Here is a 46,091-nt window from a genome sequence, read left to right on the forward strand (position 1 = left end):
GTGTTATATTGTTTACGTCAAAATGAGTTCCAGCTACTACTATAAATATTAATAATATAGAAAGCTTAAATACAGTTATTATACTTGCTATATTACCTGTCAGTTTTACACCTTTTATATTTATAAGAGTTAATCCCCAAAGTATAGCTGAACAAAATAAAAATCCAACTAAATGATTATTAGCTATAATTGGGAAAACTGCACTAGAATAACTTCCTATTGCTATAATTACTGCTGCATTTCCTATAACTGAACCAGTCCAATACAGCCATGCATTTGTAAATCCAACGAATTCACCAAAGGCTTCTTTTGAGTATTCATAAGGCCCTCCAGTCTTTGGAATAACACTTCCCAATCTTGCAAAGCTTAATGCTATAAATACTGATCCTACTCCAGTCAAAAGCCATGCTATTAATGTTGAACCTGGTCCTGCTACATTTGCTAAAGTAGTTGGTAACATGAATATTCCTGAACCAATCATATTTCCTACAACTAGTGCAGTTGCTGCAAAAAGACCCATTTTCTTCTTTTGCGACGTGTTTGAGTTTTTCATCTTTTGTCCTCCTTGTTAATTTTCATTAGTTAATTGCAGCTAAATAGTACTACTTAACTATGCTATAAGTTTTTCAGCACATATAGCTATTTTCTTAGTATTAAAATATGTAATTTCATGTGGAATAATTAAATAAATTAATGTCAGTTACATTAAATATAGAACAATTCACTAAAATCTATATGTGGATATTGGGTAATATCTTCAATTAGTTCTGATTTAAAATTGAATCTATTATTACTCTCTAATATTAAAAAGCTTTACTTCTAAATGTGTCTAAAATCTAATAAAATTTAAGTTATAATATGATTGCTTATTATTGTTACAAAGTTTTTTAATACGGCTTGTCCACTATTGTAAGCTCTTAGTTTTAAATTTATAAAATAAATGCTTTAATTTTATATTCCATATTGATATTACATTATTTCACTTAACTTAATTAATAAAGTAAATGTTTTCATTTTTTCTTATTATACTTTGATTGCTTATTATTGTTATAAGCTTTTTTGAAACTCTTAACTTTTCATCTGTTTAAAATATTATGAAACATTATATTTTAAAAATTTATTTTGACAACTATTAATTTGTAAATATACTTTTAATAATCTGTTTTTAAACCTACTACTTTAAATTTAATTATTAAGATTAAAAAATCTTTCCTTTAAGATAATAAAAATGTTATAATGCTTCAGTCTATTATGTTTATTTTTCTAACTCATACTAAATCACATTATTTCTCAAAAGATATTATAGCATAATATTTTCTAACTTCAATTGATAATATGAAATTTATATAATAAATATTCATTTTTATTGTATATTTATTAATTTATGAAATACAGTATTGATTATTTTTTAAATGTAGTGAATCTAATAATTCTAATTATACCTATCTTAAATTCTTTCCAATATATATAAATTCAAAAACTATTTTTTATTATTAATTAGACTTTTCTTAAAATATGAAAAATTTTATTATACATAGCTTTTTTTATTTAAAAATATCCATCTACCATTTTACATTATCAACATTTTTTCGTCATAAGTCAACAAATTTATTACTTTTTCATAGCCTCCACATTTACCTTTTAATAACCACTGATTTTAATAAAAATTATCCTATGAGAAAGTAAGAAATTCAATACTTTGCAATTATTTTAATTTATCTATTACTATAAATTTCACCTAAGTAATTTAATATTTAATTACTAAAAATAAACTTTATAATAATATCCTTATATAATATTACAATAAAAGTAGCTATGGTTATAAAGGGTGTATAAGGAATAGTTTTTTTTCTACTTTCTCCCTTAGCTATCATGTATATACATATTATAGTAGCTAATATGTTAGCCAATGCAAAAATCAATATGCTGCTTGTTGCTCCTAGAAAGACTCCTATTATAATTGAAACTTCTAAATCTCCATATCCTATTACCTCTTTTTTATATATAGATTTAGTAACAAGAATCAATGCTAAAAAGATTCCCCCTCCTAATAGGGCACCAAGAATATAATCTTTAATAGGATATCCATTAATATATTCTATTATCATAAAGGCACTGCCTAAAATTATAGCCCCATAAGCAGTATTATCGTATACATATCTTGTATTAAAATCTATAACTCCAATTACAATTATGAAACATGATAAGGTATAAAGCTTTATCAATTGCAAGCATAATCCATATTTAATATACAAAAGTAAAAGCATAGTACCCGTTATCAGTTCTACGAATAAATTTTGAAAATTATATTCACAATTTTTTATTTTATTTTCTTCGTCATTTTTAATTGTTTCATTGATGCAAAAGTTTAAGAATTTCCCTAAAAAAATTCCAGTTATAAATATAAAGCTATATATTAATACCATGCTACCTCCACTTTTAATTACATGCTATTTCAAAAGTTTTAATATCTTTGCCTTCTGATACTTGTGTATCATTTTTTAGACTAGGATAAACCTGCCTAGTTCCCGTAAATATAAATATTTCTCCATCACTTTTTATATGAATAGAAAATTTATTTGGTAAATTATTATTAACTAAAGCTTGTTGTTTTATTTCTTCATTATTAAAATACTGTTTAACCACGGTTTCATCTATTTTAAGTACTGATTTTCCTTTTGATAATTCTGTATTTATTGCCATTGCTATATTTTTAGCAGTTGCTACATCTGCCTTTTGCTTAGCATTCTCCTGTATATTTCCGAATTTAGGTACAGCTATAAAAGCTAATATAGCAATAATTGATATAACCACTATTATTTCTATGAGAGTAAATCCCCCTCTTTTTTTCTTAGAATAACTCACTGTTTTACCTCCATTTTATTTATAGTACTCATTTAATTGTTATTATTGACAATTATAAGAATAAATAACATATTTTTTGCATTTTATATAATTATAACTTTGAAATTCTTATCAATATAAAAATTTTATATTGAGCCTTTCTAATATGAGCAATAAAAATAGAATGTTTTTTCGTAACAATAAAAAACATTCTATCATTCTTATAATTCTATTTATACAAATAAATCTATAAAACTTTCTGTACTAAATTCATACAGACCTTTAGTAGTTAGTTTAATTTCAGGAATCACTGGAAGTGATAAAAACGAAAGAGTTATAAATGGATCAAAATCCTGCTTTATTCCATAACTTCTTGCTATTCTATTAAGCCTTTTTACATTCTCACAAACGATATATGGTTCTTGAAATGTCATCAATCCTCCTATTGGAAGTGATAAGTGTGATATCAATTTGCCTTCAGAAACTATAACTATTCCTCCGCCTATAGTAATAAGAGAATTAACAGCTACCTCCATATCTTTATCATTATCGCCAATTACAATAATGTTATGAGAATCATGTGCAACAGTTTGGGCTATAGCACAATCTTTTAACCCTAATCCTTCAACATATCCTACAGAATATTTTTTACTTCTTCTATGTCGTTCAAATATTGCCAATTTTAAAACATCTCTACTATTTATTTTTGAAACATATCCATTTTCTGCTGAAATTTTTCTTATTTCTTTTATAGTCTCTAGAGATTGTGGTTTAACTTTTATCACATTAATTTCATTTCCTATAGCAGGAACTTTGAAATCATTAACTGATACAAAATCTAGGTTCATTGAAGTCTTAATATTATAAATAGCACTAGCCTTAGCATTTAATAATGGGTCTTTTCCATTTTTTAATACTCTTTTAATGTTTATTTGTTTAAGACTTTCAAAAATAACTAAATCCGCTTTATATCCTGGAGCTATAGCTCCAATGTTTTTTAATCCATAACACTGTGCTGCATTAAAAGTTGCCATTGTAAAGGCTTTAACAGGATCTATCCCCTCTCTTATGGCTATTCTCAAACAATTATCAATTGATCCTTCTTCCATTAAATCTTCTATATGTCTATCATCGGTACAGAATAAAAATCTATGGTAATTTTCATCTTTAATAGCTTTTAATAATGCTGTTAGATTCTTAGCTGCCGATCCTTCTCTCATCAATATATACATACCCTTTGAAATTTTATTTAAAGCATCTTTGTAATTTGAACATTCATGATCTGTCTTAACTCCACTAGTAATATAAGCATTTAATTCTATAGGAGATATTATTGGACTATGCCCATCTATAGGTCTGCCATTAAATGATTTAAGTTTACATAACATCTCCTCATTCTTATTTATAACTGACTTAATGTCCATTACCTCTCCTAATCCCAGGACTTTAGGATGGTCAGATAATTTTAGAAGTTCTTCGCAATTTAAAGTATATCCATTGTCTTCAAAACTTGTAGCAGGAACACAAGATGGCAACATAAAGTATATATCAATCATAGCATTTTCAGAATTTTTAAGCATAAATTCAATTCCCTTTATCCCCTCTACATTTGCTATTTCATGAGGATCTGCTATTACAGTGGTTACCCCATTTTTAATTGCTATTGAAGAGTATTTTTCTGGTGTTATCATTGAGGATTCAATATGAACATGGGAATCTATAAAACCTGGAGCCACATATTGTTCTGAACAATCGATTTCTATATCTCCCTCATAATTACCAATACCTATGATTGTATCATCACATATGCCTATATCTCCCTGTTCAATTTGTCCATTAAACACATTGATATAAAATGCATTCTTTAAAACTAGATTACACTTTACTTCTCCAAGACTCATCTCAATTTTTCCCTTTATTTTTTCCATCGCTACCCCTTTCTTATAACTAATTGTTATGATTTACATTTTCAATTGCGCCTATATAAGCTTTAATAATAGAGTCAGAATACTGTGGATTTAATTGTTTAATATATAAGCTTTCTTTAATTTTATTCATAATAATATTTATTACAGATTGCTTATATAAATAATCAACAGGTTTACCTTCTAATAGCAGCTCGACTTCATAAATTCGTATAGCCTTTTCATGCTCTATAGTAAAAGCTACATTGAATTTTTCTATTCTATTATTTTTATGCCTTAGATAAACAATACTGTCAATGTCTGGGGACAATGTTTTATTTTCGCTATTTATTCTAAAAAATCCTTTATATTTCCGTTTATTTAATAACTCTTCTACCTCTCTAAATGCATCTAATTTATTTTTTCTATTTGTTGATATATTAGTATTAGAAATCATTTTATATACCCCCTAAATATTTATGTAGTAACATATAAAATAATATGTAGAAGACTTATTATTTTTTAGATTATTACTATATTTATTACAGTATCTTATAATATATAACATAAAAATAATAAAAGCTGTAACTAAATGGATTAAAACACCATTTAGCTACAGCTATTGTTTTCAATAACTTTATAATCAATTTTCTCTTCGCATTTAACAATATTTTCTTCTTCAATAGAAGGAAATATATATTTATTCCAATTTACATATATATAAAACAAACTAACTACATCCTGCATATTGTATAGTAAAATTTTTTCTTTTTTATCTACAGGCATTCTATTAAAATATTCTTCATCTTTCATAATTTTACTAAAAGTTTTAGCTAAATTTGATCCGCTAATTATTTCACTTTCTCTTGTAATATTAAATTTACTTTCTAAATTTTTAAGTCCTATAGAAGTTTTCATAGATTTTTCGTAACATTTTTGTAAGTCTATATCTTTAAAATGCTCTTCTATTTTAAAATTTATCTTATGTTTCTCATACAAATAATTAATTACTGTAAAATCATTATTACCTGAAAAAGTTATTATATATTTCTTATTGTGCTCTTCAATCATAGTTTTAAAATAATCTTTTGATAATCTTAGAAGTTTTTTAAGTTCATATTTATTTTCGAGCATATATTGAGTTATTCTTAAAGAATTTTCATTCTCATCATAATATGCACTACCAAAAACCCCTATGCATATAGGCTTTTTATATACGTAATGCTCTAAATCAAAAAAAATAGCATCCTTAAATAAATCCTTTTTATCATTAAATATTAAACAATTCTCTTCCTTAAAATCCTCTACATAAATCACATTTTCTTTAATAATCACCATATCACTCTTTTCTAAATTAAAGTTACCAAAATAATTAATATATAATTCCTATTAAAATAATGGTAAATACAACATATTGATTATTATATCACATTCACCTATTTATTTTCTACAAATTATATACATGCAAAAACTTAAATTATCAGTATTTAAAAAACTTGCTATAACTTATTATTATTTCCAAATACTCTTTTAAATAACCTAATTTTCTAAAAAAATATTGACTTTTTCAATAAATAATCATATAATGATACTGATAATTGTTATCAACAAGAGGTGAAAATTATGAGCATTAATAATTTAAATTTAAGTAAAGCTGCTTATGTGGAAGTAAAAGACATGAGCATTAATGATTTAAAGCTAGGCGATATCGCTTATATACAAGGATTAAATTGTGATGAGAAATTGTCTAAAAGACTTTTAGCTTTAGGATTTATTGAAGGTACTAAAGTTATTATGAAAAAGGTTGCTCCCCTAGGAGATCCCATTATAATTAATTTGCGTGGAACGGATTTTGCTATAAGAAAAAAAGACGCAAGGAATATTTTTATAAAGATGGAGGGGAAAAATTAATGGTTACTGTTGCATTACTTGGTAACCCTAACGTAGGAAAAACAACTCTTTTTAATTCTCTTACAGGCTCTAACCAGTATGTTGGAAACTGGGCTGGGGTTACTGTTGATAAAAAAGAAGGTTACGTAGGAAAAAATGTTAAAATTGTAGACTTGCCTGGTATCTATGCTATGGATACATTTTCAAATGAAGAAAAAATCTCTAAACAATTTTTACAAAGTGATGAAGTTGATCTAATTGTAAACATTGTAGATGCTACAAATTTAGAAAGAAATTTATATTTAACTTCACAACTAACAGAATTTAAGAAACCAATGGTTTTAGTTGTAAATATGATAGATGTTGCTAAATCTAAAAATATCCATATAAATTTTGATTTACTTTCTAAAAAATTAGGAGTAAACATACTTCCTATTTCAGCTTCTAAATCAAAAGGTATTGAAGCCGTTAAAGAACTCCTAAACAGTAAAGATTTTAACAAATTGGATACAACAATAAATGTTAAGCATAATTTTAGTGGAATGAACGAATCTGAAGCATATGCTTATATAGAGAATATTTTAAATTCTTGTGTAGAATTACCAAAGACTAAAAAAGAATCTATAAGTGAAAAAATTGATAAGGTTGTATTAAATAAATTTTTAGCTTACCCAATATTTCTAGCACTACTATGGATTATATTTAAATTTACTTTTGAGTGGGTAGGTGCACCTCTTCAAGATTGGTTAGAAGGATTAATTACTGAAGATTTTGCAGGATTAGTTGGAGGACTTTTAGAAAATAGTAGTCCTTGGTTTAGTTCTTTAATAGTTGATGGTATCATTGGCGGTGTTGGAGGAATCATAACTTTCGTGCCAATTATATTAACTTTATTTTTGGGTATGTCTATATTAGAAGACAGTGGATATATGGCAAGAGCTGCTTTTATTATGGATAAGCTTATGAGAAAATTTGGCCTTTCTGGAAAAGCTTTCATTCCACTTATGATGGGATTTGGTTGTTCTGTTCCTGGAATCATGTCAGCTAGAACCCTTGAAAGTGAAAAAGATAGAAAGATAACTGCTCTAATACTACCTTTTATGTCCTGTAATGCTAGACTACCAATCTATGCACTATTTACCGGAGCATTATTTGCTAGTCACCAAACAGAAGTAGTATTTGGACTTTATTTACTTGGAATTTTAGTAGCATTTTTAGTAGCTATTATACTAAAAAATACTTTATATAAAAAAGGTGAAGAACCTTTTATAATTGAATTGCCTGAATATAAAGTACCTGAAGCTAAAACAGTACTTCATCATACTTGGGAAAAAGGTAAAGGTTTCTTAAAGAAAGCAGGAACAATTATATTTGCAATATCAGTTATTGTTTGGTTCTTACAAAGCTTTAATATGAGTGGTATGGCAGAAATTGATGAAAGCTTCTTAGCTTCTATTGGTAACTTTATTTCTCCTATATTTGCACCTTTAGGTTTTGGTACATGGCAAAGTTCTGTATCATTACTTACTGGACTTGCAGCTAAAGAAGTTGTTGTAAGTACAATGGGTGTGTTATATTCTGGAGAGTTAGAGGCTGCTATTGCAGCTAACTTTACTACTCTAAGCGCATTATCATTCTTAGCTTTCTCATTACTATATACTCCTTGTATTGCAGTAATAGGAGCTATGAAAAAAGAATTTGGTGGTAAATTCGCCTTCTTCTCTGCTGTTTACCAAATAGCAGTAGCTTGGATAGCTGCATTCCTTATATATAATATAGGAGGCCTTATATTTTAATTGAGGTGATAATATGATAGAAATCTTAGTAACAAGTGGTATTCTCATAACTTCAGCAGTTATATTATTTAAACAAATTAAGAAAAAAGGTAAAGGTGAATGTAACTGTGGAAGCTGTGCAGCAAAATGTCCTAACTACAAAGAAACAATTTCAATAAAAAAATCTAATCAATAAAAAGAGCATGACATGAGTCATGCTCTTTTTATTGATTAGATTTTTTTATGTAAACTGAATAATGAACTAAAGATAGTAAATAAATTACATGTCAAGAACACTCTTAATACGGGTGTGTTTTTTATATTAGCTGCAAACTTTAAGAAAGTCTTCCTTCATACATTATGAATAGTTCTCTATAAACTTTCCCCCAGTTTCTAAGTGGTAAATTCCATTTTTTTATGGCTCCAAAAGTTGCTAAGTACAATGCTTTAAGCAAAGAAGTGTCACTTTGAAATACGCTTTGCTGACGATTCAATCTACCATAAGTATTGTTAAGGATTTCAATAGCATTCGTTGCGTATATAACCTTACGTACATCAATTGAAAACTTAAATATAAGTTTATAACATCCTAATTAACTGACCAGCTTTTCATTTCATCGGGATAGTGTCTTTGCTATTTTTCAGTAACTTTAACTATATGAGCATGTCCTTGCTCTTCAGCTGGTGCATGATATATAGTTTTAAATCTGCAGCAAATTCTTTTTTACCTTTATAATAACATACTTCAAAGTATTACGAACTTAATGCACTATATATCGTTGATATTCAGTGTTAAGAAAAGCTACATTAATAGACTCCTTAATGCTTTCATTATAATCTTCTAATATTCTAAAATTATTATCATCAATTATTTTATTGAATATACATCTTCACGTCCATGATATAATAACCACTCCTTGTAATTATAAGTACATATAAATATAATATAATTATTTGTATATATCATATGTAACTACCTTAAGCATGTTCTAACTCATGACTGAAGTTACCATGGTTTCATCAAATAAAAAAATCTATTTTTCAAGTAATTCCTTATTAGATACTTGAAAAATAGATTTTTTATTTTTTATTTTGACTTAGTAGGCTTACATGAGCTATGGCAGTCACAACAGTCTCCGCCACAGCAATTACCATTTTTTTTATCTTTATAAACTTTGTATCCAACAAGAACAAATGATCCTAATACTAATGTACCAATTATAAATGTAGACATATTTATTATCTCCTTACGCGCTATGCACTAATATCCTCTACCTTATCGCCTTTTATATTAGTTGAATTAGAAAAATCCTTATAAGGTCTAAATAGCATATACAAGAATCCTGCTAATAGTACTAAAGCAACTAAAGTTCCAACTCCGAATCCTTTTCCTGTAAACAGTGATCCTAATTGATAAACTGTAAGTGCCACTACATAAGCTAACCCTGTTTGATATCCTACAGCTGCCCAAGTCCATTTAGCATTACCCATTTCACGTTTAATTGCACCAATTGCTGCAAAACATGGAGCACATAATAAGTTAAATAGTAAGAATGAATATGCAGATAGTTGTGTAAATGAGCCTTGTAGAGTATTCCAAATTTCTACACCATCTTCTGCTACTTCTCCAGCTCCGTATAAAATACCAAATGTACCAACTACATTTTCTTTTGCAATTAATCCTGAAATAGTTGCCACTGCTGATCTCCAGTCTCCCCATCCTAATGGATTAAATATAGGGGCTATTACTTTACCAATTGAAGCTAATATTGAATCTGGAGTTTCTACCATTTCTAATGACCAATTGAATGTACTTAAGAACCATATTAATCCACAAGCAAGGAATATTATAGTACCTGCTTTTTTAACGAAGGATTTTGATCTATCCCACATATGAATAAGCACACCTTTTGCACTAGGCACATGATATTTTGGTAATTCCATAACAAATGGAGCAGGTTCACCTGCAAAAGCTTTTGTTTTCTTTAAAATTATTCCAGAACATATAATAGCTGCAATTCCAACAAAATATGCTGAAGGTGCTACCCAAGCTGACCCTGGGAATAATGACCCTGCAATTAAAGCTATTATTGGCAATTTCGCAGAACAAGGCATAAATGTAGTAGTAATAATAGTCATTTTCCTATCTGATTCATTCTCAATAGTTCTTGATGCCATAATTCCTGGAACACCACAACCTGTTCCTATAAGCATAGGAATAAACGACTTACCTGAAAGACCAAACTTACGGAATATTCTATCCATTATAAAAGCTATACGTGACATATAACCACAATCTTCTAAAATCGCAAGACATAAAAATAATACCATCATTTGTGGTAAGAATCCAAGTACAGCTCCTACACCAGCAATAATACCATCAAGTATTAGTGAATTTAACCAATCAGCAGTTCCTATAGATGTAAGGAAGCCTTCTACTGCAGGAGGTATAATATCACCAAACAACACATCATTTACCCAATCTGTAGCGCCAGTACCTATTGTTGAAATAGATAAGTAATAAACAAGGAACATAACAGCTGCAAATATAGGTAATCCTAAAACTCTATTAGTAACTATTTTATCTATTTTATCAGAAGTCGTTAACTTAGATTTGTTTTTCTTAACTGCACATTTACCAATTATTCCACTTATGTAATTATAACGTTCATTAGTTATAATACTTTCTCCATCATCATCTACTTTATCTTCAAAACTAGTTACAATTGCTCCAACTTTATCTTTTGAAGATTTTGAAATATTTCCTTGTTCAATTGCCTTTTCATCATTTTCAAATAATTTTATAGCAAACCAACGTAAATGTTTTTTCGAAACTTGATTTTGAATTTCATTCTCAATGTCAGACAACACTTTTTCCACATCCACTGAAAAAGTATGCTCAATTGCATTAACTTTATGTGATTTAGCTAATTCTATTGCTTTATTAATTAATTCTTTACATCCGTCACCTTTTAAAGCGGATGTTTCAACTACGGTACATCCCATAGATTTTCCCAACTTGTCCTTATTGATGGTATCTCCATTTTTTCTGACAATATCCATCATATTTAAAGCTATTATAACAGGAATTCCAAGTTCCATTACCTGAGTTGATAGATATAAATTTCTTTCAAGGTTTGTACTATCTACTATGTTTATAATAATTTCTGGTTTTTCTGTAATAAGATAGTTTCTTGTTATAACTTCTTCTAAAGTATATGGTGAAAGTGAATATATTCCAGGCAAATCTATTACTTTTACATCTTTATGTTGTTTTAATTTACCTTCTTTTTTTTCTACAGTTACTCCAGGCCAGTTACCTACATACTGTGAACTTCCAGTTAAATAATTGAACATTGTAGTTTTACCACAGTTAGGATTCCCTACAAGAGCAATTCTTATATTTTCCATTTTATTCCCCCCTAAAAGGATTATAATTTATTTTTTTACTCTACTTCTATCATTTCTGCATCTGCTTTACGAAGTGTTAACTCATAATTTCTAACATTTACTTCTATTGGATCTCCTAAAGGTGCCAATTTACGAACAAAAATTTCAACCCCTTTAGTTATTCCCATATCCATAATTCTTCTTTTTATAACTCCTTTTCCATGAAGTTTTACTACAGTTACTTTTTGTCCACACTCAACATCTTTTAACGTCATCATAGATAATTCCCCTCTCTAAATAATAATTCTATTAGCCATACTTTTACCAATAGCTATTCTTGAATCTTTTACGTTTATTATCATATTTCCTGATATCTCTGATATGACAGTAACGCTTTCTCCTTCTACAAAACCTAACTTTGCAAGAAATTGCCGCACATTGTCTCTACCTGTTATTTTCTTTATTTTATTTATTTCACCCTCTCTTGCCATAGCTAATGTCATAACACTCACCTCCTCTTAGGGCAGTTATTCAAAATCAATATTTTTGTTCTAAATATTTTATAAAATATCCTGTTTTTAAAGTTTGACCTATTAAGTTATTAGCTAGAGTATTATACTATCAGATTTTTCCTATGTTAGTTTAATCTAACCATTGTGCAAAATAGATAAGTTAACTCTGCTACTTTGTTAACTTTAATACAATCCTATTATATCATTATTGATAAAGATTTTCAATAAGTATTGAAAATCTTTATCAAAATAATAACTTTCTTTCATATATCTGGGTCCGTCTCATTAGCAGTTAAAAGCCGTTGATGCATGGATTTTTTATTCCTTTACGAAAATATATGGTGATGTAAAAAATGGCAAACTTTATCAATGCACAATTCATAATTCAGAAAGAAATTATTTTTATCAAAATAATTTCTTTAATATATTTCTAACTAGTAATACAAGTGCTAGTTATGTGGCGAACACTGTTCGCCGCTACAATTAATAAATTTTAAATTTTTCAGCGATTGCTGAAAAATATCTACAATTTTCCATTGTCAATCGTCAATTCTCAATTGTTGAATGTGAATTGTGAATTAGAAAAAGGAGTTCGATGAACTCCTTTTTTATTGATATATTATACAAATTCCCCCATAGATTTATTTATCTTCATTTTATAAGTTGCTATACTTAAAAATGCTAGAGTGAATAATATTAATATAGCTATATTGGGAATTAAGGCTTTAAAATGTAAATTACTCTGTATTTTTTCTATTCCATCTATAACATAGCTTTGAGGCATTAAAAAAGAGATTTTTTTAAATATTTCTCCCCTACTGCTTATAGGCCAAAAACATCCTCCTAACATACAACTAGGGACTACTATAAAGTTTGTAATTCCTCCTATTGACATTGAAGAATTTGCAAAAGATATAATTAGAACTCCAAGAGATACTACAACAGTACCAAAAGCCATCATTAATATAAAGAAATTTAAATAATTTGTGTTAAGTTTTATTATTTTTATTAAAATTAATATTACTATAAATAGCTGAAAGCCTATAATTAATAGATTGGTAAACATATTCCCAAGTATATACTGTCTTGAAGAAAAAGGCGCTACACATATTCTGTAATAGGTTTTTTCTCTCTTCTCCTTTATTATAAGCTTAGAAATATTTATAGATGTATACATTAAAAACATTATAAATATTCCCATAGAATTTGTCGTAAAAACTTTTTTAGCAGTAATATCTTCTGTAGTTTTTCCCTCTAATGACAATTTTCCATTAAATTTATACCCTTTATATATATCATAAAATTCTTTGTTATTTTTACTTATCTCACTTATTATCTTTAAATTTTCTATATACATATTTATATAATTTTTAATCCATACTGTTATATCTTGACCTTTTATAGTTAAAATTTCTATGTTTTTAGGTTCATTTTCTATAATACTATTTTCAAAGTCTTTTGGAATTATTATAGCATAAGAAATTTCACCTTTAGTAACTTTATCTTTTACTTCACTCTCCTCTATACTTAATAGACTGAATCTTTTAGTATTTTCTAAATAACTTATCATATCTTTAGATAAAGTCTCATTATCTTTATTTATAACTCCTATATTATATATTGGTATTTTACTTGAAAGCTGAATAAATAATAAAAACAATAAACTAAATATAGGAAGTAGTACATATGTGAATATAGAAGACTTCTTTTTAAATATGATTTTAAAATTATTTTTTACTATAAGGAAAGAATTTCTCATGTTAATCCTCCATTCTTTTAAATAGCATCATTGATATTAAAAATAATATTGCTGCAATACCAAAATTTAATGCTAGAGTACTATAAAATTTTGAGTAATCATTTGCATAAATTACGCTAAAGATACTATTATTTGTCCATCTAACTGGTGAAACATTAGCTAGTTTCATTAAGAATTCACTATTAAGGCTTTCTATAGACATATAGCTTCCACCTAAAAAACATAATAATACCAATAATATATTTAAAATTCCTTGACACTTTTCTCCTGGAATCATTAGAGACATTGCACATCCAATAGATATAGCTAATATCCCTAGTGATGCTATAATTAATATTACGCTTATAAAATCTTCTCCAAAATTTATATTAAATAAATATTTAAGCACAGATATTACTATAGTAAACTGAATACAATTCACTATAAATGCTCCTATTGTCATTGCAATAAACAAATTAAGTCTATTTATTGGAGCAATTATAAGTCTATCTAAAGTTTTACGATATCGTTCAGTATTAATTATAGACATTCCACCCATGGCACAATACATTACCATCATCAATAGCATCATTATTCCATAGTAATCTTTCGCAGAAGGACCTTTTAATTTATCTAAAGATTTTACTTCTACATAGTTATGGCTTTCAGCCTTACTTACCTCACTTACTTTTACCAAATTTTCATTAGTAACTTTATTTATCTCTATAAGAATATTAAATCTTTCTACAAAAGAATTTAGAACCAATTCCATTAATGATCCTTCAATATTATAATTTTCATTCTTATATATAATTATTTTATCTTCATTAACTTTAAGGTGAATATAAGCAGAGAATTTATTATTTTTAATTTGTTCTATGCCTTCTTCAAAACTATAAATTTCCTTTTTATCTATATTATTTAATTCTTTTATCATAGTTTCAAAGGCTTTAGATGTTTTTCCTTGTCCTTCTATATAATATATTACAGGTTTCGAGTTAAAAACTATTTCATTTTCTAAATCACCACCAGTAGCACTCCCTAAAATTGCCGTTAAAAATATGGGAAATAAAATCATTGATATCATATTTGTTTTATCTCTTAAATGCTGTTTCATTTCCTTAACTATAATACTAATAGTTCTCACTAATACCACTCCTCTTAATCTCTAAGCTTCCTACCAGTTAAGTTTAAAAACACATCTTCTAAATTGGGTAATACTGTATTTATTCCCCTTATAGAAATATTATTATCTACAAAAACTCTCACTATCTTATCCATGTTTATCATATCTTTATTAATCTCAAAAACAACAATGTTCTCTTTAATATCAATATCATTAATACCATTAATATTTTTAAGCTTGTTAATATCTATACTATCTACATTAGCAACCTGAACTTTTATATAATTGTAATCAGTAATCAGTGCCTTTAACTCTTCCTTAGTTCCTTGAGCTATTAATTTTCCATGATCCATTATGCCAACCTTACTACATATTTCCTCTACCTCTTCCATATAATGCGAAGTATATATTATGGTACTGCCCATTTTATTAAGTTTTTTTACAGAGTTTAATATGTGCTTTCTTGACTGAGGATCAATTCCTACTGTCGGTTCATCCATTATTATAATTCTAGGTTTATGCACTATAGAGCAAGCTATATTTAGTCGTCTACTCATTCCCCCTGAAAAGTTTCTACAGGGTTCTTTAATTCTATCTATAAGTCCTACAAATTCTAATGCTTCTAATGATTTTTTTTCTAGTTCTTTACCTTTTAATCCATATAAACTACCAAAAAACTTTACATTTTCTAATGCTGTAAGTTCCCAATATACCGCTATACTTTGAGGTACAAGTCCTATATTTTCCTTGATAAAATTTACATTTTTCTTTATATCTTTTTCTAATATCTTTATTTCGCCCATATCACTACTTATAAGTCCACAAATCATATTTATTGTGGTACTTTTTCCTGCACCATTTGGTCCTAATAGTCCGTAAATTTCCCCATCTTCTATTGAAAAATTTATATTGTCAACAGCAGTCAAATCCTTAAATTTTTTAATTAAATTATTTACTTCTAAAACCTTCATATCAANNTTGACTATTGACTATTGACAATGGACAATTATGGATATTTCTCAGCTACCACTGAGAAATTTAAAGTTTATTAATTGTAGCAGCAGACAGTGTTCGCTACATAACTGGCAATTGTATATTGCTAGTCAAAAAATTCGTTTAAAGAAATTATTTTACCTAAAAATAATTTCTACCTTAATTTTCAATTCTCCATAGTCAATTCTCCATTGTATAAATTGTGCATTGCTTAAAGTAATCCTTTTAAATAATATATAGCAATTTGAGTTCTATGATTGAGGCAAGTTTTATCTAATATGGAGGAAATATAATTTTTAACCGTTCCCTCAGATATATACAAATTTAATGCTATTTCTTTATTGGATAAGCCTTCGGAGATCAATTTTATAATTTCTCGTTCTCTTCCAGTAAATTTATTATTTTCAGTAAAATTAGCTTGATTTTCTTTATCATGGCTTATTATTTTATTTATAATAGTATCTTGAAGTACTATATTTCCATTAATAACTGTATATATAGCATTTTTAATTTTCTCTGGAGAATTGTTTTTAAGCAAATATCCCATAGCCCCATATTTTAGTGCATCTTTTATATATTCATCTTCATCAAAAGTAGTTAATATCAAAGTCTTTGTGCTACATTTTGATACAATCTCTTTTAAAGCCTCTACACCATTCATAACAGGCATTCTAACATCTAACAGCGCAACGTCTATATCACCCTTTAAACAAGCTTTAACAGCCTCTAAACCGTTACTAGCAGTGGCTACAACTGTAAATTTCTCATCCATATTTAAAATAATCTTTAAACTTTCTCTAATGAGTTCATCATCATCTGCTATTAAAATTTTAACACTCATAATATCCCCCTAAATATCAATAGGAAGTAGTGATATTACAGAAAAACCATCACTTCCATCAACTATAAGCTTTCCACCTATACTTTCACATCTTTCCTCCATTCCCCTTATTCCCATACCCTTATTTATTTTCTTTACTCCTATTCCATTATCCTTTATTTCTAATTTTATAAGTTTATTATTAATTACAGATATGTTTATTGTTATTTTATTAGCTCTGGAATGTTTTAAACTGTTGGTTATGGATTCTGTAATATTATCATATATAATTTTCCAATGAATAAAAGAAGCCTTATCTATATAGTTATCATGAAACAAAATAACTTCAACATCGCTACTTCTTCTTATTTCTTCTATCAATAACATTATTTTGCTAATACCTATTTGCTCTTTTTCTGGTTTAATTTCTTTCAATGTATTTCTTATATTATCCATTCCATCTCTTAACTTATCAATGGTATTACCAATAAGAGCTTTAGCCTTTTTTATATCCTTATCTAAAAGTAAATTTGCTGCTTCTAATTGAAATACAGTACCAGAGAGAGTATGTCCTAATTCGTCATGAATTTTCTGGGATATATTATTTCTCTCTTCTAATGTAAAAGTATATTTTAACTGGGATTCAAACTCCTCTTGTCTATATATTTTATTTTTCAAAGTTTCATTTTTATTCTTTAAAGTAATTATGTCTTTTACTAACTGTTCTATAGAATTAGTAAAATGATTTAATACGTAATATATAAGATACATAATCAAAGTTATAAAGGTATATATCTGGATTAAATCATTAGGTAATACTAGTAAAATAATTAAAGCAATAAATACTTTTATATGTGGATAACTATTTATTTTAATATTTGTATATAAATTTAATGGTAAAAAAATAACTGTCTTATTATCTACATAAAAATACCCAAAATAAATTAACATAAACTTAATTAAAGTTAATATAAGATAAATGCTTTTCTTATGAAATATACTTTGTCCCATTGTAATAATAATATAGACTAATATAAAACCTACAGATAATATGCCAAAGTTAAAATTATTTATAATTTCTAAAATATAATATACTATTAATATAAACTCACTTATAAGCAAATAAATATCCATATTAAAATTCAAGCCCCTTTTATATATTTTATTTAAGACATCTTAAATTTACCTAATAATACTTTATTTTACATAACTAATATAACTATTATAAAAAATTTATATTATTAACACAATAAAATACAATAATATTTTATTTGATAATGATTTTCACTTGCATTTAGTTTTTTCATATGTTATTATTAAAAAGAAGAGCAAATAATATAAAATCATATATAAAATGGGTGTTCAAAGTTTATATTATAAGATTTTTTAAAATTTGCATTGTCCATTAATTACATCCAAATCTTCTAAATATACACATAAAAGGAAGCATAAAGCTCTGCTTCCTTTTATGTTTTTTGCAGTTCTTAACTTTTCAACTTTTATTAAAATTTTATATATTAAAGTGATTTATACAAAAATTAAGGTTGTTATACTTTTAGTATAACAACCTTAAAGCCTTTATAGATTTATTAATCTAAATCTATATTTTTTTCAATAGATTACTTAGAATAATATTCTATAACTAATTGTTCAGTTATTTGTATTGGAACTTCACTTCTATCAGGTATTTTTAAAAGTTTTCCAGAAAAACCTTCCATGTCTTTCTCTAAGTATGGTAAATGTCCTATTAAGGTAGATTCAAAATTTTCCTTAAACATTTCATTTTTTCTTGATGCTTCTTTTAAAGTAACTATATCTCCTACTTCAATTCTATAAGAAGGTATATCTACCTTTTCTCCATTTACCAAAAAGTGACCATGATTAACCATTTGTCTAGCTTGGCGAATAGAGTTTGCAAATCCTAATCTATAAACTATATTATCTAGTCTACATTCTAGCATTTTTATAAGTGCTTCCCCTGGAATTTCTTTATTTCTCTTAGCATCTTTAATAGCTTTTTTAGCATATCTACTAAATTGCTTTTCAAGTACTCCATAGTAAGCTCTTAATCTTTGCTTCTCTAAAAGTTGAACACCATAATCTGATAATTTTTTATCAGCTCTAGAAGTTCCTCTCACTGCCCTTTCCATTGCTTTAGGATGACCTGCAACATTTAGTCCTAATCTCCTACATAATTTAAAGCGTGGTCCCATCATTTTTGCCATATAAATTTACCTCCAATTTTTTGGTTTGCCGCGGTATAATTTAAATGCCAAATATATTATACAATAATAAATACCAATTGAAAATAGTTTTCAATAAAAAATATATTTTTTTATATAACTTTTTTTATATAACACTAACAATTGTATTGCTAGTAAAAAATTCATTAAAGAAATTGGTTTTAATTAAACTAATTTCCACCATAATTGNNATTGTCAATTGTCCATTTTCAACTCTCCATTGATTACATTTTATCTACTACTTCTAATCCTATTAAACCTAATCCATTTTCTAGAACTTGAAGTGTAGATTTAACTAAATTGATTCTAGCATTCTTTGTACCTTCATCTTCTGAATTTGCGATATTATGAGCATTGTAAAATTTATTAAACGCCTTAGCTACTTCTATACAATATCTTGTAACTACAGAAGGCTGCAGTTTTTCTAGGGCATTATTTATTGCATTTTCAAAGTTTCCAAGCTCTTTAGCTAATTCAAATTCTTCTTTAGAATTTAGCTTACCATAATCCACTTCCCCAGTTACTTCTTCTCCTACTTTTCTTAATATACTCTTACCTCTTGCATAAGTATATTGAACATACGGTCCTGTTTCACCTTCAAAGCTTAGCATTTCATCCCAGTTGAATACTATATCTCTTTCCCTTGAATTTTTTAGATAAGTAAATACTATTGCACCAATACCAACTTTTTTAGCTACTTCATCTTTATTTTCAAGATCTGGATTTTTTTCATTTATTATCTCTAAGGTTTTAGCCACTGCTTCATTTAATAAATCTTCAAGGAATACTACATCTCCCTTTCTTGTTGAAAGCTTTTTATCAGCAAAACGTACTAATCCAAATTCAACATGAATACAATCATCTGCCCAATCATGGCCCATAAGCTTAATTGTAGTAAATACTTGTTTAAAGTGAAGTGCTTGATCCTTAGCAACTACATATATATTTTTATAAAAATCATAAGTCTTCTTTCTATAAAAAGCTGCTGCTAAATCACGAGTTGCATAAATTGTTGCTCCATCGGCCTTTTTAACTATGCATGGTGGCATATTATATTCATCAAGCATTACTACTTTGGCACCATTACTATCAGTAAGTAATCCTTTTTCATTTATTTCCTCTATAACAGCATCCATTTTATCTGTATAGAAACTTTCTCCATCAAAAGAATCAAAATTAACATTTAGGATTTTAAATAATTTATCAAACTCTTTTAAGCTTAATTCTTTAAATCTAGTCCAAAGTTTAACTTCTTCTTCATTTCCTTCTTCTAATAGTCTGAAGTGTTTTCTGCCCTCATCTTCAAGTGCTGGATTCTTTTCTGCCTCATCATGGAATTTAACATAAACTCTTAACATTTCTTTTATTGGGTCACTTTCAAGAGCTTTTTCATCACCCCAGTTATTATAGGCATATATTAATTTTCCAAACTGTGTTCCCCAGTCTCCAAGGTGATTAATTCCTATTGCATTATATCCATGAAAGTTAAATAATTTGTATAGAGAATTTCCCAGCATTGTTGTAAATAAATGTCCAACGTGGAATGGCTTTGCAATATTAGCAGAGCAATATTCAACTATTACATTTTTACCTTCTCCATTATCATTTGAACCATAATCTTGTTTTTCATTTAATATTTTTTCAATAATATTTTTAACAAAGCTTTCTTTATTAACGAAGAAGTTTAAATATGGTCCAAAAGCTTCTACCTTTTCAAAGTTTTCATCTACTATTTTTTCTTTTAGTTCAGTTGATATCATATTAGGAGCTTTTCTCATAGTCTTTGCTAAACTAAAACAAGGAAAGGCAAAATCCCCCATTTCTGGCTTTGGTGGTATTTCTATTAATTTTTCTATATTTTCCTCATCAATTTCTATATGCTTACACAATAATTTAGCTATATAATTTTTATAATCCATTATTAGACCTCCTATAACATATTAAGTTATTATTTTCTATTAAAAATAAAATTATAACTTAATAAATCAATATTTCATTTATTTTTTTTACATAAAAAACCCGTCTCTAAAATAAGAGACGGGTGTAATATCCGCGGTACCACTCTAGTTGACAAAAGTCCACTCAATATTTTAACGCTTTTAGCGACAAACCCTATGCAAATAATTAATAAATTTTATAATTAAAACTTATTTATTCTTTCAGGTAGCTTCTCCAAGGTTCTCTTCCTATCTGATTATTAGATGCCTCTATGTTACCATTTTAGCTTCTTATCTTCTTACAGAGCTTCCACCATGCCTCTGCTCGCTTTAAAGTTTATAAGAAAGTACTGTCCTCTTCACAGAATTTTAATATTAAATTATGTTATATATTATATCCAATTTTTAAATTTTGTCAACAAAATAACTAGTTTATTTATACATTTCTGCAACTTTCCCTTGAACTTCCTCATTTTCTAAATACTCATCATAAGTCATTGCTCTATCCATGATTCCTTTAGGAGTTATTTCAATTACTCTATTCGCAACTGTTTGTATAAATTGATGGTCATGAGATGTAAATAATATAGTTCCACTAAAATTTATTAGACCATTATTAACTGCTGTAATAGATTCAAGGTCTAAATGGTTAGTAGGTTCATCTAAAATTAATACATTAGCAGAGCTTAACATCATTTTAGATAACATGCAACGAACTTTTTCCCCTCCAGATAGAACAGAAGCTTCTTTTAGTGCTTCTTCTCCTGAAAATAACATTCTTCCTAAAAAACCTCTTATAAAACTTTCAGATTTTTCTTCCGAAAATTGTCTTAGCCAATCTACTAAATTCAAATTACACTCATTAAAATATTCAGAGTTGTCCTGTGGAAAATAAGCTTGAGATGTAGTAACACCCCACTTAAATTCTCCATTATCTGCTTCCATTTCCCCCATAAGTATTTTAAATAGTGTAGTTTTTGCTATACCATCTCCTAGAAATGTTATCTTATCACCTTTATTAACCATAAAACTAACATTATCTAAAATTTTAACGCCATCTATAGTTTTACTTAAATTTTTAACTTCTAATAAATCATTTCCTGCTTCTCTTTCTGGCTTAAATCCAACAAAAGGATATCTTCTTGAAGATGGACTAATATCTTCTAGAGTAAGTTTATCTAATTGTTTCTTTCTACTTGTAGCTTGCTTAGCCTTTGAAGCGTTAGAACTAAATCTAGCAATGAAAGCTTGAAGCTCTTTAATTTTTTCTTCTTTCTTTTTATTTTGATCTTTGGACATTTGAAGAGCTAATTGGCTTGATTCATACCAAAAGTCATAGTTTCCTACATAAAGCTGAATTTTTGCAAAATCTATATCAGCCATGTGAGTACAAACTTTATTTAAAAAGTGTCTATCGTGAGAAACGACTATAACTGTTCCTTCAAAATCAAGAAGAAAATTTTCAAGCCATTTAATAGATTTTACATCTAAATGGTTAGTAGGTTCGTCCATTAATAGTATATCTGGCTTTCCAAAAAGAGTTTGTGCTAATAGCACTTTAACTTTCTCTGATCCATTTAAGTCTTTCATTAATTTATAATGTAATTCTTCATTTATTCCTAATCCATTTAATAGTGTAGCTGCTTCACTTTCTGCTTCCCAACCATTAAGTTCTGCAAATTCGCATTCAAGTTCTGAAGCTCTTATACCATCTTCATCAGAAAAATCTTCTTTAGCATATAATGCATCTTTTTCTTCCATAATTTTAATTAATCTTTGATGACCCATAATAACAGTTTTTAAAACTTCTACTTCATCGTAAGCAAAGTGGTCCTGCTTTAATACTGCTAGTCTTTGTCCTGGAGTTATTGAAACTTCTCCTGTATTAGCTTCTAGCTCTCCAGATAATATTTTCAAAAATGTAGATTTACCTGCACCATTAGCACCTATAACTCCATAACAATTTCCTTCAGTAAATTTTATATTAACATCTTCAAACAGCTTACGTGCACCGTATCTTAAGCTAACATTAGTTGCTTGTATCATATGTTATTACCTCCAATTTATTATTCTTTTTATTACATTGATAACTATAAATTTATTTAAAATAATTATTTTTTTACTTTCACTTATTTATGTATAGATAATCTTTATAAAACGCAAGTCCTATTATATCATATAATAGGACTTTAAACTAATAAATTTCAGTATATATTATTATTTAAATTTTTTCTCAGAAGTTTTCTTATTTTTTGCTTCTTTATATGTTTTTTCTTTACTATTTTTATTATTATTCTTAAATTTAGTTTTTGGTTTAGACGTTATACCTTTATCTTTCTTTATAAACTGTTTTTCTTTAGGATTAATAATTTTACCATAATATATGTCTTTTAAATCAATATTAATTTTAAATTTATTTTTATATTGAGAAATAATAATTTCTTCTCTTTCTGTTACTATTGATATGGCTACGCCTCTTTCATTACCCCTTCCACATCTTCCTACCCTATGTATATAATCCATTGAGTTTTCTGGTAGATCTAGATTTATAACATGGGTGACACCTTTAATATCAAGACCTCGAGAGGCCAAATCAGAAGAAACTAATATATTAGATTTACCATTAATAAAAGCATCCATAGCTTTTTTTCTATCACTTTTAAAAGATGTACCATGAATTGATTCAGCTTTTAGTTTATGATATCTAAGCTTCTCTGCCATTATTTCAATCTCATCACTTTTATTAATAAATACTATTGCTTTTCTAGGATTTAAAGCTGCTACTAATTTTCTTACCATAAGAATTTTATCTCTTCTATCGCAAACAAAATATATATGATCAATATTTTTATTTGTTACATTTTCTACTTCACTTTTTATAATAATAGGTTCCTTCATCATTTCCTTTGAAAAATTAATAACTTCTTCTGTTAAAGTTGCTGAAAAACATAAGACTTGCCTTTCTCTTAGAGTAGTCTTTATTACAGCTTTTGTATTTTCTATGTTGTTTATATCTAATAGCTTATCGCATTCATCTATAATTATAGTTTTTATTGTGTGACCAGAAATCTTCTTCATTTTTATTAATTCCAATATTCTTCCAGTAGAACCAACAATTATATGGGGTTTTTCTTTTAACTTTTCTACTTGACGCTTAATATTTACATTTCCAATTATAACTGAAGAGGTTATATTGTAATTACTATTTTTAGACAAAGTATCTACTACTTTTTGTACTTGTACTGCTAACTCGTGGGTAGGAGTTAATATTATAGCTTGATTTTCTCTTTTTGAAGCATCAATTTTTTGAAAAAGAGGTAACAGATAAGCTAAAGTTTTTCCACTACCAGTTTCTGATTGTGCAACTACATCTTTATTGTCAGATATATATGGTATAGATTTCTGTTGTATTTTTGTTGGTATCCTTATTTCTTGTACACCTAAACCCTTAATTATATTTTCACTTATATTTAAATCACTGAAACTATTTATCATCTTTCTCTCTCCTTAAGCTTTCCTATAAGGCATCTGAAAGAAAATAATAGATCAAAGATGTTAGTATATTTTTTATCAGACAAGGCGTTAGGCTCTGCTCATAGTGGCGCTATGGGCTGGTTCTGACGACGTAGTATGATGGAAAATAGGCTAATATACTGGTCTATTATTTTTTTGAAGATGCCTAACTTTGTAAACTACATAAGTATACAGGAAAAAATATTAAATTGAAATAATTTTAACTTTATTATTAGTATTATTTAAATTTACTTATTATAAACATATTGAAATTTCATATGTCTTATAGAACATAAGTTTGATATTTAAAATTTCTTATGATATAATTTCTCTAAGAAATGAGGTGGTTCTATGGCTGATATTAAGAATAATAAACAAATTGAAATATATGAATTTTTAAAAGAACAAATATCCACAAAAGGTTATCCGCCTTCTGTTAGAGAAATATGTGAAGCAGTAAATTTAAAATCAACCTCTACGGTTCATGGTCATCTATCTCGTCTTGAAAAAAAAGGACTTATAAGACGTGATCCTACTAAACCTAGAGCAATAGAGCTTTTGTTAGACTCTCCAATAAAAAAAGAGTTAATAGATATTCCTATAGTAGGTAAAATAACTGCTGGCGAGCCTATACTTGCTCATGAAAGTATTGAAGATACATTTTCTATGCCAATAAATTTTATAAAAAATAGAAATGATCTTTTTATATTAAAAGTTTCTGGAGAAAGTATGATTGAGGCTGGAATATTTGATGGTGATTTGGCGATTATAGAAAAAACTTCTGTAGCTAATAATGGTGATATTGTAGTAGCTCTTATCGAAAATGAGGCTACAATTAAAACTTTTTATAAGGAAGATGGCTATATAAGACTTCAACCCGAAAATGCTTCGATGAATCCAATTTTAGTAAAAAATTGTACTATTCTCGGAAAGCTTGCAGGGCTATATAGAAAGTATTAATAAAAGCGTGACAAAATGTCACGCTTTTATTATGCAAATATTTTCCCTAATGCAATTAATATTCCTGTTTTAGCGTGGTCAAAAGTCAATCCACCTTGAAGATATGCTATAAATGGATCTCTAATTGGAGCATCAGCAGATAACTCTATTGAAGAACCTTGAATAAAGGCACCTGCCGCCATTATAACTTGATCACTATATCCTGGCATATCCCACGGCTCACATTCTACAAAAGAATCTATTGGTGATCCTGCTTGAATTCCTTTGCAGAATTTTATTAATTTCTCTTTATCATTAAACTTAATTGCTTGAATTATATCGCTTCTTTCATCATTATACTTTGGCAGAACCTCAAAACCTGCTAATTCCATAATTCTAGCACAAAATATTGCTCCTTTAACTGCTTCAATAGCAATATGAGGTGCTAAGAATAATCCTTGGAACAGTGTTCTCATTACTCCAAAGGTAGAACCGCATTCTCCACCTATTCCTGGTATAGTTAACCTATATGCTGCTTGATTTACGTACTCTTCTTTTCCAGCTATATATCCTCCAGTTGGAGCTATACCTCCACCAATATTTTTAATAAGCGAACCTGCTACCAAGTCTGCTCCTACATCTGTAGGCTCGATAATCTGTATAAATTCACCATAACAATTATCTACGAAACATATTATATCTTTATTTATTTCCTTAACTGCTTTAATTATCGGTCTTATATCTTCTACTAATAAGGAATTTCTCCAGCCATAACCTGTTGATCTTTGAATATGTACTAATTTTACAGTATTATCTTCTCTTAATATAGATTTCATAGCTTCTATATTAACTTTTTTATTTTCTCCCAAATCTATCTGTTTATAATTTACACCATACTCTTTTAATGAACCTATATTTTCCTCTTCACTAATTCCAATTATGCTATGAAGAGTATCATAAGGTGCTCCACAAACACTAACCATTGTATCACCAGGCCTCAAATTTCCAAATAAAGCTGCACCAATAGCATGAGTGCCATTAACAAAGTGAGGTCTAACTAAAGCAACTTCAGTATTAAATACTTTAGCATAAACTTTATCTAATGCATCTCTTCCTATATCTCCATATCCATACCCAGAAGAATTAGTAAAATGCATATCACTTATTCTTTCCTCTTGAAGTGCATTTAAAACCTTAAGCTGATTATATTCTCTTATTTCATCTAATTTTTCAAATTGTGGTTTTACATCTTCTAATGCATTTTCATAAAGCTCTAAAAGCGTAGAATTTATATTATATTTTTTCATTAGAAACTCTTTAGTTATATCTATCATAATTCATATCTCCTTATACAAAAACTACCTTCATAATACTAACATAGTAAATAATAATAATCAAATCTCAATAATTTACTTGAATAAGAGTTTTATGAGCTAAGTCATATTAAAAAATAGTCAGTATAGCGTAAAATATACATAACTTTTGACTAGTTATTTTCTTTAGTATGCCTAAAATAAAATATACCTAGATTTTTTAATCTAAGTATATTTTATGTATTTAATCTTCATTAGAATTTTCATTTGAACTATTGAATAAAATTGGTCTTAGAGGAGTAATTGTTGATATAGCATGTTTATAAATTAACATTTGTTTTCCATCAGAATATAAAATAACTGTAAAGCTATCAAAACCAGTAACATTACCCTTTATTTGAAATCCATTTGTTAAATGTATTGTAACTGGCACTTTGTTTTTTCTAGCACCATTCAAAAATATATCTTGTAAATTATTTGTAGATTTACTCATTAAAAACACCTCCGTAAATATAATTAACTTATTCTATGAATAATTATAAAATCCTTTTATTTGGGAAATTATTTAGTTTTAATTATTCATTAATATTTTTCTTTTAAAATCTTCTTCGATAAACTTAGCAACTTCATCATCATTATTGAACCTATCTTTGTCTACCCAAACTACTCTAGGATCTTTTCTAAACCATGTAAGCTGCCTCTTAGCATAATTTCTACTAAATTGTTTAATCATATCAATAGATTTTTCTAAAGATATCTCGCCTTTTAAGTGATATAGTAGTTCTTTATACCCTATTCCTTTCATAGATTGCATATCTTCAGTATACCCTTTGTTTTTTAATGCAATTACTTCTTCTAAGAGTCCTTTTTCCATCATAATATCTACTCTTTTATTAATTCGTTCATAAAGCTTTTCTCTATTCATGGTTAGTACATAGTAATATACATTATAAGGTATATCATAAATATTTTGTTCAGCTAAGTACTCACTCATAGTCTTACCTGTAGTCTTATATACTTCTAATGCTCTAATCACTCGCTTTAAATCATTGGGATAAAGCTTCTGAAAACTGTCTTCATCTATTTCTTTAAGCATATTATGAACATAATCCTTGCCATTTTGCTCTGCTAGACTGCTTAAATACTCTCTATGCTTTTCATCCTTACTGGTATCACCAAAACTATAATTGTAGATAAGGGAGTTAATATAAAGCCCTGTACCTCCTACCACCATAGGTAGCTTATTTTTATCATAAATTTTGTGGATAGCATCTTCAGCGTATTCTTTAAATTGAGCCACACTAAATTCTTCACTTGGATTAATAATATCCACTAAATAATGTTCTATTCCCTTCATTTCCTCTCTAGTTATCTTAGCAGATCCAATATCCATTTCTTTATATATTTGCATTGAATCACAAGAAATTATCTCACCATTTAGTTTTTTTGCCAGCTTAATGGATATTTCAGTTTTTCCCACTGCAGTTGGTCCTGCAAGAATAAACAAATCCTTCATAAAATCTCACCTAAACTCTATTCTATTGTATTCTTTTAAATCTTTTTTCTAGTTCATTTAATGTTATTTTGATCATAGTAGGTCTCCCATGAGGACAAGTAAATGGTTCCTCAATATAACGCAAATCTTCCATTAACTTCTCCATCTCCATTATTGATAACTTATCATTAGCTTTTACTGCTGCTCTACAGGCAAGAGAAGCTATTTTATTATACTTAACTTCTGTAGTTTCTCCACTACCTAGTTTTTTTAAATTATCTAATATTTCGTAAAATAGAGATTTTACATCAGGCTTACCTAAAAACATAGGTACTTCTCTTATACTTATAGTATTATCGCCAAAATCTTCAATTTTGAACCCAGCATTTTCAAAAGCCTCTACATTTTCGCTATAATAAGGGAAATCTTCATAAGTTAGTTCAATAACTGTTGGAGTTAATAAAATTTGAGAAACTACTTCTAAATTTTTTATTGATCTCCTGTATTTTTCAAAAAGATACTTTTCATGAGCAGCATGTTGATCAATTAATATTAGTTCATTATTACTCTCACCTATTATATAAGTATTATTAAACTGTCCAATAATATCTATATGTCCAAACTTAGGTTGTAAGTTTAAGTCTTCTATAGAGCTTTTTTCTATATTATTTTCTTTTAAAGTTTTAGTACTTACAGCTTCATTTTCAAATTTTTCTTCAGCTTTTTTTACTACTTCTTCTTTTCTTTCAAAACTATTTGTTAAATCTACATTTTTTAATGGTTTTAGATCTATAGGTATAGATTGAAATTCAATATCCTTACTGGATATTTTTCTTTCAAAAATGTTATCATTAAAGGCCTCTTGCTCATATTTAGGCTGTATATAGTTATTATCTATAATTTCCTTTTCTTTTACAACTAAAACATCCTCTTCAATACTAAAAGAATGCTGCATATATTCCCTTAATGCACTATGAACTCCATCAAATACTAACTTGAATATAGATCTATCATCAAAGAACTTAATCTCCGCTTTAGTAGGATGGACATTAGGATCAATGAATTCAGGAAAAATATCTAAAAATAATACGAAGAAAGGAAATTTATTTATTGTTAAGAAAGATTTAAAGGCATTCTCTATTGCTGCAGTTATTGTACTATTTTTTATAAGTCTCTTATTTACAAATATAGATTGCCTGTTTCTACTACCTCTGCTTATCTCAGCATTTCCAATAAAACCATGAACAGAAACTATATCATTATATTTTTCAAAAGGAATTATATTTTCCTTTACTTCCTTGCCATATAACACTCTAATAGTCTCTACTATATCTTCTGTGCCATAAGTATTTATAGTTACTTTCCCTTTATTAATTAGTTTAAAGGATATGTCATGATTTCCTAAGGCTAATCTCAGCACTAAATCAGAAATTAATGAAGCTTCTCTTTGAGCTGATTTTAAAAACTTTTGACGGGCAGGCACATTGAAGAATAAATCTTTTACCTCTATAGTAGTTCCATCATTACAAGCTGTATCCATAATATGAACTACTTTGCCTCCCTCAACATATATTTCCTTTCCAAAAGATTCCTCTTTAGTTTTACTTTTTAATGTAACTTTTGATATAGCTGCTATACTAGAAAGAGCCTCCCCCCTAAAGCCAAAACTATTAATATTATATATATCTTCTATACCTCTAATTTTACTTGTGGCATGTGGCATAAAGGCTTTTTCTATATCTTCATGATGAATACCATCTCCATCATCACTGATTTTAATCAATTTGTTTCCACTATCTTCTATTTCAATAATAATATTTTTTGAATTAGCATCAACACTATTTTCAACAAGTTCCTTTACAACAGAACTTGCTCTTTCTACAACCTCACCTGCCGCAATTTTATTTGAAGTTTCAAAATCTAAAATATTAATTCTTTTCAAAAAATCACCTCCTATAAGAAAAGGTATTTTTATAGTGATTTTGCTTTCTTAATTAGTTCATATAGCTTATTAAATCCTTCCATTGGAGTCATATTCAAAATATCAATATTTTTAATTTCTTTCATTAAATTCATACTTTGAATATCCTCGAATCCAAGCTGTATTTCTTCTAATACCTCAACTTTATTTTCTTTTTTAACTACTTTTTCTACATTTACTTTATCTACAGCTACTTCATTATTAGTAATTTCCTTTTGTAAGTCTTTCTCCTCTACAATTATAGCCTTATTTTCAGTATAAATAGTAGTTATATCTTTATTATTGTTATTATCTTCAAGATGAGAGAGTATTTCTCTTGCTCTATCAATAACTTTATTTGGTATACCCGCTAATTTTGCAACTTCAATTCCATAGGATTCATCAGCGCCTCCTGGAATTATTTTTCTTAAGAAGATTATACTATTATCAACTTTTTTAACTGCAATTGAATAATTTTTAACACCTTTTATCTTGTCTTCTAACTTTGTAAGTTCGTGATAATGAGTTGCAAATAGAGTTTTACATTTAATATTGGAACTTTCGCATATATATTCAATAACTGCCCAAGCAATACTTAACCCATCATAGGTGCTTGTTCCTCGTCCTACCTCATCTAATAATATTAAACTTTTATTAGTAGCATTTTTTAATATATTAGATACTTCCCACATTTCAACCATGAAGGTACTCTTCCCTCCAGCTAAGTCGTCAGAAGCTCCAATTCTAGTAAAAATTTTATCGCATACAGAAATATCTGCTGATTTCGCAGGTATAAAGCTTCCTATCTGTGCCATCAAAGTTATAAGCGCAACTTGTCTCATATAAGTGGATTTTCCTGCCATATTAGGTCCAGTTATTAATAACATTTGATTATCTTTTCCATCTAATAAAGTATCATTTCCTACAAAGCTATTTATTGGTAGCATTTTTTCTACTACAGGATGTCTTCCATCTTCTATTTTTAATGTACCTTTTATATTAATAGATGGTTTTATATAATTATTATCCCTTGCAACCTTGGACAAACTACATAGTGAATCCAATTCTGATATAAGCTTTGCAGAAGTCTTCATCCTGTCAACATGTTTTTCTACTTCTTCTCTAATAGTTACAAAAACTTCGTACTCTAAAGAAATTAATTTATCCTCTGCACCTAAAATTTTATCTTCCATTTCTTTAAGTTCGGGAGTTATAAATCTTTCAGCATTAGATAAGGTTTGCTTTCTTATATATCTTCCCTCTGGAATTAAGGATAAATTACTTTTAGTTACTTCAATAAAGTAACCGAATACTTTATTATAACCTATTTTTAAAGATTTAATTCCAGTTGATTTCTTTTCATTACTCTCAAGATTGGCAATCCATTGTTTACCACATTTCTTTGAGTTTCTAAGTTCATCAATTTCTTCATTATAGCCCTCTTTTATTATATTACCTTCTTTTACAGAAATCGCTGGGCTTTCACTAATAGAACAATGTAAAAATTCATAAATATCTTTTAAATCATCTAAGTTTTTTTCAATATCTATAAGTAAATCTTCACTAAAACTTGATAGTAAATCTTTAATTCTTGGAATTTTTTCAATAGAGTTTTTTAGTGCTAAAAGTTCTTTAGCATTTATACTTTTAGAGCTAATTTTACCAACTAATCTCTCTATATCATAAATATCATTTAGTGCATCATCAAGGTCTTCTTGTAGTGAAATATTTTTTATTAGTTCTTCAATAGCATTTTGTCTTAACTCGATTTCTTTCTTATCTACCAATGGCTGCTCTATCCATTTTCTAAGTCTTCTTGCTCCCATAGCAGTACTAGTTTTATCTAATACTGAAAGCAATGACCCTCTCTTAGTCTTATCCCTTAGACTTTCTGTTATTTCTAAATTTCTTCTTGAGTTGCCGTCAATTACAAGGTAATCAAAAATATTATAGATTTCAATAGTGTCAATATTGGATAGCGTAACTTTTTGTGTTTCAACTATATAATTTAATAAACCATTACATCCTCTTACTAAACTTTCACTAAATTGAAGTTCTTCATAATTTTTAAATTGATTTTGTAACTTTTCTTCTTCTGTAGAGAAAAAATCATCATCAAATCTTGATATAGAAACTTCAAATCTTTCTCTAATTTCCTTTAGTATTTCTTCACTAACCATATTTGATATTACTAATTCTTTAGGGTTAAACTTAGAGATTTCATCTATAATAATATTTATATCATAATTAAAATCACTACAATAAAATTCTCCAGTAGATATATCACAAAAACACACCGAAGACAGATTTTCACTAATATAAAGACCCATTAAGAAATTATTTTTGTTTTCTTCTAAAAAAGAAGATTCAGTATAAGTACCAGGCGTTACTATTTTTATTATATCTCTTTTTACTATCCCCTTTGCTACAGCAGGATCTTCTACCTGTTCACAAATTGCAACTTTATATCCTTTTGAAACTAATCTAGATATATAAGTTTCTGCTGCATGAAAAGGTACACCACACATAGGTGCTCTATTTTCTAATCCGCAATCCCTACCTGTTAAAGTTAATTCTAGCTCTTTAGATACTAATTCAGCATCTTCAAAGAACATCTCATAAAAGTCGCCTAATCTAAAAAATAATATACTATCTTTACATTTATCCTTTATTTCTAGATATTGTCTCATCATTGGAGTGAATGACATATTCTTTATCTCTCCTTTATTCTTCTTATAAAAAAAGCGACATTGTCGCTTTTAAAGTTAGCATAATTTTAAAAATGTTAATTTCACTAATAAAAACTTCATCAATTATTTCCTAATATAAATAAAAGGAATTTCTTTTTTTCATCATTAAGCATCTAAAAGAAAATAACAAGCAAAGGTGTTAGTTTACTTATATCACACAAGCTGTCAGATTTACTCATAATGGTACTATGATAAACTTCTGACAATAAAGTATGATACAAAATAAGCTAACATACTGTCTTGTTGTTGCTTTGAATATGCCTTAATTTTAAACAATGCTCTTAACTAAATTTGCTCTCCTATCAAAGAGAAGGATTGTGCTTTTGTTATTTTAACATTAGCAAGTTTTCCTATGCTATCAGCATTTCCGGTAAAATTAACTAGCTTTCCTGTTCTAGTTCTGCCTGTTAATTTGCTTTCATCGTTTTTGCTATAACCTTCAACAAGAACTTCAACAACTTTATCAGCATATTCTTTATTTTTCTTAGCAGAAATTTCATTTACTGCTTCAACCAACCTATTAAATCTGTCTTTTTTAGCTCCTTCATCAACCTGATCTAACATCATATCCGCTGGAGTACCCTTACGTTTTGAATATAAAAAAGTAAATGCTGAGTCATATTCCACTTCTTTAACTAACTCCAAAGTTTCAAGAAAGTCTTCTTCACTTTCTCCTGGGAATCCTACAATTATGTCAGTAGTTAACGCTACATTTGGAATTCTATGCTTTATTTTTTTAATTAAGTCTAAATATTGTTCTTTAGTATAATGTCTATTCATTTTCTTAAGTATTCTTGAAGAGCCAGATTGTACTGGAAGATGTATAGATTCACATAATTTATCACACTCTGCAATAGCCTCAATAACTTCTTCACTTAAATCCTTTGGATGTGAAGTCATAAATCTTACTCTTTCTAGTCCTTCAATTTGGTTTATTCTTCTAAGTAATGCTGCAAAATTAATTTCTGGTTCTAAACCCTTACCATAAGAGTTAACATTTTGACCTAATAGCGTTATCTCTTTATAGCCTGCTTTAACCATTTCTATAATTTCTTTTTCAATTTCTTCTGGTTTTCTGCTTCTTTCTCTTCCTCTTACATGTGGAACTATGCAGTATGTACAGAAATTATTACATCCATACATAATGGTAACAAATCCTTTTATACTACTTGCTCTATCAATAGGTGTTCCTTCTACTATATCCTCTTCCTTATTCCACACTTCTACTATAGGTCTTTCACCACCTAATGCTCTGCTTAAATATTCATTAAACTTATAAGCATTATGAGTACCTATTATTATATCTACATAAGGAAACTTCTTTATTATATTTTCTGCCATTCCTTCCTGTTGCATCATACATCCAGTTATTGCAATTACAAGCTCTGGCTTTTCTTTTTTAAGTTTCTTAAGTGCACCTAAATTTCCTTCAACTTTTTGTTCTGCATTTTCTCTAACACAGCAAGTATTAAATATTATTATATCAGCATCTTCCTTAGAGGCTGTTCTTTTATAACCTAGTGGCTTTAATCCGCCTGATAACTTTTCGGAGTCTTCCTCATTCATTTGACATCCCCAAGTTTCAATAAAATATTTCAATTCTTTTATCATTATTCATTCTCCTTTGTAAGATTATAACCATTATTTAATTATATATAATTTCTTTAAATAATAAAAGTTTTTTCTACAGTATTTATTCATTGCAATAAACTTTTTATTATATTATACTTTAAAATATTAAAAAACTGAAATTGCAAATCAAAGAATCTTTAAAAATGACTACAGTACTATAATAATATTGCTAGCTATATTAGATTATCAGAGGTCAAAAATAAAACCATTGTTATGTAGAATTTGCTCTTTCTATGATGTAAAATATTCTCTAACTATTTTCTTTACATATGTCTTAAAATTATTTAAAAATCACAATTTTTATAATTAAGCAAAATTTTCCTATAGCCTTGAAAACCCTATGATACTTAAGTTATAATTGAAATATACGGAGTTTATTAAATTTTCGTTAAATTTTTATTTTTATTATGGGGAGGTGCAATATGAGTTTACAATATGCAGATAGAATATCAAATATTAAAGCATCAGAAATTAGAGAGTTATTAAAATTAAGTGAGCAGCCTGAAATTATCTCATTTGCAGGCGGGTTCCCTGCTCCCGAGCTATTTCCAAAGGAGAAATTAGCTGAAGTTACTAGTAAAGTTTTAACTGAGCAAGGAGAAATAGCATTACAATATACAACTACAGAAGGATATGCTCCTCTAAGAAAAATAATTGTTGAAGAAAGAATGGCACCAGCAGGAGTTAAATGTGATATATCAAATATTATGATAACTAATGGTTCTCAACAGGGATTAGAATTTTCTGCAAAACTTTTTATAAATGAGGGAGATATAATTATATGTGAAAGTCCAAGTTATCTTGGAGCTATTAATGCTTTTAAAGCATACAATCCTAAATTTATAGAAATTCCTATGGATAAAGACGGTATGGTTATAGAAGATCTAGAGAAAGCTTTAAAAGGACATTCTAATGTTAAAATGATTTATACTATTCCAGATTTTCAAAATCCAAGTGGAATAACTATGTCTTTAGAAAGAAGAAAGCGTATAGCTGAATTAGCAGCAAAATATGAAATTCCAGTTATAGAGGATAGTCCATATGGTGAATTAAGATTTGATGGTGAAAGATTACCATCTATTAAAGCTTTCGATGAAGCTGGATATGTAATTACACTGGGTACCTTTTCAAAAACATTCTGCCCTGGTTTAAGACTTGGATGGATTGTAGCAAGTTCAGAAATATTAAAAAAATACGTCCTAATTAAACAAGGTGCTGACTTACAATGTAATACATTATGTCAAATTTCATCTGCAAAATTTATGGAACAATATAAATTAGATGATCATATTGCGAAAATAATTGAAGTTTATAAAGTTCGCAGAGACTTAATGATAGACAGCATCAAAAAATATTTCCCAAAAGATGTGAAGTTTACACTTCCTGAGGGAGGATTATTTACTTGGGTAGAATTAAGAAAGGACCTGGACTCTTCTAAGATTATGGAAGATGCACTTAAAGAAAAAGTTGCTTATGTTCCAGGAGCTTCTTTCTTTCCAAATGGTGGAAAGAATAACTTCTTTAGACTAAATTACTCTAATATGACTAATGAAAAAATCATTGAAGGTATTAAAAGGTTAGGAAAAGTTCTTCATAAACATTATGGCGATCAGTAAGCTTCAAAGCAGTAGCAGCAAAATATAAGTAAATATAATAAAAATTCTCCTTTTAGGAAAAACTATACCTAAAAGGAGGATCATAATATGTATAATGCTAAAGATATTGATAAGCAAAAGAAAATTTCTATAAGTTACAATGGATTTGAGGAAAGAAGTTATTTTAGCGGAAAGTTTAAAAATTGCACTATTTTTGATATTAAATCTTCTTATACTTCTTTCACTGATATAGCTGAAATAAATAATTCTAATAAAAACAATCTATCTTAGAGTCAAATGGAGGATTAAAAATGAAGTTTTCAAATCGTATTCAAAAAATGCATTATTCATCAATTCGTAAATTAGCGCCTTTTGCTGAAACTGCTAAGAAAAAAGGTATTCAGGTTTATCATTTAAATATTGGACAGCCTGATATCGAAACTCCTTCTACTTTCATGGAAGGAATAAATAATTATCATGACAATGTTTTAAAATATGCTCAATCTCAAGGTATTGATGAAACAATTAATAGTTTTAGAAAGTACTATAAAGAATGGAATATAGACTTTGATTACAATGAGCTATTAATAACAAATGGAGGTTCTGAAGCTATTTCTTTAGCACTTACAGCTATAGCTGATGATGGAGATGAAATAATAACACCTGAACCGTTCTATACTAATTATTCTGGTTTTGCTCAAGTTGTTGGAGTTAATGTAGTTCCTTTCCTTACAAAAGCTGAAAATGGCTTTCATCTTCCTCCAAAAGAGGAAATAATAAAACATATAAACCATAAGACAAGAGCTATAATGATATCTAATCCTGGAAATCCAACAGGAGTAGTTTATACTGAAGAGGAAATAAGAATGCTTGCTGATATAGTTAAAGAACATGATATATTCTTAATTTCCGATGAAGTATATAGAGAGTTTGTATATGATGATTTAAAATATACTTCAGCACTATATATGGAAGATGCACAAGATAGAATTATACTTGTTGATAGTATTTCTAAGCGTTATAGTGCTTGTGGTGCTAGAATAGGTTTAGTAGCATCTAAAAATAAAGAACTGATCGCACAAATTTTAAAAATTTGTCAAGCAAGATTATGTGTTCCAACTATAGAACAGTTAGCTACTGCAAATTTAGTTAATACTCCAAAAGATTATTTTGTTAAAGTTAAAGCTGAATATGAAACAAGACGAAACATATTATTTGAGAAACTTTCACAAATTCCAGGAGTAACTTGTGAAAAGCCAACAGGAGCGTTCTATGTTATGGTCAAGCTTCCCATAAAAGATTCAGAAGATTTCGCTAAATGGATGCTAACAGAGTTTAATCATAATAATAAAACTGTTATGTTTGCACCTGCTGAAGGCTTCTATGCTACAGAAGGTTTAGGCAAAGATGAAATAAGAATTTCTTATTGCTTAAATACAGAGGCTTTGAAAGATGCTATGGATATTTTTGCTTTAGGATTAGAAAAATATAGAGCTTTAGGAAGATAAAATAAAAAGATAGATTGATTTATCAATCTATCTTTTTTATACTGTATAGCCCCAAGTACAAAATTCTTTTTCAATTTTAAAATTATGCTCCTTATATAATTTTAAAGCTTTAATATTGTCACTATTACATTTTAAATATATTTCTTTAAAATTATTATCTATAGCTATATTTAATAAATATTTTAGCAAAATCTTACTATAACCCCTATTTCTAAATTCATCTAATATTCCAAAATTCACTATTGAAACTTTATTATTCTCTTTAATTAATTGACCATATCCTATAAATTTTTCACCATGTTTTATAAATATAGACCCTTCATTCAAATAATATTTTTGTTCTTCTTCAAATGCTATATCTTCTATGTCTATTTCCACTCTGCTGCTAGTTTTAAAAATTTTATTTTGAAGACTACATCTAATCTTTTCATCTTCTCCTATTTCAAAGGTTTTAAAGCTTATTTCCAGAGGTAATTTAAAATTATATTTTTCTTCTAATATAGTTTTCATTTCAAATAATTTATTTACTTTTTTAAATCCTATATCAATTAATAATTTATTAAAGTCTCCATCTGCTTCAAATAAGCTCCCTTTCTTAAAAGATTGAAAAAACTTTCTATATAACATTATTTCATTATTACTACAGTTTATTGTCATACTATTAATTTTATAAAAATTTTTACATATTCTCGTAAACCAAATATATCCTATATATTTCCTATTATACTTTAATAACTTAACATTTTTATTATATAGAAGTTTACTAATAGGATTTAAACTATTATAACCTTTAAAGAAGTCTTCTCTTGTAAATTCAAAACATACGTTTTCTCTACTCAATTTTTTAAATTTATTAATATTAAACCAACTTAGCTTTTTACATTTATACATATGCCCTCTCTTAACACTAACTATTAGATTACTATATTTTACTTTATAATCTTTTCTATTATTCCAAATTTTAAACAATTAAAATTTAATAAGTAAACTAATCTAAGTTAGTAATACATATTTATTATACTAATATAGATAAACTACCTTAAAAATTAATTTATAACTAAATGTAGCTACCTTTAAATATTTTAATTTACAAATTTAATCAATGAACAATTGAGAATTATGGTGGAANNAATTGTCCATTGTCAATCGTCAATTTTCAATTTCATATTAATGTAAACTTAAATAATTTAATAGCACAATTTTATGAATTCATAGATTAAATTTAAAAGTGGTACATCTATATATCTTGTTGGGTTAGTTAATTCTATTTAATATATTTATAAAATATTGAAGGTTTACTACTGCAAAAGCTGATTATTTATTAATCAAATATGAAAATTCATCTATAGAAATTAGAGTAGTAATTTTTCCAATGTAATCAAATATTTTTCATTAATAATATTGTCTAAAATTTAATATTAAATTTCTCATATTTTATAAGGCAGCAATCCTAATCTTTTGATTGATAAAAAGATTTAAATTCTTAGTCTCTTATTTAGTGATATTTTCAGCTCTTAGTTATATTTTAAAACTACTATCTAATAATTGATTATTAGAACTAATTTGCCTAACTCAATAAACTATTTATAAATCTATTATACATCAAAAAAGCCATCATAGTGATGGCTTTCTATCAATCAATTCATTAATTATAAACAGCAATCCTTAAATTTGTTCTACTGCTTTTATGCTTAATGATATTCTTTTATTTTCTTCATTTACTTCCATTATTTCTGCTTTTATATCTTCTCCAATTTTTAATACTTCTTTCGGAGTATCTATTTTATTAGTACTAATTTGTGAAATATGAACTAAACCGTCAACTCCAGGTTCTAATTCTATAAAAGCACCAAATTTAGCAAATCTGACTACTTTTCCAAGGACAATATTTCCTACAGGATATTTGTTTTTAACATTTATCCATGGATCCTCTGTTAATCTTTTTAGACTTAGAGAAAGTTTTTTATTCTCTTTATCTATATCCATAATATATACTTTAATTGTTTGTCCTATTTTTACCATTTCTTTAGGACTCACTAACTTATTCCAACACATCTCTGATATATGAAGTAATCCATCTACTCCATCAATTTCAACAAAAGCACCAAAACTTGATATTCTTCTTACAATACCTTCTACTATTTGATCTTTTTCAAGTCTTTCCCAAGTTTCTTTTTCCTTCTTATCTTTTTCTACTTGAAGAATTTCTCTTCTTGAAGCGACAATCTTCATTCCAATTTTTTGTTTTTCAAATTCAATGATTTTAACCTCTAAAGTTTCTCCAATTAAGGTTTTTAGATCTTTAATTTTATCTAAAGATATATGTGATGCAGGTATAAATATTTTTATTCCTTTATATGTAGAAATAATGCCACCTTTTACTTCTTCTATAACCTTAACTTCAATAATTTCTTTACTTTCAAAAATTCTTTTTAATTCTTTATATAATTCTTCTCTCTCAATTTCAACCCTAGAAATAACTATATATCCATCTTGATTTCTAACACTTATTATTTTACCTTCAACCATATCGCCAACTTTAAAAATGTCAGTTAGTTTGGCATTTTCATCTTTAGTAACTTCATTGATTGGTAAATATGCTTCATTCTTTGCCCCTATAGTTAAATATGCTTCTTTCTCGGAAATTTTAAATATTTCTCCTTTAATAACTTTTCCCACTCTTAATTCAATACCATCATCCATATACTTTTCATATTCTTGCATTTCACTATTAATCATTGTGTTCTCACCTTTCATTTTTAATATAGCCTCCTTAATTATCCAGTCTGGTGTTGATGCTCCAGCTGTCACCCCTATTTTTTTTATTTCTGTATCTTCAATAAAATCCATGGGTATTTGATCAGCATTTTCCACATGAATAGTTCTATTACAATTTTTCTTACATATTTCATAAAGTTTAGTAGTATTAGAACTATTATATCCACCTATAACTACCATAGCATCTACTTTTTTTGAAATATCCTCTGCAGATTTTTGTCTTACCTCAGTAGCACTACAAATAGTATTAAAAGCTACTATTTCTTTACACTGATCTATTACTTTATTAAGAACCTTATGCCAATTACTTTGTTTTTCAGTAGTTTGAGAAACCACACAAATTTTTCGTGGGAGATTTTCTAAATTTTCACCATTTTTAGATATTATAGCACTGTTATTACACCATCCATTTATTCCTATTACTTCAGGATGGTTTTCATCTCCAACAATTAAAATACTATATCCTAGTTTGTAATAGTTATTTACCTTCATTTGAATATTATTAACATAAGGACAAGTAGCATCTACAATATTTAATTTTTTATTTTTTAAAGTATTTAGGATATCTTCTGAAACCCCATGTGATCTTATTATTACCACATTATCTTCATCTAATTTATTTATATCATCATTACCTATAGAGTATATGTTATTTTCTTTCAATAGCTCTACTACATCATTATTGTGAATTAATGGCCCTAGTGTATATATGTTATCAGTATATTCTTTTTTCTTATTTAAAGCTGTGTCTACTGCTCTTTTCACACCAAAACAAAATCCAGCTTTATCCGCTAATAATATTTCCTTCATTTGTTTCACCACCTATTTATTGACTTTAGTATTATTTTATCATATTAGAGAAAGTTTAACTAACACAATTAGAAATTTTATTTTTTATATGATTACATATTACTTCAACCACTTCTTCTATTGTTAAATTTGAAGAATCTACTTCAATTGCATCTTCAGCTTTAGTTAAGGGATCAACTTCTCTATTAGAATCAATATAGTCTCTTTTTATTATATCTTCAAGTATACTATCATAATTTACTTCTATATTTTTTTCTATTAACTCACTATATCTACGCATAGCTCTTGTTTCAGCACTAGCAGTTAAATAAAATTTGAATTTTGAATCTTTAAGTACTACTGTACCAATATCTCTACCATCCATAATAACATCATATTTTTTAGCTATTGCTTGTTGCATTTTTACTAGCTTTTGCCTTACTAAAGATAAGGCTGCATAATTTGATACATTATTACTAATTATAGGCATTGTTAGCTCTGATGTAATATCTATTCCATTTAATATCAAATTATCTCCCTCAAAATGCATTTCTAAGTTATCTAAAAGACTTATTAATTTATCTGTATCTTCATAAGAGATTCTTTCTTTCATCGCTACGTAGGTAACAGCTCTATACATTGCTCCAGTATTTATGTACATTAAGTTAAACTTTTTACCTACTATTTTTGCTATGGTACTTTTTCCTGCTCCTGCAGGTCCATCTATAGCAACAGACATTCTCATTCACAATCTTCCTTTCTAATATAAAAACGCTAATTATCTAAGGCTAATGTCACTTCGAAGTGATGCTGCCTTATGAAGATAAACAAAATTAACATCTCTTTCTTCTTCGTCACATAAAATAGTTACTCTTATACAAAGCTTTAATGAATTTTCCACTTCCATTTCATTAAAATGCATAATACTAACCTTATTTAAATTAAAATATTCTCTTACATATGCACCTGGATAAGCTTTGGTTATATCCTTAGTGCAAGAAAAAAGTAATACCTTTATATTATTTGTATTTAATGAATTTATCTTTAAAATTTTATTCATTAATTCAATAGTCTTTTCTTTTATTTCTAAGGTATCATTCTTTTCTATTGTGGTTGCACCTCTTATCGATAACATAATTAATCACCTATCTTTTGTCCTGCTAAATATCCAGTAGATAATGCAATTTGCACATTATATCCTCCAGTATAGGCATCAACATCAATAATTTCTCCAGCGAAACTTAAATTTGAAATTATTTTTGATTTCATAGTTGAAGGATCTATTTCTTTAGTATCTATTCCTCCAGAAGTTACTATCGCCTCAGATACTGGTCTTAAATTCTTAACTGTTAGCACTAAATTTTGTATTAAATGAACAAGTTTCTTACGTTCCTCTTTAGTTATAGCATTAACCTTTTTATTTTCATCTATGCCACTATGTCTGACTATTACCGGTATAAGTTTCTTAGGAAATAAATCATCTAAAGCATTTTTAAAATCTTTATTTAAATATTGATTAAAATCCTTTTGTACCCTCTTATCTAACTCATCTTCGCTTAAAGCTGGCTTTAAATTTATTATTATTTTATATTTTTCATTGTTCTTTATACTACTACTAGCACTTAAAACCAATGGACCAGATATTCCAAAGTGAGTAAATAGCATTTCTCCTAATTCTTTAAAAAGAATTTTATTTTTACTATCCCTAAGAACGAGTTCCACATTTTTTAACGCCAGCCCTTGAAGCTCTTTAACAAATTCTTCTTCTATTTCTACAGGTACTAAGGATGGTTTTAATTCAACAATATTATGACCAATACCTTTACAAAGTTTTAATCCCTCTCCATCAGAACCAGTTTGAGGATAAGAAACGCCACCTGTACACATTATAAAATAATCACCAGTAATGTTTTTACCATCTTGCAATACTATTTCTTTTATATTGTTATCTTGAAGAATAAATTCTTTTACATTACTATTCTTCATAATATTTACATTCTTCTCTTTTAATTCACCTTCTAAAGTTTTTATTATATCAGAAGATTTATCAGAATTAGGAAACACTCTGTCTCCTCTCTCAACTTTTAACTTTGTTCCTCTACACTGAAAAAAATTCATTGTATCTTCATTAGTAAAAGTATATAGAGAACTATATAAAAAATAAGGATTAGTAGGGATATAATTTAGAAACTCCCCTATTTCCTTAGCATTGGTCACATTACATCGTCCTTTACCAGTTATAAATAATTTTTTACCTAGTTTTTCATTTTTTTCTAACAATATTACGCTATGATTTTCAGCTGCGGATATTGCAGCCATCATACCAGCGGGACCTCCACCAATTACTACAACTTTTGACATCACTTCACCACCTAAATTTTCTACAAAAATTCCTACTTAACTTATAAATTATACTTCAATATCTAGTATATATCAATCAACTAGAAGAAAATCGTGACAGCTAGTCACGATTTATTAATTTACAATTTACAGTATATAATGCACAATTGTAGTGTTTTTCTTTAGGTATGTTCAAAAAAATAATAAGCCAATATGCTAGTTTATTCTTCATCATAATGGTTCCTTAAAACTCAATTATACCCTAACTATTATGAATACCTATCTTAGACAAAACATAGACTCTAACTTTGACTAATTATTTTCTTTCATACCCCTTGTATTAAAATAAATCAGTAATTAATTTTAATTGTTACATATATAATATTAGCAATAAATTGCTTGATTATTAAATTTTAATAATATTCCTAATCGTAAAGAAAGAGAATTCCCTAGAGAATTCTCTTCATATATATTTTAAAATTAATAAACTCCTTGCGCATGCATTGCTTCAGCAACTTTTACAAATCCAGCAATGTTAGCCCCTGCAACTAAGTTATAACCAAATCCATAAGTTTCAGCAGCTTTCATTGCATTATTATGGATATTAGTCATAATTTGACGAAGCTTAGCATCAACTTCTTCTCCTGTCCATGATAATCTCATGCTGTTTTGTGACATTTCAAGAGCTGAAGTAGCAACTCCACCTGCATTGGCAGCCTTAGCTGGTCCTACAATTAATCCATTATCTAAGAAATATTGTACTGCTTCGTTTGTACATGGCATATTAGCGCCTTCACAAACAAATTTTATTCCATTAGCAACTATTTGTTTAGCATGTTCTAAATGTATATCATTTTGAGTAGCACATGGCATTATAATATCAACTTTAACACCCCATGGTTTTTGTCCTGGGAAAAATTCTACGCCAAATTTATCTGCATAATCTTTAACTTTATCTCTACCTGAATTTCTCATTTCTAATAGATAGCTAATTTTCTCTTCAGTTATAATTCCATTTGGATCGTAAATATATCCATCTGGTCCTGAGATTGTAACTACTTTTCCACCTAATTGAGCAATTTTTTTACATGCACCCCATGAAACTTGACCAAATCCTGATAAAGCTACTGTTTTACCTTTAAAATCTGTTCCTTCATGTTTAAGAATTTCTTCACAGAAATATGCTACACCAAAACCTGTAGCTTCTGGTCTAAATAAGCTTCCTCCATAGGATAATCCTTTTCCAGTGAAAACTCCATTTTCAAAAGCTCCTCTTATTCTTCTATAATGTCCATACATATATCCAACTTCTCTTGCACCAACCCCAATATCACCTGCTGGAACGTCAACATCTGGTCCTATATGTCTATAAAGTTCAGTCATATAACTTTCACAGAATCTTCTGATTTCAGCATCTGATCTTCCTCTTGGGTCAAAGTCAGAACCACCTTTACCTCCACCTATTGGAAGTCCAGTTAATGAATTCTTTAATATTTGCTCAAATCCTAAGAATTTTATTATACCTAAATAAACTGAAGGATGGAATCTTAAACCACCTTTATATGGTCCTATAACTCCGTTAAACTGTACTCTGAATCCCCTATTAACATGTACATCTCCATTATCATCTGTCCAAGGTACTTTAAACATGATTTGTCTTTCTGGTTCACAGAATCTTTCTAAAATATTAGCCTTTATATATTCTGGATGATTTTCTAAAACCGGTCCTAAAGAGTGTAAAACCTCTTCAACTGCTTGAATAAATTCTGGCTCACTACTATTTCTTTTTTTAACATTTTCTAATACTTGCTCAATATAAGCTTTAGTATCCATGCTATTACCCCCTAATAATGAAATAATTATCTTAATTAAATTTAATATATTTTAATATTAAAAAAATTAATATTAAATCCTTCATTTATATTATATAATTCGTTATAAATGCAATTTTTCCTTCTTAATTATTAAAAATTTTTTAACATTTATGAAGGCAATTATATTTTAGAAATTAAATCATAAAAAATTATTAATTTCTAAAACGATTACATGTCCTACAATTATCATCATAAGACATGTTGTTTCAGAAATCAATAATTTTTTTTATTTTTCTTCCTTTTTATAAGAATAAACTTGATATTCTTGCCAAACGTTCTCAAGATCATTAAAAGTTTTAGAGATTTTTTCTTTTTCTCTTAACCCAACTGCTATTATAAGTGCATTAATAACACTTAATGGTGCTACCAAGGAATCAACAAAAGAAGCCATATTACTTTCTGCTACTAAAGTATAATCAGCTCTAGTTGCTAA

Annotated in this window: 38 protein-coding genes and 2 pseudogenes (1 of these 40 only partly in view); 7 read left to right on the forward strand and 33 right to left on the reverse strand. The window is 27.7% G+C overall.

From position 1 onward, the window contains the following. The 6 genes from B3603_RS05850 to B3603_RS05875 form a co-directional block, all read right to left on the reverse strand. A protein-coding gene (locus B3603_RS05850; RefSeq protein ID WP_291561863.1) for an APC family permease crosses the window boundary here: on the reverse strand, positions 1 to 553 show its start. It extends 785 nt beyond the left edge of the window; 553 of the gene's 1,338 nt are visible here — the first part of the coding sequence; the start codon lies at positions 551 to 553; its stop codon lies off the left edge, out of view. Between the two features lie 1,201 nt (positions 554 to 1,754). Then, positions 1,755 to 2,426, reverse strand: coding sequence for a prepilin peptidase (locus B3603_RS05855; protein WP_291561865.1), 672 nt, complete (start codon positions 2,424 to 2,426; stop codon positions 1,755 to 1,757). Positions 2,427 to 2,439: 13 nt separating this feature from the next. Next, positions 2,440 to 2,865 carry a prepilin-type N-terminal cleavage/methylation domain-containing protein gene (locus tag B3603_RS05860; protein WP_291561866.1) on the reverse strand — a complete coding sequence of 142 codons (426 nt, stop codon included), beginning with the start codon at positions 2,863 to 2,865 and terminating at the stop codon, positions 2,440 to 2,442. Positions 2,866 to 3,077: 212 nt separating this feature from the next. After that, a complete protein-coding gene (gene ade / locus B3603_RS05865; RefSeq protein WP_291561869.1) occupies positions 3,078 to 4,772 on the reverse strand; it encodes an adenine deaminase in 1,695 nt (564 codons plus the stop codon). A 19-nt stretch (positions 4,773 to 4,791) separates the two neighbouring features. Next, positions 4,792 to 5,205 (reverse strand): hypothetical protein, encoded by a 414-nt coding sequence (locus tag B3603_RS05870; protein WP_291561871.1) that lies wholly within the window; start codon positions 5,203 to 5,205, stop codon positions 4,792 to 4,794. 152 nt (positions 5,206 to 5,357) lie between these two features. Continuing rightward, positions 5,358 to 6,086 (reverse strand): ribonuclease H-like domain-containing protein, encoded by a 729-nt coding sequence (locus tag B3603_RS05875; RefSeq protein ID WP_291561874.1) that lies wholly within the window; start codon positions 6,084 to 6,086, stop codon positions 5,358 to 5,360. A gap of 339 nt (positions 6,087 to 6,425) precedes the next feature. Here B3603_RS05875 and B3603_RS05880 point away from each other — a divergent pair, with 339 nt between their 5' ends. Genes B3603_RS05880 through B3603_RS05890 form a run of 3 tightly spaced genes read left to right on the forward strand, consistent with a single transcriptional unit; the run spans position 6,426 to position 8,609 of the window. Further along, positions 6,426 to 6,659, forward strand: coding sequence for a FeoA family protein (locus B3603_RS05880; RefSeq protein ID WP_291561949.1), 234 nt, complete (start codon positions 6,426 to 6,428; stop codon positions 6,657 to 6,659). Continuing rightward, positions 6,659 to 8,434 (forward strand): ferrous iron transport protein B, encoded by a 1,776-nt coding sequence (feoB, locus tag B3603_RS05885; protein ID WP_291561875.1) that lies wholly within the window; start codon positions 6,659 to 6,661, stop codon positions 8,432 to 8,434. Before B3603_RS05880 ends, feoB (B3603_RS05885) begins: the two co-directional genes overlap by 1 nt. A 13-nt stretch (positions 8,435 to 8,447) precedes the next feature. After that, complete coding sequence (locus B3603_RS05890) at positions 8,448 to 8,609, forward strand: FeoB-associated Cys-rich membrane protein (RefSeq protein ID WP_291561876.1); 162 nt, start codon at positions 8,448 to 8,450, stop codon at positions 8,607 to 8,609. 139 nt (positions 8,610 to 8,748) lie between these two features. Here the strand turns inward: B3603_RS05890 and B3603_RS23330 are convergent. The 14 genes and pseudogenes from B3603_RS23330 to B3603_RS05960 all read right to left on the reverse strand — a co-directional run. Then, positions 8,749 to 9,237: pseudogene (locus tag B3603_RS23330) on the reverse strand (transposase); the annotation flags it as partial. Between the two features lie 263 nt (positions 9,238 to 9,500). Next, positions 9,501 to 9,647 (reverse strand): FeoB-associated Cys-rich membrane protein, encoded by a 147-nt coding sequence (locus tag B3603_RS05900; protein WP_039630339.1) that lies wholly within the window; start codon positions 9,645 to 9,647, stop codon positions 9,501 to 9,503. Positions 9,648 to 9,667: 20 nt separating this feature from the next. Then, complete coding sequence (gene feoB / locus B3603_RS05905) at positions 9,668 to 11,824, reverse strand: ferrous iron transport protein B (RefSeq protein WP_291561879.1); 2,157 nt, start codon at positions 11,822 to 11,824, stop codon at positions 9,668 to 9,670. 35 nt (positions 11,825 to 11,859) lie between these two features. After that, entirely contained in the window at positions 11,860 to 12,081 is a 222-nt protein-coding gene (locus B3603_RS05910) for a FeoA family protein (RefSeq protein ID WP_291561881.1), read from the reverse strand. Between the two features lie 15 nt (positions 12,082 to 12,096). Continuing rightward, positions 12,097 to 12,306, reverse strand: coding sequence for a FeoA family protein (locus B3603_RS05915; RefSeq protein WP_291561883.1), 210 nt, complete (start codon positions 12,304 to 12,306; stop codon positions 12,097 to 12,099). Positions 12,307 to 12,934: 628 nt separating this feature from the next. Then, on the reverse strand, positions 12,935 to 14,074 hold the full coding sequence (locus B3603_RS05920) for an ABC transporter permease (protein ID WP_291561885.1): 1,140 nt from the start codon (positions 14,072 to 14,074) through the stop codon (positions 12,935 to 12,937). A 1-nt stretch (position 14,075) separates the two neighbouring features. Then, on the reverse strand, positions 14,076 to 15,200 hold the full coding sequence (locus tag B3603_RS05925) for an ABC transporter permease (RefSeq protein WP_291561887.1): 1,125 nt from the start codon (positions 15,198 to 15,200) through the stop codon (positions 14,076 to 14,078). Between the two features lie 14 nt (positions 15,201 to 15,214). Next, positions 15,215 to 16,150, reverse strand: a complete 936-nt coding sequence (locus B3603_RS05930) for an ABC transporter ATP-binding protein (protein WP_291561889.1) — start codon at positions 16,148 to 16,150, stop codon at positions 15,215 to 15,217. Between the two features lie 233 nt (positions 16,151 to 16,383). After that, positions 16,384 to 17,013 carry a response regulator transcription factor gene (locus tag B3603_RS05935; RefSeq protein WP_291561892.1) on the reverse strand — a complete coding sequence of 210 codons (630 nt, stop codon included), beginning with the start codon at positions 17,011 to 17,013 and terminating at the stop codon, positions 16,384 to 16,386. 9 nt (positions 17,014 to 17,022) lie between these two features. Then, positions 17,023 to 18,126, reverse strand: coding sequence for a sensor histidine kinase (locus B3603_RS05940; RefSeq protein WP_291561895.1), 1,104 nt, complete (start codon positions 18,124 to 18,126; stop codon positions 17,023 to 17,025). A gap of 485 nt (positions 18,127 to 18,611) precedes the next feature. After that, positions 18,612 to 19,217: a 30S ribosomal protein S4 gene (gene rpsD / locus B3603_RS05945; RefSeq protein ID WP_291561897.1), complete on the reverse strand. Its 606-nt coding sequence runs from the start codon at positions 19,215 to 19,217 to the stop codon at positions 18,612 to 18,614. Between the two features lie 242 nt (positions 19,218 to 19,459). Next, positions 19,460 to 21,154, reverse strand: coding sequence for an arginine--tRNA ligase (gene argS / locus B3603_RS05950; RefSeq protein WP_291561899.1), 1,695 nt, complete (start codon positions 21,152 to 21,154; stop codon positions 19,460 to 19,462). Positions 21,155 to 21,604: 450 nt separating this feature from the next. Next, a complete protein-coding gene (locus B3603_RS05955; RefSeq protein WP_291561901.1) occupies positions 21,605 to 23,218 on the reverse strand; it encodes an ABC-F family ATP-binding cassette domain-containing protein in 1,614 nt (537 codons plus the stop codon). A 171-nt stretch (positions 23,219 to 23,389) separates the two neighbouring features. Further along, positions 23,390 to 24,667: a DEAD/DEAH box helicase gene (locus tag B3603_RS05960; protein ID WP_291561903.1), complete on the reverse strand. Its 1,278-nt coding sequence runs from the start codon at positions 24,665 to 24,667 to the stop codon at positions 23,390 to 23,392. A 369-nt stretch (positions 24,668 to 25,036) separates the two neighbouring features. Here B3603_RS05960 and lexA point away from each other — a divergent pair, with 369 nt between their 5' ends. After that, a complete protein-coding gene (lexA, locus tag B3603_RS05965) occupies positions 25,037 to 25,645 on the forward strand; it encodes a transcriptional repressor LexA (protein ID WP_291561905.1) in 609 nt (202 codons plus the stop codon). 29 nt (positions 25,646 to 25,674) lie between these two features. On the opposite strand, the gene B3603_RS05970 is transcribed toward lexA, so the two are convergent. The 6 genes from B3603_RS05970 to miaB all read right to left on the reverse strand — a co-directional run bounded on the left by B3603_RS05970 (position 25,675) and on the right by miaB (position 34,753). Continuing rightward, entirely contained in the window at positions 25,675 to 26,958 is a 1,284-nt protein-coding gene (locus B3603_RS05970; protein WP_291561908.1) for an aminotransferase class I/II-fold pyridoxal phosphate-dependent enzyme, read from the reverse strand. A 223-nt stretch (positions 26,959 to 27,181) separates the two neighbouring features. Continuing rightward, the gene (gene hfq, locus B3603_RS05975; RefSeq protein ID WP_291561910.1) at positions 27,182 to 27,430 is read right to left on the reverse strand and encodes an RNA chaperone Hfq; all 249 of its coding nucleotides are present in this window, start codon (positions 27,428 to 27,430) and stop codon (positions 27,182 to 27,184) included. Between the two features lie 78 nt (positions 27,431 to 27,508). Next, entirely contained in the window at positions 27,509 to 28,453 is a 945-nt protein-coding gene (gene miaA / locus B3603_RS05980; RefSeq protein ID WP_291561912.1) for a tRNA (adenosine(37)-N6)-dimethylallyltransferase MiaA, read from the reverse strand. A gap of 22 nt (positions 28,454 to 28,475) precedes the next feature. Continuing rightward, positions 28,476 to 30,374, reverse strand: a complete 1,899-nt coding sequence (mutL, locus tag B3603_RS05985; protein WP_291561913.1) for a DNA mismatch repair endonuclease MutL — start codon at positions 30,372 to 30,374, stop codon at positions 28,476 to 28,478. A 29-nt stretch (positions 30,375 to 30,403) separates the two neighbouring features. Next, a complete protein-coding gene (gene mutS / locus B3603_RS05990) occupies positions 30,404 to 33,100 on the reverse strand; it encodes a DNA mismatch repair protein MutS (RefSeq protein ID WP_291561916.1) in 2,697 nt (898 codons plus the stop codon). A gap of 327 nt (positions 33,101 to 33,427) precedes the next feature. Then, positions 33,428 to 34,753, reverse strand: coding sequence for a tRNA (N6-isopentenyl adenosine(37)-C2)-methylthiotransferase MiaB (miaB, locus tag B3603_RS05995; protein WP_291561919.1), 1,326 nt, complete (start codon positions 34,751 to 34,753; stop codon positions 33,428 to 33,430). A gap of 443 nt (positions 34,754 to 35,196) precedes the next feature. Between miaB and B3603_RS06000 the strand changes: the two genes are divergently transcribed. The 3 genes from B3603_RS06000 to B3603_RS06010 all read left to right on the forward strand — a co-directional run bounded on the left by B3603_RS06000 (position 35,197) and on the right by B3603_RS06010 (position 37,877). Next, the gene (locus B3603_RS06000; RefSeq protein WP_291561922.1) at positions 35,197 to 36,390 is read left to right on the forward strand and encodes a PLP-dependent aminotransferase family protein; all 1,194 of its coding nucleotides are present in this window, start codon (positions 35,197 to 35,199) and stop codon (positions 36,388 to 36,390) included. Between the two features lie 87 nt (positions 36,391 to 36,477). Continuing rightward, on the forward strand, positions 36,478 to 36,660 hold the full coding sequence (locus tag B3603_RS06005; protein WP_039630296.1) for a hypothetical protein: 183 nt from the start codon (positions 36,478 to 36,480) through the stop codon (positions 36,658 to 36,660). Between the two features lie 20 nt (positions 36,661 to 36,680). Beyond that, positions 36,681 to 37,877 carry a pyridoxal phosphate-dependent aminotransferase gene (locus tag B3603_RS06010; protein WP_291561927.1) on the forward strand — a complete coding sequence of 399 codons (1,197 nt, stop codon included), beginning with the start codon at positions 36,681 to 36,683 and terminating at the stop codon, positions 37,875 to 37,877. 36 nt (positions 37,878 to 37,913) lie between these two features. Here the strand turns inward: B3603_RS06010 and B3603_RS06015 are convergent, their stop codons facing one another. The 7 genes and pseudogenes from B3603_RS06015 to B3603_RS06045 form a co-directional block, all read right to left on the reverse strand. Next, entirely contained in the window at positions 37,914 to 38,768 is an 855-nt protein-coding gene (locus tag B3603_RS06015; RefSeq protein WP_291561929.1) for a GNAT family N-acetyltransferase, read from the reverse strand. 774 nt (positions 38,769 to 39,542) lie between these two features. Further along, complete coding sequence (locus B3603_RS06020) at positions 39,543 to 41,465, reverse strand: bifunctional 4-hydroxy-3-methylbut-2-enyl diphosphate reductase/30S ribosomal protein S1 (protein WP_291561932.1); 1,923 nt, start codon at positions 41,463 to 41,465, stop codon at positions 39,543 to 39,545. Between the two features lie 55 nt (positions 41,466 to 41,520). Then, positions 41,521 to 42,189 carry a (d)CMP kinase gene (cmk, locus tag B3603_RS06025; RefSeq protein WP_291561935.1) on the reverse strand — a complete coding sequence of 223 codons (669 nt, stop codon included), beginning with the start codon at positions 42,187 to 42,189 and terminating at the stop codon, positions 41,521 to 41,523. A gap of 33 nt (positions 42,190 to 42,222) precedes the next feature. After that, positions 42,223 to 42,579: a chorismate mutase gene (gene aroH / locus B3603_RS06030; protein ID WP_291561938.1), complete on the reverse strand. Its 357-nt coding sequence runs from the start codon at positions 42,577 to 42,579 to the stop codon at positions 42,223 to 42,225. A 2-nt stretch (positions 42,580 to 42,581) separates the two neighbouring features. Then, the gene (locus tag B3603_RS06035; RefSeq protein WP_291561941.1) at positions 42,582 to 43,805 is read right to left on the reverse strand and encodes an NAD(P)/FAD-dependent oxidoreductase; all 1,224 of its coding nucleotides are present in this window, start codon (positions 43,803 to 43,805) and stop codon (positions 42,582 to 42,584) included. Positions 43,806 to 44,264: 459 nt separating this feature from the next. After that, the gene (gene gdhA / locus B3603_RS06040; RefSeq protein WP_039630282.1) at positions 44,265 to 45,617 is read right to left on the reverse strand and encodes an NADP-specific glutamate dehydrogenase; all 1,353 of its coding nucleotides are present in this window, start codon (positions 45,615 to 45,617) and stop codon (positions 44,265 to 44,267) included. 267 nt (positions 45,618 to 45,884) lie between these two features. Continuing rightward, positions 45,885 to 46,091, reverse strand: a pseudogene (locus B3603_RS06045) (N-acetylmannosamine kinase); the annotation flags it as partial.

This window comes from Clostridium sp. UBA2485 (assembly GCF_002341865.1).
Taxonomy (GTDB): Bacteria; Bacillota; Clostridia; order Clostridiales; family Clostridiaceae; genus Clostridium_J.

Excerpts from the sequence above, each read along its gene's own strand:
- argS (WP_291561899.1), bottom strand. The coding sequence starts at position 21,154 with ATGGATTATAAAAATTATATAGCTAAATTATTGTGTAAGCATATAGAA.
- mutS (WP_291561916.1), bottom strand. The coding sequence starts at position 33,100 with ATGTCATTCACTCCAATGATGAGACAATATCTAGAAATAAAGGATAAA.
- B3603_RS05870 (WP_291561871.1), bottom strand. The coding sequence starts at position 5,205 with ATGATTTCTAATACTAATATATCAACAAATAGAAAAAATAAATTAGAT.
- aroH (WP_291561938.1), bottom strand. The coding sequence starts at position 42,579 with ATGTTATCGATAAGAGGTGCAACCACAATAGAAAAGAATGATACCTTA.
- B3603_RS05960 (WP_291561903.1), bottom strand. The coding sequence starts at position 24,667 with ATGATAAATAGTTTCAGTGATTTAAATATAAGTGAAAATATAATTAAG.
- feoB (WP_291561879.1), bottom strand. The coding sequence starts at position 11,824 with ATGGAAAATATAAGAATTGCTCTTGTAGGGAATCCTAACTGTGGTAAA.
- B3603_RS05920 (WP_291561885.1), bottom strand. The coding sequence starts at position 14,074 with ATGAGAAATTCTTTCCTTATAGTAAAAAATAATTTTAAAATCATATTT.
- B3603_RS05855 (WP_291561865.1), bottom strand. The coding sequence starts at position 2,426 with ATGGTATTAATATATAGCTTTATATTTATAACTGGAATTTTTTTAGGG.
- B3603_RS05880 (WP_291561949.1), top strand. The coding sequence starts at position 6,426 with ATGAGCATTAATGATTTAAAGCTAGGCGATATCGCTTATATACAAGGA.
- B3603_RS06005 (WP_039630296.1), top strand. The coding sequence starts at position 36,478 with ATGTATAATGCTAAAGATATTGATAAGCAAAAGAAAATTTCTATAAGT.
- hfq (WP_291561910.1), bottom strand. The coding sequence starts at position 27,430 with ATGAGTAAATCTACAAATAATTTACAAGATATATTTTTGAATGGTGCT.
- B3603_RS05940 (WP_291561895.1), bottom strand. The coding sequence starts at position 18,126 with ATGGATATTTATTTGCTTATAAGTGAGTTTATATTAATAGTATATTAT.
- B3603_RS05890 (WP_291561876.1), top strand. The coding sequence starts at position 8,448 with ATGATAGAAATCTTAGTAACAAGTGGTATTCTCATAACTTCAGCAGTT.
- B3603_RS06015 (WP_291561929.1), bottom strand. The coding sequence starts at position 38,768 with ATGTATAAATGTAAAAAGCTAAGTTGGTTTAATATTAATAAATTTAAA.
- B3603_RS05915 (WP_291561883.1), bottom strand. The coding sequence starts at position 12,306 with ATGACATTAGCTATGGCAAGAGAGGGTGAAATAAATAAAATAAAGAAA.
- miaB (WP_291561919.1), bottom strand. The coding sequence starts at position 34,753 with ATGATAAAAGAATTGAAATATTTTATTGAAACTTGGGGATGTCAAATG.
- B3603_RS05955 (WP_291561901.1), bottom strand. The coding sequence starts at position 23,218 with ATGATACAAGCAACTAATGTTAGCTTAAGATACGGTGCACGTAAGCTG.
- rpsD (WP_291561897.1), bottom strand. The coding sequence starts at position 19,217 with ATGGCAAAAATGATGGGACCACGCTTTAAATTATGTAGGAGATTAGGA.
- B3603_RS05930 (WP_291561889.1), bottom strand. The coding sequence starts at position 16,150 with ATGAAGGTTTTAGAAGTAAATAATTTAATTAAAAAATTTAAGGATTTG.
- ade (WP_291561869.1), bottom strand. The coding sequence starts at position 4,772 with ATGGAAAAAATAAAGGGAAAAATTGAGATGAGTCTTGGAGAAGTAAAG.
- B3603_RS06000 (WP_291561922.1), top strand. The coding sequence starts at position 35,197 with ATGAGTTTACAATATGCAGATAGAATATCAAATATTAAAGCATCAGAA.
- B3603_RS06010 (WP_291561927.1), top strand. The coding sequence starts at position 36,681 with ATGAAGTTTTCAAATCGTATTCAAAAAATGCATTATTCATCAATTCGT.
- feoB (WP_291561875.1), top strand. The coding sequence starts at position 6,659 with ATGGTTACTGTTGCATTACTTGGTAACCCTAACGTAGGAAAAACAACT.
- B3603_RS05970 (WP_291561908.1), bottom strand. The coding sequence starts at position 26,958 with ATGATAGATATAACTAAAGAGTTTCTAATGAAAAAATATAATATAAAT.
- B3603_RS05935 (WP_291561892.1), bottom strand. The coding sequence starts at position 17,013 with ATGAGTGTTAAAATTTTAATAGCAGATGATGATGAACTCATTAGAGAA.
- gdhA (WP_039630282.1), bottom strand. The coding sequence starts at position 45,617 with ATGGATACTAAAGCTTATATTGAGCAAGTATTAGAAAATGTTAAAAAA.
- B3603_RS06020 (WP_291561932.1), bottom strand. The coding sequence starts at position 41,465 with ATGAAGGAAATATTATTAGCGGATAAAGCTGGATTTTGTTTTGGTGTG.
- miaA (WP_291561912.1), bottom strand. The coding sequence starts at position 28,453 with ATGAAGGATTTGTTTATTCTTGCAGGACCAACTGCAGTGGGAAAAACT.
- B3603_RS06035 (WP_291561941.1), bottom strand. The coding sequence starts at position 43,805 with ATGTCAAAAGTTGTAGTAATTGGTGGAGGTCCCGCTGGTATGATGGCT.
- lexA (WP_291561905.1), top strand. The coding sequence starts at position 25,037 with ATGGCTGATATTAAGAATAATAAACAAATTGAAATATATGAATTTTTA.
- cmk (WP_291561935.1), bottom strand. The coding sequence starts at position 42,189 with ATGAGAATGTCTGTTGCTATAGATGGACCTGCAGGAGCAGGAAAAAGT.
- B3603_RS05910 (WP_291561881.1), bottom strand. The coding sequence starts at position 12,081 with ATGATGACGTTAAAAGATGTTGAGTGTGGACAAAAAGTAACTGTAGTA.
- B3603_RS05900 (WP_039630339.1), bottom strand. The coding sequence starts at position 9,647 with ATGTCTACATTTATAATTGGTACATTAGTATTAGGATCATTTGTTCTT.
- B3603_RS05875 (WP_291561874.1), bottom strand. The coding sequence starts at position 6,086 with ATGGTGATTATTAAAGAAAATGTGATTTATGTAGAGGATTTTAAGGAA.